This window comes from Streptomyces sp. NPDC059649, from assembly GCF_042734445.1.
In the GTDB taxonomy this organism is placed as follows: Bacteria; Actinomycetota; Actinomycetes; order Streptomycetales; family Streptomycetaceae; genus Streptomyces.
Map to the genome: position 1 here is coordinate 77,005 of NZ_JBHWDV010000016.1, position 54,801 is coordinate 131,805.

Below are 54,801 nucleotides of genomic sequence, written 5' to 3' on the forward strand. Positions count from 1 at the left end.
CCGCGCGCGCCGAGGCCGATGCCCGGGCGCTGGCCCCGCTGCGCGCCGCGCACGACCGCATCGCCCGGCTCGCCGCGCTGGCCGCCGGCACGTCCGGCGAGAACGAGCGGCGGATGCGGCTGGAGTCGTACGTCCTCGCCGCCCGGCTCGAACAGGTCGCGGCCGCGGCCAGCGCCCGGCTGCACCGGATGTCGGCCGGCCGCTACACCCTCGTGCACTCCGACGAACGGGCCGGCGGCACCCGCCGCTCCGGGCTCGGGCTGCACGTCGTCGACGGCTGGACCGGCCGCGAGCGGGACACCGCCAGCCTCTCCGGCGGGGAGACCTTCTTCGCCTCGCTCGCGCTGGCCCTCGGACTCGCCGACGTCGTCACCGACGAGGCCGGCGGCACCCGGCTGGACACCCTCTTCATCGACGAGGGCTTCGGCAGCCTCGACGAGCAGACCCTCGACGAGGTGCTGGACGTCCTGGACTCCCTGCGCGAGCGCGACCGCAGTGTCGGCATCGTCAGCCATGTCGCGGACCTCAAGGCGCGCATCCCCGTCCAGCTGGAGGTCCTCAAGGCCCGGACGGGCTCGGCGGTACGGCACCACGTACCGCACTGAGCCCGGGGGAGTGCGGGTCGGGCCGGGTCAGTGGCTGACCGGCCGGCGCAGCAGCGGTGACGAATACACCACGCTGGTGGTCACCGAGCCGAGCGCGCCGATCCGCCCGGACACCTCTTCCAGATGCTTCATGGAACGGGCCGCGACCTTGATCACGAAGCAGTCGTCGCCCGTGACGTGGTGCGCCTCCAGGATCTCCGGAGTCGTCTCCAGCAGATCATGGAACGGCTTGTAGTTGCCGTTCGGATAGCGGAGCCGGACGAAGGCCAGCACCGGCAGCCCGATCCGCTCGGGGTCGACCACCGCCGCGTACCCCGAGATCACCCCGGCCTCCTCCAGCCGCCGGACCCGCTCGGTGACGGCACTGGCGGACATGTTCACGGCGCGGGCCAGTTCGGCGTAGCCCGCGCGGCCGTGGCGCTGCAGGACGTCGAGGATGCGCCAGTCGGTGGCGTCGGGGGAATATCCGGTCATCCGCGCTGTCTAGCAGTGGAATCCCCGGTAGGGCAAGGGTTTCGCCGGGGATCGTCGCTTCTCGGCCACGGCGGCCGACCATAGATTTACCGCCATGATCACTCAGCAGCCCCGCCAGGTCCGGCGGTCCCCGGCCGCCGCCACCAGCCCCGTACTCGCCACTCCGCCGTCCCCCAGCTACCGCTGGGAGGTGCCCCCGGCCCCGGCCGACGCCGCCGCGTACTTCGCCGCGCGGCTCGCCTTCCACACCGATGTCGCCGATGTGCACACCGCCCTTACGGCCGGCGCCGCGGACTTCGTCGTGGTCGACTCCCGCAGCACCGCCGCCTGGGACCAGGGCCACGTCCCCGGCGCCGTCCACCTGCCCACCGCCCGGATCCCCGCGGACGCCCCGCGGCTGCTCGACCCGGAGGTGCCGGTCGTCGTGTACTGCTGGGGCCCCGGCTGTGACGGCGCCACCCGCGCCGCCCTCGCCCTGTCCCGGCTCGGTTACCGCGTCAAGGAGATGCTGGGCGGCATCGAGTACTGGATCCGCGAGGGCTACCCGACCGAGACCTGGCAGGGGACCGAAACCCGCCCCGCCGACCCGCTGACCGCCCCGGTCGGCGCGGGGGAGTGCGGCTGCTGAGCGGGACGGGCGTGCGCCGGGCGGCGGGACCCGGCAGTCCGGTACCGGGTCCGGCAGCCCCCTGCCGGACCCGGCGCACCGCGAACTCCCTTCAGAGCGCGGAGAGTTCGCTCAGCAGGTCGTCCAGGCCCAGGGAGCCCTGGGAGAGGGCGGCCATGTGCCAGGCCTTGAGGTCGAAACCGGCGCCGTGGCGGGCGCGGGCGGCGTCGCGGCCCTGCAGCCAGATGCGTTCGCCGAGCTTGTAGCCGATCGCCTGGCCGGCCATGCCCTGGTAGCGGATGATCTCGCTCTCGACGAATTCGGCCGGGCGGCTGCAGTGGCTCGCCAGGAACTCGTGGGCCAGCTCCGGCGTCCAGCGCTCGCCCGGGTGGAACGGCGAGTCCGCCGGGATCTCCAGCTCCAGGTGCATGCCGATGTCGATGATGACGCGGATGGCCCGCATCATCTGCGCGTCCAGATAGCCCAGCCGGCGCTCCGGCGTCGTCAGGAAGCCCAGCTCGTCCATGAGGCGTTCCGCGTACAGCGCCCAGCCCTCCACGTTGGCACTGACGATGCCCACCGTCGTCTGGTAGCGGGAGAGCGACTCGGCGACGTGCGCCCACTGCGCCAGCTGGAGGTGATGGCCGGGCACGCCCTCGTGGTACCACGTCGAGACCAGGTCGTACGCCGGGAAGCGGGTCTCGCCCATCGTGGGGAGCCAGGTGCGGCCGGGGCGGGAGAAGTCCAGCGACGGCTGGGTGTAGTAGGGGGAGGCGGCGCTGCCGGGCGGGGCGATCCGGGACTCCACCCGGCGCACCCGCTCGGCGAGTTCGAAGTGCGTGCCGTCCAGGCTGTCGATGGCCTCGTCCATCAACGACTGCAGCCACTGCCGGACCTCGTCGACCCCCTCGACCGCCTCGCCGTGCTCATCGCACCAGGCCAGCGCCTCCCACGGCGTCTTCGCGCCGGGCAGCACCCGCTCCGCCTCGGTCTCCATCTCCGCCAGCAGCCGGTAGAACTCCGACCAGCCGTACGCGTACGCCTCGTCCGCGTCGAGGTCGGCGCCGATGTAGTAACGGGCGAGCCGGGTGTAGCGTTCCCGGCCCACCACGTCGGGGGCGCCCTCGATGGCCGGGGCGTAGACGTCACGGAACCAGTCGCGCAGCTCCACCAGCGCGCCGGTGGCCACCTCGGCGGCCTCGGTCAGTTCGGCGCGCAGCGCCTCGGGGCCCGGGTCGGTGAACACCGCGAACCAGCTGCGGTCGGTGCCGATCCATTCGTCCAACTGGCCGATGACGGTGGCGACTTGCAGCGGACCGGCGGGCAGGTCGCGCTTGCGGCCGGCGTCCAGTGCGGCGCGGTAGCCCTCCAGGGCGGCCGGCACCGCCCGCAGCCGCTGGGCGATCGCCGCCCAGTCCGCCTCGGTCTCGGCGGGGGTGAGGGTGAAGGCGCTGCGGGTGCTGTGCAGCGGCGAGCTGAGGTTGCTGACCGCGCGCAGGCCCTCGCCCGCCTCGTGCACCGCCAGCTCGGCGGTCAGCCGCTCGCGCAGCAGCCGTGCGCAGACCTTCTCGGTCGGGTGCTCCGCGCCCGGCCGGGCCTCCGCCTCGGTGAGCTTCTCCAGCGTCGTACGCGCGAGCTGGGCCACCGCCTCCTGGCCCGTCGGTGAGAAGTCGGGGAGCTTCGAGGAGCTCTCGGGAACGCCGAGGTAGGTGCCGGTGATGGGGTCCAGCTCGACGAGCGCGTCGACGTAGGCGTCGGCGACCTGACGGGGCAGCGGACCGCCGGTGGGGGTAGTGGTGTGGGACATGCGGACCATCCTCGTACGGATCGGCCCGCCGCGTCACCATCAACAGCCCGTACGTTCCTGTCACTTTACGGCGTCATTGCCTTCACCGGCCCCCGCCCCCGGCCCACGGCGGACGGTCGGCCGGGCGGCACGCGCCACCCGGCCGGCCGGCGGGCCGTGGCCGGTTCAGTGGCGGCCGGTCGGGTCCTGGATGCGCACGGTCTCACGGGCCTCCCGCCGGGCGGGCGGACCGGCCGGGCGGGCCGTGATCACCAGCGTGCCCTCCTCGATCTGGTAGTCCAGCGGCAGACCGAGGCCGCGCATCGCGGCCACCATGCCGGTGTTCGAGGCCTGGGTGATCGCGTAGACGCTGTCGCAGCCGGCCTCGCCCGCCATCGCCACCAGCCGGCGCAGCAGTTCGGCGCCGATGCCGCGCTGCTGCCAGGCGTCCTCGACCAGCAGGGCGACCTCGGTCTCGTCGCCGTCCCAGAGCAGATGGCCGAGCGCCACCAGCCGGCCGGACGCGGTCTCCACCGCCAGGGTGCGGCCGAAGCGCGGGCTGAGCAGATGGGAGAGGTAGCGGTCCGCGTCGCCGACCGGGCCGTGGTAGCGCAGCGCGAGGGTCCGGGGCGAGCAGCGGTCGTGCATCTCCCGGGCCGCGGCCAGGTCGGAGGTGTCGGCCCGGCGGACGGTGATCTCGTTGCCCTCCGGCAGGGTGAGTACGTCCCGCCGCGGCGGCACCCGCTGGCCCAGCCGGGCGTCCAGCTCGACCAGGGCCCGCACCCGGGCGAACTCGGTGGGGGTGAACGGCAACTGCGGCCTTTCGATCGTGAGCGACCCCCCGGAGGGGTCACGGAACTTCATCACATGGTCCTCCAGCACGCCCTCCGCGGGCACCTGCTCGGCGAGCGGCTGACCGGTCAGCGAGCGGGCGGGCACCGAGTGGATCGTGCAGCGCCCCAGCAACTGCCGGAGCGCCAGCGGGAGTTCGGCGGAGTCCAGGGCCGTACGGGTGGCCAGGCCGAGCATCCGGGTGGGTGCGTCGACGAGGTCGTGGGCGTCGGCCCGCTCCAGCCAGCTGTGTCTGCCGCCGGCGCCGGCCACCGTACGGGTGAGCTCCGCGGGCGTCAGCGGGGCCGGTGCGCGCAGCAGGAACTCGTCGACGGTGCCCGCGGACAGCGGGTGGGTCTGCAGGCTGAGGATGTCCACCTGCCGGGCGGCCAGTGCCGTGCACAGCGCGGCCAGGCTGCCCGGTTCGTCGCGGACCGTGGTCCGCATCCGCCACAGCGTCGTCTCCTGACCGGCGCCTCTGGTGGACGCACCGGTCGGGGACGGCGCCGTGGCGCCGGTATCGGTCGGCGGCGGGGCGTGGTCGTGGCGCCGTGACCACCAGACGTGGAAGCCCGCCGTGGCGGCCAGGGCCACCGCGGCGGCGCACAGCAGCCCCGGGCCGGACGGGCCGTGCGCGACCATGTTGGCGACCGCGTCGGCCACCGCGACGGCCGTGAACAGGGCGGCGAGCTCGACGAGCTCCCGCCGCCAGTGGTGCCGGCGGGATGAGGTGGCGGAGGTTGCTTCAGTCATGCACACAGCCTCGCGGACAGGTGTTGCCTGGTCGCCAACACATTGTGTCCGACGGGTAAAAGACGCAATCGGCGCATTGGTCCCTACTGTCCTACCCGTCCGGGTTGAAGCACCTTGCTGAACAACACGTCCCCGCCCTCCTGACGCAACCGCACCGTCAGCTCCCCGCTTCCCCCGTCGATGTCGATCTCGCCGAAGTACTGCGGACTCTCCGCAGGGGAGACGTTCGCACGGTCCGGTGCCTTGAGGAACGCCTGCTCCGGCCCGAACGTTCCATCGAGCTTCACGGCCTGGAAACCGCCCGCGTTCAACGGCCCCGACACGAACTCCCAGAACGGCGCGAAATCCTGGAACGCAGCCCGCTCCGGCGCGTAGTGCTGCGCCGAGGTGTAGTGCACGTCCGCGGTGATCCACACCGTGCCGGTCACCCGGGCGTGCTTGATGTGCCGCAGCAGCTCCGCCAGCTGCAGCTCCCGCCCCAGCGGAGCGCCCGGATCGCCCTGCGCCACCGCCTCGAAGTTCGTCCTGCCGTCCGGGACGACCAGCCCCAGCGGCATGTCCGAGGCGATCACCTTCCACACCGCACGTGAGCGGGACAGCTCACGCTTGAGCCAGCGCAGCTGCTCCGCCCCGAGGATGCCCTGCGGGTCGTCGGTCTGCCGGTCCGGCGAATTGGCGTTGCGGTAACGGCGCATGTCCAGCACGAAGACGTCCAGCAGCGGGCCGTGGTGCACCACCCGGTAGACCCTTCCGGTGCCGTCCGGCCGCAGCGTACGGATCGGGAAGTACTCGGCGAAGGCCCGCAGCGACCGCGCGGAGAGCACGTCCGTGCGCTTCTCCGCGTACCGGTCGTCGTCGAGCAGCTGCCCCGGGTACCAGTTGTTGTGCACCTCGTGGTCGTCCCACTGGGTGATCGTCGGCACCTGGGCGTTGAACCGGCGCAGATTCTCGTCCAGCAGGTTGTAGCGGAACGCGCCGCGGAACTCCTGGAGCGTCTCGGCGACCTTCGCCTTCTCCTCGGTCGTCACGTTCCGCCAGATCCGGCCGTCCGGCAGGGTCACCCGCTCGGTGATCGGGTTGTCGGCGTAGATGTTGTCGCCGCTGCACAGGAAGAAGTCCGGGTTCCGGCGCCGCATGTCCTCGTAGACGCGGTAGCCGCCGCGGTCCGGATTGATGCCCCAGCCCTGGCCGGCCAGATCGCCCGACCAGAGGAAGCGCACGTCGGCGTGGCGCCCCTCGGGGGCGGTACGGAAGGTGCCGGTGACCGGCTCGCCGGTGCGCCGCGGATCGTCCGGGTCGGCCAGCAGCACCCGGTAGTGGACCTGCTCGCCGGCCGGCAGACCGTGCAGCGGGGTGACACCGGTGAAGTCCGTGCCCGCGCCGAGGAGCGGGCCGTGCCAGGTCCGCGTGGTCTTCGCAGCGCGGAACGACTCGGTCGCCGCGGTCTGCACCACCATCCGGGCCGGCCGGTCGGACCGCACCCACACCAGGCCCGAGGACGTGGTCACGTCACCGACCTGTACGCCCCAGTCGGCGCTCGGCCGCCCGCCGCGGGCCAGCGCGGGCGCGGCCCCGGCGACCGCGGGCAGCGCCAGCGCCGCGGAACCCGCCGCCGCGCCCCGCAGCACCGCCCGCCGCCCCCAGCCGCCGCCGGATCCCTGCGCCATCTCCAACCTCCATGCCTCGACCGACACACTGACGACCTGTTCGTATCGCTGTTCGGTGCCCCGCAGCCGAACTCCCGGTGAACGCGGAGTGGTTCACGGATGGTGCGCGAGCGCCCCGGTCCACGGAAGGCCCCGGGCCGGGCCATGGTCGCAAGCCCGGGGACCGACCGCCAGGACCCCGCCATGACGATGACGCTCCCCGTACGCGCCGCCGCCCGCAGCCGCACCGGGGCGTGTGGGGCTCCGGCGGAGCCCGACACGCCTAGCGGCCCGGGTTCCCGCTCCCGCACCGGGCCGCTTCCCCTGCCGGGCGCAGCGTGCCCAGCAGCCGTACCCCGCGGTCGAGGTCCGAGGGGGCCAGATGGGCGTACCCCAGGACCAGCCGGACCGGCCCGTCGCCCGGCGGCGCGGGCGCGCTCCGGTAGGCGGACAGCGGGCGCAGCGCCAGCCCGGCCCGTCGGGCCCGGGCGAGCAGCTCCTCCTCGGGCCCGTACGCCGCGGGCAGCGTGACGATGACATGCAGCCCGGCGGCGATACCGGTCACCCCGGCGCCGGGGCAGTGCGCGGCCAGCGCCGCGGTCAGCGCGTCCCGGCGCTCCCGGTAGGCGCGCTGGCAGCGGCGCAGCTGACGGTCGTAGTCGCCCCGGGCGATGAGTTCGGCCAGCAGTGCCTGGTCCAGCACCGGATTGCCCAGATCCATCGTCCGCTTACGGGCCACCACCTCGTCGGCCAGCCACTCGGGCACCACCAGCCAGCCCAGCCGCAGCCCTGGTGCCAGCGACTTGCTCACCGAGCCGGTGTACGCCACCCGGTCCGGGTCCAGGCCCTGCAACGCGCCGACCGGCGCCCGGTCGTAGCGGAAGTCGCCGTCGTAGTCGTCCTCGACGAGCAGCCCGCCGGCCGCCCGTGCCCAGCCGAGCAGCTCCGCCCGGCGGGCCGCCGACAGTGCCGTCCCGGAGGGGAACTGGTGGGACGGCGTCAGCACCGCGGCCCGCGCCCCGGAAGCCGCCAGCACCGCCGTCACCGGGCCCTCGCCGTCCAGCGGAACCGGTACGGACGCCAGCCCGGCGGCGGCGAACAACTGGGTGTGCTCGGGGCTGCCCGGGTCCTCCACTGCCACCGTCCGGTGCCCGGCCGCGCGCAGTGCGAAGCCCAGCAGCGTCATCGCCTGCGCCACGCCCGAACACACCACCAGCCGCTCCGGATCGACGGCCACCCCACGGCGGCGGATCAGCAACTGGGCGAGCTCCCGCCGCAGTTCGGGCAGGCCGCGCGGGTCCGGGTAGCCGAGGGCGCGGTGCGGCAGCCGGTGCAGCGCCCGGCGGTGGGCGGCCGACCAGGCCGCCCGCGGGAACAGCGAGAGGTCGGGGGTGCCGGGCGTGAAGTCGACGAGCGGGACGCCGGCCGCGGGCGCCGCGGTGGTCCTGGGCGGGCCCGCAGCGCGCACCGCACCGCCGACCCAGGTGCCCGCGCCGCGCCGGCTGTGCAGATAGCCCTCGGCGGTCAACTGCTCGTACGCCTCGGTCACCAGACCGCGGGAGACCCCGAGATCGGCGGCCAGCTCCCGGCCCGACGGCAGCCGGGTCCCGGCCGCCAGCCGCCCGGAGCGGACCGCCTCGCGCAGCGCCTCCTGGAGGGCGCGGCCGCGCCGGCGCCGCGGTGCGGCGGCCGTCGGCAGCAGCAGCTCCCAGGCGGCCGTCCAACTCCCGTCGCTGCACGACCCGTTGTCGTCCGGCATCGCCGCGTCCCCCGTTCCGCCGCCGCCAAGTGGTCCCCTACGCAGCCGCTGAAGTGGACCTTAAGACGGTCCGCCGCTCTTCCTAGCGTCCGTCTCATGAACCGGACTCCGCTGCACGGCGCGCTCTCCGCCGCCTTCGCCTGCTTCCTGGTGGGCGGCTCCTTCACCGCCAACAGCCTGCTGGGCGACTACCCGTGGGCGGGCGGCCAGGCCCTGCGCTACGGCCTCGCCGCCCTGATCCTCTTCGCCCTCGTGGGCCGACGGGCCGGCCCGCCGCTGCGCGCCCTCACCGGCCGCCGGTGGGGACGTCTCGCCCTGCTCGCCGCCCTCGGCATGCTCGGCTTCAACCTCGCGATCCTGGCGGCCGAACGCACCGCCGAACCGGCCGTGCCAGGGGTGTTCGTCGGCTGCGCCCCGGTGGTCGTCGCCGTGCTCGTGCCCGCTCTGGCGGGTCGCCGGCCGAACCCGGCGGTGGTACGCGGCGCCCTCCTGGTGGCCGCCGGCGCCTGGGTCGTCCAGGGGTGGGGACGCACCGCCGCCATGGGGCTGGTCTGGTCGCTGGCCGCGCTGTGCGGGGAGGTGGGCTTCGCCGTACTGGCGGTGCCCGTCCTGCCACCGCTCGGCCCCCGGCTGCTGTCGGCGGTGGTCAGCGCGCTCGCCGCGGTGGAGGCCACCGTCGTCGGCACGGTCACCGGGGGCGCCGGCTGGCTGCGGATGCCGGACCCGGTCGAGGCGGCCGCCCTCGGCTGGCAGGCCGTCATCGTCACCGTCATCGGCTTCGTCTGCTGGTACGCCGGCATCCAGCGGATCGGCGCCGAACGCGCCACCCTCTACTCCGGCCTGATCCCCGTCTTCGCCGCGCTCACCGCGCCTTTGGCCGGAACCGGCGGATACGGCCCGGCCCAGCTGGGCGGCAGCCTGCTGGTGGGCGCGGGCGTCGTACTGGGCGCCGGGGTGCGGCCGCGGTCGGCCCGGCGGCACAGTGGTGTGCCTCGCACCGTGCCGTTTCCGCTGGACAACGGCCGGACCGCCCGGTGGGATGGACGGGTGCGAAGCGATACCGCGACCGATGTCTTCGAGGAACACCGCCCGGTCCTCTTCGGGGTGGCCTACCGGATGCTCGGCCGGGTGGCCGACGCCGAGGACGTGGTGCAGGACGCCTGGCTGCGCTGGGCCGGCGCGGACCGGGCCGAGGTCCGCGAGCCGCGCGCCTTCCTGGTGCGGATCACCACCCGGCTGGCCATCGACCGGCTGCGCCAGGCCCAGTCGCGGCGGGAGTCCTACGTGGGGCCCTGGCTGCCCGAGCCGCTGGCGACGGACGCCGCCGGGAGCCCGCCGGACGGCGCGGAGCACGCCGTGTTCGCCGAGACCGTCACCCTCGCGGTGCTCGTCGTCATGGAATCGCTCTCCCCTCTGGAGCGCGCCGTGTTCGTGCTGCGCGAGGCGTTCGGCTACCCCTACGCGGAGATCGCCGCGGTCCTCGACCGCAGCGAGGCCGCGGTGCGCCAACTGGCGGGCCGGGCCCGGCGCCACGTCGAGGAGGGCAGTCCGCGCTACGAGGTCGATCCGGAGCAACAGCGCGATCTGACCGAGCGGTTCCTGGCCGCGGCGGCCGGTGACGACCTGGAGGGTCTGCTGAGCCTGCTCGCGGCGGACGCCCGGCTGGTCGGCGACAGCGGCGGCAAGGCCAAGGCACCGCTGCGGATCATCGAGTCCGCCGGCAAGGTCGCCCGCTTCCTCCTCGGCGTCGCCAAGTCCCAGCCGGCCGGTATGGAGTTCGGCCTGTGCGAACTCAACGGCGGGATCGCCGTGTTGGGGCACCAGGGCGGTGTGCCGGACACGGTCCTCCAGCTCGGCATCCAGGACGGCCGGATCCGGACCGTCTACATCGTGCGCAATCCGGACAAGCTCGGGGCGCTGGCCGCCGGTTGACCCGCGGCCCGCCGATCCGGCAGCCCGGTCGTGTTCTCGTCGCGCCGGGCTGCGCCAATCGGTGGCGGGATTGGTCTTGACCAAGGGTGGGGGCGGCCATATCGTCGGGATACTGCAACAACCTTTAATAAAGAAGCGCTCATAAAGGGGGCGCTGCCCCGCGGGCAGCCGCCAGTGCGGAGGACAGGGTGGGGACCACGCAACTCGACACGGTGCCGGAACCGAAGTACTGGCACCTCAAGACCGTGCTCAGCGAGGCGCTGGACTCGGAGTTCGCGGTCGGTGAGGTGCTGCCCAACGAGCGTGAGCTGGCGGCCCGGTTCGGCGTCGCCCGGGCCACGCTCCGGCAGGCGCTCGAACAGCTGGAGCTGGAGGGCAGGCTCCAGCGCCGCCGCGGCGTCGGCACCACCGTCGCCCCGCCCCGCGCCGACGTCGCCGTCGACCCCGTCCGCCACACCTGGCCCGGCACCCCCGGCGACGACTGGCAGCCGGTCGACGCCGCCGAGAGCGACACGGTCCCGGCAGAGGTGGCCCGGCTGCTGGAGACCGCCCCCGGCGAACCGGTGCACATCGTGCGCCGCAACCGTGTCACCGACGGCCGCCCGGTCGCCGCCGAGCTGCTGTACGTCCCCGCGGCCGCGGTCCCCGGATACGACCCGGAGGCCGCGCTCAGCGCCCCCGGCCGCGCCCGTGCCGTGCTGCGCGCACTCCAGGAGCACGAGCTGGAGGGCCAGGACCGCACCGTGGAGCTCGGCTCCGCCCGCGCCGAGGACGCCAAGCAGCTCGACCGGCTCCCGGGCGCGCCCGTACTGGTCGTCACGACCCGCTACGTCTCCCGGGGACGGCCGACCGCGGTCGCGGTGTCCACATACCGCGCCGACACCTGCCGGCTGACCTTCGGCGAGCGCGACGCGGTGGCCCTGCTCGCGGGCTGACCGTAAGCACGGGACGGTGACGGTCACCGACGGGCCGTCACCGTCCCCTGCACCGCGAAGAGTTCCCCCTCGACATGGTCGAGCGCCAGCCGCAGCGCACCGGTCGCCACCGCCGCCTCGCCCAGCTGGGACAGCACGACCCGCGGCGGCCGCAGACAGTAGCGCGCCAACTCCTCGCGCAGCGGCTCCAGTACACCGGCCAGCCCGTTCGCCCAGCCGCCGATCACCACCAGCTCCGGATCCAGCGCCAGCACCAGCGCCGCGACGTCGTGCACCAGCCGCCGGATGAACCGGTCCACCGCGTCCCGGGCCCGCGCATCGCCCTTCCCGGCGGCCGCGAACACCGCCGCGACCTGCGCCTCGTCCAGCGGGTGCAGCGGCTTCCCGGTCGTCGACAGCAGCGCCTCCGGGGTCGCCTCCCGCCCGAGCAGATGCAGTGCGCCGATCTCCCCGGCCGCACCGCCGAAGCCGCGGTGCAGCCGCCCGCCGATCAGCGAACCGGCACCCGGGCTCAGCCCCGCCAGCACGAAGACGATGTCGTCCGAGCCGGCCGCCGCGCCCTGCCAGTGCTCGGCCACCGCCGCGGCGTTGGCGTCGTTCTCGACCAGCACCGGACAGCGGAACGACCGCCGCAGCCGGTCACCCAGCGGCAGCCCCGTCCAGCCGGGCAGCGCGGTGCCCAGCCGCACCGTGCCGTCCGCCTCCACGATGCCCGGGCCGGCCACGCCGACGGCCCGCAGGCTGCGGCGCGGCACGCCGGTGCGCCGCAGCAGATCGGCCACCACGGTCCGCACCCGGTCCAGCCGCTCGTCGGCCGGTGCGCCCTCCTCGACGGTGCGCTGCGCGGTGTCCCGCACCCGGCCGCTCAGATCCGACAGCAGCGCCACGATGCGGTGCGGCCCGATCTCGATGCCCAGCAGATGGCCGGCCTCGGTACGGAACCGGAAGCGGCGGGCCGGACGGCCCTGGCGGCGCGCCTCGCCCTCCTCGGCGGGCACCTCGACGACCAGGCCGCTCTCGATGAGCCCCTCGACCACGCCCTCGACCGTGGGCCGCGACAGGCCCGTCACCTGGACGAGATGGGTGAGCGTGGCGGAGTCCGCGGCGCGCAGCGCGTCCAGCACCACCGCGGAGTTGATCCGTCGCAGCAGCGAGGGGTCCCCGCCGGTGAGCCGCCCCAACGTCCCTCTCCCTCGCTTTTTGTGTGTGGCGGATCGTAGCCGGTCAGACGGTGTGCGGCGAGCCCCGCCCAGGGCCGCGGCAGCTGCCGGGCGCCGCTACCCGACCGTCCCCGGTGCCACGAACCCGGACTCGTAGGCGGCGATCACGGCCTGGGTGCGGTCCCGGGCGCCCAGCTTGGCCAGCACCGCGCTGACGTGCGTCTTGACCGTCTCGGCCCCCACCACCAGCGCCGCGGCGATCTCCGCGTTCGACAGCCCGCGGCACATCAGCCGCAGCACCTCCCGCTCCCGGCCGGTCAGCGCGGCCCGCTCGAACTCCGCCCGGGCCCGGTCGTTGCCGCGGTCCGCGGCGATGGCCCGCAGCGACGCCGGGAACAGCAGCGAGGAGCCCTCCGCGACCACCCGCACCGCATGCACGATCTCGGCCGGCCGGGACCGCTTGAGCAGAAAACCGTCCGCGCCCGCGCGCAGCGCCTCGTAGACGTACTCGTCGGCCTCGAAGGTGGTGACGACGAGGATCCGCGGTGGGTCGGCGATCGCCCGCAGCACCGCGCGGGTGGCCTCGATCCCGTCGAGCAGCGGCATCCGCACGTCCATCGCGACGACGTCCGGCCGTAGTTGCCGCACCAGCGGAACCACGGCGGCCCCGTCGGCCGCCTCACCCGTCACCTCGATATCGGGCTGCGCCTCCAGAATGGCGCGCAATCCGGCGCGCACCAGCGGCTCGTCGTCGACCAGGAGTACGGATATCGGCACGGGATCACCCTACTGGCGAGGCGCGGGGTCAGGCGGGCAGCGGCAGGCGGACGCTCACCTGCCAGGCGCCGTCCGCCGGGCCGGTGCGGGCCTCCCCGCCGAGCAGTGCGGCACGTTCGCGGATCCCCCGCAGGCCGCGGCCACCGCTGCCGGGCCCCGCGGGGGCGGCGGGCAGCGGGTTGCGGACCTCCAGTTCCAGTACGCCGCGGTCGGCCGCGATGCGTACGGACACCGGTACCGGGCCCGCGTGCCGCAGCACGTTCGTCAGGGCCTCCTGCACCATGCGGTACCCCTCCCGGGAGACCGGCCCGGGCAGGTCCGCCAGCGGGCCGCTGAGTTCGGCCCTGACCGGGGAGCCGGCGGCCCGGGCGGACTCCAGCAGCCGTTCGGCCTCGGTGAGCAGGGGCCGGTCGGCCGGCCGCGGGGCGTCCTCGCGCAGCAGCCGCAGGGCCCGCTCCAGTTCGCCGAGCGCCTGCCGCCCGGTCTCCTCGATGGCGGCCAGCGCCCGGTCGGTGAACTCCGGGCTGCCGGCGGCGCGGGCGGCCCCGGCCTGCACCACGGTCACGGTCAGCGCGTGCCCGATCGAGTCGTGCAGCTCCTGGGCCAGCCGGTTGTGCGCCAGCAGCCGCTCCGTACGGGTCTCCAGCGCGGCCAGCCGTTCCGCCGCCGAGGGGCCGAGCAACAGCCGCGCGGCGCGGGCCATCAGCGACCCCGTCCCGAGGACGACGGCCAGGAGCAGCACGAGGGGGAGCGGCACCAGCAGGCCGTACCACCAGTGGGGCGCCTCGATGGCCGGCAGGCCCTTCAGACGGCTGGGCCGGCCGGCCGCCGCCATGGTGAACGCGGCGGCCAGCGTGGGCAGTTGGATGCTCAGGGCGCTCACGGCGATGCCCGTCTCCAGTCGCAGCAGCAGCCAGCCGGCGGTACGGAGGCGGTCGCGCCAGCTGGCCGACGGGGTGGTGGCGATACCGGACGCGGCCCGCTGTTCGGTGCCGTGCGGGCCCGGCGTCAGCAGCAGCTGGGCCTGCAGCCCCTCGAACCGTCGGGCCACCGGCACCACGGCGGCCGCGAGGAGCAGGGGGACCGGCAGCACCGCCATCCACAGCCAGGTCTCCCAGGTGCCCGTCCGGAACGTCCGCGGGTACAAGAAACCGGTCAGCATCCCGGCGACCGTGGCCATGAGCAGGTGCAGCCAGCGGGTGTAGGTGACGGGCCGGCCGAGCCGGCGGACGGCGGAGGCGAACGAGGCGGTCACGCCGCCATCGTGCCAGCGCACGACCGGGTGCCACCTCCCCCCGGTGGGGGAGGCCAGGGGTCTGGTCGGGCCCGTGGTGACCGGCGGCACGGCCAATTGTCAGACCCCCGGAGTTTACTGACGGTATGAAGCTTGACGAGCAGCTGACCACCATCGACCTGCTGCGCCGGCGGGAGTTCCCGGCGCAGCGGGTGCGTTCCGCGCCGGTCGAGAGTGGGCCGGGCTTCCACATAGCGGATCTGCGGGTCGGCCAGGACTTCTGGGACGCGGACCCCGCCGAGCTCGCGGAGGCCGAGGAGGAGTTCGAGGCCGCGCTGACCGCACTGGTGCAGGCGCTGTCCTTACGGTGGGGCGAGCCCGAAGTCGTCGACCTGGAAGGCGCGTTGGAGCGCACGGCGCAGGGCCTGCCGGTCCGGCCGCCGCTGGACACCCTGTGCGGTTTCGTCCCGCGGATGTACGGCTGGCGGGTGGACGGCCGGTGGATAGGCGTGGGCGTCGGACAGGGCGCCCGGGAGCTGCCGTGGCAACTGCTGGTGGCGGTGGGAGAGGCGGAGGTGACGCGGAGGGCCGGCGGTCAGTGAGGGAAGGCCGGGGCGAGCGCGGCGGTGGCGAGCCGGTGCGGGCTGCCCGAGCCGTCTGCGGGCACGGTCCACAGATCGGCGCCGTAGTCGCCCGGCAGCGCATAGACCAGGGTGTGACGGTCCCGCCAGACGGCCTGATCGTCGACGTTGCGGTGTTCACCGGTCGCGGTCTCGCGCAGCGTACGCAGATCGAGTACGTACAGCCGCCAGGGCGCGTCCGGATCGGCGCCGGCGACCCGCTTCTTGTACGCGATGCGGGTGCCGTCGGGCGACAGCGAGGGGCATTCGACGTTGCCGTGCAGCGCGCGCAGGGTGCGGGCGGTGCGGTCACCGCGGACCAGATAGGTCTTCCCGCCGGTGGCGGCGGTGGCGTAGAAGTGGTCGTCGTCGGCGAAGGTGACGCCCCAGACGTTGAGGTCGGCCGCGTGCACCCGGTGTCCGCCGACGGTCAGTGCATAGGTCTCCAGGTTGGCGTCCAGGTGCCCGGTGCGGGTGTCGAGGATCGAGGTGCGGGTGGAGAAGGCGGTGCCCGCGTAGGAGTCGCCGCTGACGAAGACGGTCCAGGCGACGGTGTGGCCGCCGGGGGAGACCCGGGCGCGGGTCGGGGTGCCGGCCAGGTCGTAGTGGCGCCGCTCGTGCAGCCGGTCGTCGAGGACCACCGCCCGGTAGGTGTCGCGGAGTTCGCCGTGCACGGCCCGCAGGCAGATGCCGGTGCCGGCGGCCGCGTGGAAACGCAGGCAGCGGACGCCGGAGGCGGTGCGCGGGCCGGCGGGCCGGCCGGCCGGGACGGCGGTGATCTCGTCGCGGTGCGGGCCCCAGGCCATGTTGCGGAAGAGCGCGCGGTGCGGATCGCTCAGCCGTACCGCACCGGAGGTGACCGTGGGCCCGCCGGCCTGGGTGCGGTCCTTCTCGGCGGCCCGGTCGGCGGCGCGCAGGGTGGCGCCGACCGCGATCCCGCCGAGCAGGAGGACGGTGACGAGCAGGATCAGGAGGCGGGTGGTGCGGTTCACGTGACGGGCTCCGGAGGCGTGGGGTCGGCGGTCCGGGGCGGTCCGGCCGGCGGGGCGGGGCGCAGCAGCCGGGCGCTGACCGCGGCGGCGAGCGCCAGACCGGCCGCGGCGAGGCCGAGCGCCCAGCGGTCGCCCCAGGCGGTCCAGGCCGCGCCGAAGGCCAGCGAGCAGCCGAAGCGGGCCGCGGCCTGGCCGGTCTGGACGACCGCCAGCCCGCTGCCGCGCAGCGCGTCCGGCACCGCGTCGGCGGTGGCCGCGGCGAGCACACCGTCGGTGGCCGCGTAGAAGCCGCCGTGCAGGACGAGGACCAGGCAGGTCAGCGCCGGCGAGGCGGCGAACGGCGCGAGCAGCACCCCGTAGGCGCCGAGCAGCGCGAGATGGCCGAGCAGGAACAGCCGGCGGCGGCCGCACCGGTCCGCGACCGCGCCCAGCGGCACGGCCAGCAGCAGGAAGGCCGCGGCGGTGCCCAGCGGCAGCAGCGGGAACCACGCCTCGGACAGTCCCAGCCGGCGCTGGAGGGTGAGGTAGAGGAAGGAGTCGCTGACGGTGGTCAGACCGAGCAGCACCGCACAGCAGGTCAGCCGGCGCAGCGCGGGCAGCCGCAGCAGCGGCCGCAGCGGCGGCGCGGATGCCGGGCCGCGCGGCGGAACGGACGCCGGGGCGCGCGGCGGCGCGGATGCCGTGCCCTGCGCCGGGGACGGGAGCGGGCTGCCCGCCGGCGACGGGAGCGGGTTGCCCGCCGGCGACGGGAGCGGGTTGCCCGCCGGGGACGGACGCCGGCCGGTGGACTCGTGCGGCGCCCGGCCGGGGACGAAGAGCAGCAGGACGGCCACGCCGAGCGCGGCCACACAGCCGCTGACCGTGAACACCGCGTCGTACCCCTCCGCCGCGGCGCGCAGCACGAGGAAGGCGATCAGCGGGCCGAGCAGCGCGCCCGCGGTGTCCATCGCCCGGTGCACACCGAACGCCCGGCCGCGCACCGCCGGTTCGCTCGCCAGCGAGATCATCGCGTCGCGCGGTGCGGTGCGCAGCCCCTTGCCGGTGCGGTCGGCGGCCAGCACCGCACCGATCAGCGGCAGGGTGTGCACCAGCAGCAACAGCGGCTTGCACAGGGCCGAGAGGCCGTAACCGACCACTGCCACGTCCTTGTGGCCGCCGCCCCCGCCGCGGTCCGAGATCCGCCCGCCGACCAGCCGGACGAGCGCGCTGACGCCGTTGTAGACCCCGTCCAGCAGCCCGAACCCGAGCGGGGACAGGCCGAGTTCGGCGACGAGGTAGAGCGGCAGGACGGCGGTGACCATCTCCGAGGAGACGTCGGTGATCAGGCTGACGGTGCCCAGTACGAGGACGGTGCCGGGGACCGCGGCCCGGACCGGCCGGCCCGGGCGGGTGCCCGGACCGGCCGTCGTGCGGGTGGCGCGGCTGTCCGCGAGGTACACGTCAGCTCGCCCAGATGCCGGTGATGTCCTTGGCGTCGGCGGCCTTCCCGGCGTGCGAGGTGCCGTACATGTCCTCGAGGGTGCGCAGGACGTCGTAGTGGTTGTAGGTGGTGTCCGAGGTGGCGCCGGGCTGCACCGGCTGGCCGTACAGGACGGTCGGGATGCGGTTGCCGCTGAGGCGGTTGTCCTCGTCGAAGGTGACCAGCAGCAGGCTGTTGTGGGTCTTGGCCCAGTCCGCGTAGCTCTTGAGGTGGTTCTTCAGCCAGGTGTCGCCGGTGGAGACCGAGCAGTCGTGCATATCGCTGCACAGATTCGGCACGACGAACGACACGGTCGGCAGTTGGCTGAAGTCCGTGGGGAACGCGTCGAAGGTGTGCGCCGTGTTCGTGGGCACGTTGCTGAAGCCGAACCAGGGGTTGTGCTTCTGCGCGTACTTGCCGCTCTTGCAGGTGGTGGAGCCCTCGGACGGCAGCGACTCGTTGTAGCTCGCCCAGGACTTGCCGGCCGCGGTCACCTCGGAGGCGAGGTTGGGCGCGGAGCTGAAACCGGGGGTGACGCAGCTGTCGTCGGTGACGTCCTGGGTGTCGCCGGAGAACATCGCGTAGTAGTTGGGCTGGCTGGGGTGGGTCTCGGCGTACGAGGCGGTGAGGCTGGCGCCGCCGGAGGCCAGGGAGTTGATGTACGGGGCGCTGGAGCTGCCCAGCACCTGGCTGTAGGCGTGGTTCTCGAAGACCACCACGACCACGTGGTCCGGGCTGGGCACCCCGGCCGCGGCGGGCTCGGCGCCGAAGCCGTTGCCCGCCCAGACGCCGAGTCCGGCGGCGGCGAGGCCGAACGCGCCGGCGAGCGCGGTGAGTCGGTGGCGGCGCGAGCGGCGGCCGCGGTGGTCCGCGGGGGACTCCGCGGAGGTGGGGGCAGGGGAAGGCGAGGGGGACGGAGTGGGCACGACTGCCTCCGTACGGAAGTGTGGGGGCGTGCACGGGCGGCGACAGAGTAGAGCCGGCAGCGTGACATGTACACGCCTTCAAGGTGAAGGTTGGCCGAACGCCCGCCGTCCGCCCACCATGCGGTCCCGGAACGCGGACCGCTACGCCGCCCCGTCCTCCGCGAACGCCGCCGCGCGCAACCGCCCGTACTCCTCCGCCATCGTCGCCGGCGTCCAATGGGCGTTCAGGCCACTGGGGTTGGGCAGCGCCCAGATCCGGGTGTCCCCCAGCATGCGCGGCTGCGGCCCGACCGTCGCACGCTTGTCGTCGAAGGCGACGCGGTACGCCGTGACCCCGGCGACGGCGAGCCAGCGCGGCCGCAGCCGGGCCACCTTCTCCGCCAGCAGCCGGCCGCCCTCGCGGAACTCCTCCGCGGTCAGCTCGTCCGCCCGGGCGGTCGCCCGCGCCACGACATTGGTGATCCCGACCCCGTGGACGAGCAGCTCCTCCTGCTCATGGGGGTGCAGCCGCCGCGGGGTGAAGCCGGCGGCGTGCAGCACCGGCCAGAACCGATTGCCGGGCCGGGCGAAGTGGTGGCCGGTGGCCGCCGACATCAGCCCGGGGTTGATCCCGCAGAAGAGGACCCGCAGACCGCTCGCCGCCACGTCCGGGACGAGGCGGTCACGAGCGGCCTGCAGCTCCTCAGGGGTGAAGCGCACTTATGGGCTCCCGGGTCAGAGGATCGCGCCCGGGGTGTAGCCGGCGGCCTCCGGGTGCTGCTTGGTGATCTCCTCGATCCGGGCGACGACCGACGCCACCTGGTCGGCGGCCGCACCCGTGAACGACAGCTTGTCCGCCATCAGCGCGGCCAGCTGCTCCCGGTCCAGCGGAAGCCGGGCGTCCGCGGCCAGCTTGTCCAGCAGCTCGTTCCGCTCGGCGCCCTGCTCGCGCATGGCCAGCGCCGACGCCACCGCGTTCTCCTTGATCGCCTCGTGGGCCTCCTCGCGGCCCACCCCGGCCCGGACCGCCCCCATCAGCACCTTCGTCGTGGCGAGGAACGGCAGGTAACGGTCCAGCTCACGGGCGACGACGGCGGGGAACGCCCCGAACTCGTCGAGCACCGTCAGGAACGTCTCCAGCAGCCCGTCCAGCGCGAAGAACGCGTCCGGCAGGGCGACCCGGCGCACCACGGAGCAGGACACATCGCCCTCGTTCCACTGGTCGCCGGAGAGCTCACCGGTCATCGAGGCATAACCGCGCAGGATCACCATCAGGCCGTTGACGCGCTCGCAGGAGCGGGTGTTCATCTTGTGCGGCATCGCCGACGAGCCGACCTGGCCGGGCTTGAAGCCCTCGGTGACCAGCTCGTGCCCGGCCATCAGCCGGATCGTCTTCGCCAGCGACGAGGGGGCGGCGGCCAGCTGCACCAGCGAGGTGACCACGTCGTAGTCCAGCGAGCGCGGGTAGACCTGGCCGACGGAGGTGAAGGCCTGCCCGAAGCCGAGGTGCGCGGCGATCCGCTGCTCCAGCTCGGCGAGCTTCGCGGCGTCCCCGCCGAGCAGGTCCAGCATGTCCTGCGCGGTGCCCACGGGGCCCTTGATGCCGCGCAGCGGGTAACGGGAGAGCAGATCCTCCAGGCGCGCGTACGCCACCAGCAGCTCGTCGGCCGCGGTCGCGAACCGCTTGCCCAGCGTCGTGGCCTGCGCGGCGACGTTGTGCGAGCGGCCCGCCAGCACCAGCTCGGCGTGCTGCGCGGCCAGCGAACCCAGGCGCGCCAGCACGGCGACCGTACGGTCCCGCATCAGCTCCAGCGACAGCCGGACCTGGAGCTGCTCGACGTTCTCGGTCAGGTCGCGGGAGGTCATGCCCTTGTGGACCTGCTCATGGCCGGCCAGCGCGTTGAACTCCTCGATCCGCGCCTTCACGTCGTGCCGGGTGACCTTCTCGCGCTCGGCGATCGACGCCAGGTCGACGTTCTCCAGGACCCGCTCGTAGTCGGCCAGCGCCTCGTCGGGGACCGCCACCCCCAGGTCCTTCTGCGCACGCAGCACGGCGAGCCACAGCTTCCGCTCCAGCTTGACCTTGTACTCGGGGGACCAGAGCACGGCCAGCTCCGTGGAGGCATAGCGGCCGGCCAGAACATTGGGGATGCGAGGCTTCGCAGACACAGCAGTCACGTGGTCAGAGTCTACTGGCGATTCGCGCAGGCCAGCGCCCCGGTCCCGGCTGTGTGTTCCTACAGCCGTCCCACCCTGGCCACGGGACCCGGCCCGCGCCGGCGCGGCGCGGTCCGTTGATCTTGTCCGTCACGCTCGAACGGGCATGGGTAGGGTGCCCGGCATGCGATGCGCGCTGTGCGGCTCCGGCCGGCTGACTCCGGTCGGGGAACTCACCTCGGGCGTGAGGTGGGGCGAGCGTCTGCGCCTCACATTCCGCCGCCCGGGGATCCTCAAACCGCGGCCGACGTTCGACGCCGGACTCGCGCGGGCCTGCCGCGACTGCGGGGCCCTGTTTCCCTTCCTCGACGCGTACGAACGGCGTCAACTGGACGCGGCGGCCGATGACTTGACCGATGTCGAGGGCGCCGGGCCGCACCACGACAACGGCGGGTGAGCGCCGGCAGGGCCCGGACCGAAGGCGGCGAGCCGGCGGCGGCCGACCCTCCCTACTCGCCCCCGTTGACGCCCGCCCGCGGTACCGCGCCGTCCTCGACGTACCACCGCTTGAGGATCCTGGCGTACTCGCCGCTCCTGACGAGGCGGTCGAGGGCTTCCCGTACGGCGTCGCGCAGGGCCGGGCGGTGCTTGGCGACCGCGATGCCGTAGAGCAGGGGGTCGAGTTGCCCGCCGACGAGTTCCAGGACACCGCCGCCCGAGAGGGTGGCGGCGGTGTGCGCCGCCACCGGGAAGTCGTCGAGGCAGGCCGAGGAGCGGCCCTTGGCGACATCGTCGTAGACCTCGGCCTGCGAGTCGAACTCCCGGATCTTGATCCCCTTGGCGACCGACCGGCCGAGCCCGTCCACGTAGTCACGGGCCACGGAGCCACGCTGGACGGCGACCGTCCTGCCGGACAGGTTCCCGGGCTTGGTGATGCCCTCCGGATTGCCGGTGCGGACGACGAGCACCAGCCCGGCCCTGAAGTAGTCGACCATGTCGACGCCGGCGCCGGTCTTCGTCCCCTCCGCGCGCCCCTCCTGACGCTCCTTGGTGTCGGCCATCGCCGACATGACCAGGTCGAAGCGGCCCGCGGCCAGGCCGGCCAGCAGCGAGTCGAAGACGGCGTTCTCGAACGTGACGCGGACGCCCAGTTCGCGACCGAGGGCGTGCGCGAGGTCGATGTCGAGCCCGGCGGGCTTGCCGTCCCTGACGAACTCCATGGGCGCGTAGGCGATGTCCGAGCCGATGGTGACCTTGCCCCGGTCGCGGATCTCCGCCGGCAGCCGGCCTGACGGCCCGGACGGTTGCCTGGAGCCCGCGGGCGGGTTCCCGGCGTTCTTCCCGCCGTCGTCACGGCCCCCGCCCTGCGGCCACAGCGCCCAGCCCAGCGCCCCGGTGCCGGCCAGGCCCCCCACCACCGACAGCGCGGCGAGCACCCGGCGCCGGCTCGGCCCCGGGGCGGTTCGACCAGGGGCGGGGGACAGCGGCGGCGTGGCGGTCTGCGCGGGCCAGGCCGGCGTCACGGCCGGCGGCGGGGGCGGCGGGCCGTCCGGGCTCATGCTGGTCGGCAGCTGGTCGAACGGAACGCCGGCCGGCTCCTGCGCCGGGGGCCGCGGCACCGAAGGCCGCGGCGCGAAGGCGTCCGGGGACCTGGGGTCGGCGAGCTGCGCGGACAGCCGGCGGAGCTGTACGGCGACGGGGGCCGGCAGCCAGTCGCCGTACGGGCCGGGCGCGCCCACCCGCGCCATCAGGGCGGGCAGCGCGGGCCGCCGCTCCGGCTCCTTGGCCAGACAGGCCGCCACCACCTCCTTCAGCCCGTCCGGAAGGCCGTCGAGCCGCGGTTCCTCGTGCACGGTGCGGAACATCAGCACCTGCGGCTCGGCGCTCCCGTACGGGCCGCCGCCGGTCGCCGCGAACACGAGCACCCCGCCGAGCGCGAACACGTCCGCGGCGCCCGTGACGCCCGGGCCCGTCATGACGAGTTGCTCGGGCGCCATGAACCCCGGTGTGCCGAGGGCGGTGCCGGTCACGGTCAGGGCGGTGTCCGCGGCCGAGTACGCGATACCGAAGTCGATGACGCGCGGCCCCTCGACCGTGAGCAGGATGTTCGACGGCTTGAGGTCGCGGTGCACCAGACCCTGCGCGTGCACCGCCGCCAGGGCCTGCAGCAGGCCCGCCGTCATCAGCCGCACCGCCCGCTCCGGCAGCGGCCCGCAGTCGTGCACGGCATCGCTCAGCGAGACACCCGGCACGTAGTCGGTCGCCATCCAGGGCACGTCGTCGTGCGGCGCGGCGTCGACCACCGGCGCCACGAACGGCCCGCCCACCCGCCGGGCGGCGGCCACCTCACGGGCGAAACGCGTCCGGAAGCCCCGGTCGTCGGCGAGCTCGGACCGCGCGGTCTTCACCGCCACCGTCCGCCCGTCCACCGCCCGGCCGAGATACACCCGGCCCATGCCGCCGCCCCCGAGCAGCCCGATGATCCGGAACGGTCCGATCTGCTGCGGATCGTCCTTGGCCAACGGTCGCACCGACTACCCCCACCCCGTAACTGCCCCTGTGCCCGGCAGTATCCCCTACGCCATTCCGTACGCCGTCCCGTACGCCATTCCGTACGCCGGCCGCACTCGGCTCCTTGCGGTGACCTGCGACTGCGCCTGCGTTACGCCCCGACCGGGGCCCAGCCCGTGACGGGGCCCGGGTTCGTATGGTCCGCGGGACTCACCCAGAAGGCCGTGCCCAGCTCAGGGCTCACATGGGCGCCCCTCCGGCCGTCCCCCGAGGAGCGGCCGGTCAGCCGCCGCCCTATCCAGGGCACCAGATGCTCCCGGGCGAACCGGAGATCCGCGGTCCGCCGGGCTCGCCAGCCCGGCGGTGCGGCCGCCGGCAGCGGGACGTCCCAGTCCTCCTCGGCGGGCAGCCCGAGCGCCTGCCAGACCGCCTCGGCCACCCGGCGGTGCCCCTCGGCGTTCAGATGCAGCCGGTCGTCCGCCCACATCCGGGGATCGGCCAGCGCCTTCGACGCGTACAGGTCCACGACCAGCGCACCGTGCCGCGCGGCGATCTCGTCGATCCGCGCGAAGAGCTGCTCCATCCGCGGCCGGAAGCGCTCCAGTACGGGCCCCTGGCGGCCCGGGCTGCGCATCAGCACCAGCTGGCCGCCGCCCTTCACCAGCAGCTCGGCCGCGGTCTCCAGCTGCGCGCAGACCTGCGCGACGTCGCACTTCGGGCGCAGCACGTCATTGAGCCCGCCCACCAGCGTCACGAGGTCCGCGCCCATCGACGCGGCCGGGCCGCACTGGTCGTCCAGGATCTGCCCGATCAGCTTGCCGCGCACCGCGAGGTTCGCGTACCGGAACCCGGGCGCCCGCGCGGCCAGCCGCGCGGCGAGGAGGTCGGCCCAGCCACGGTAGGTGCCGTCGGGGAGGCCGTCGGACATTCCTTCGGTGAAGCTGTCGCCTATGGCTACGAAACTGGTGTACCGCACACGCGGATCTTAATCTCCGCCACGTACTTGGCCGTCCCGCCGTGGGTGTTGCTCGCCGTTGCGCTTTGCGGCGCACCCGCACGTACCTGTCTTTCCCGCCGCGGGGCGTCTCGCCGTTGCGCCTGCGGCGGGCTGGGTGGTTGTCGGGTGCGGTGACGGACCTCCGGGGCCGGTTGTGTGGACTGCTTCGCTTTACGTCCACACAACCGGCCCCTCCGGCCCGTCCCCTCCCGTGAGGGGGGAAGTTGAGGCCGGTGGGGGTGGGCGTCGAGGGTCCCTTAAGGGCGGGGCCGAACAGATCCCGTAAGGGATACGGGCACCCCTTGCGGGCCTCAACTCGGCGGGCCGGGGCGGTATTCCCGACACCACACGACACAAGACACCGCACGACGCGAGACACCGTCGGACGGCAACGCCCGCCCCCACTCACCTCTTCCACCCACCAACGGGAGGGGACAGACCGGAGGACGAAGTCTGTAGGGCTGTCACCGCACCCAAAAACACCACGCCCGCCGCTGGGGGTACCTCCCACGCCCTTTAGGCAGTGGGGGAGCAACGGCGAACAAGCCCAACGGCGGGACGGCCGACAACGCACGCGGCGCCGCAAAGCGGGCAACGGCGCGAAGCCCCGCGGTGGCAAAGCCGACATCGTGCGGGGCGCCGCAAAGCACGCAACGGCGAGCAACCCCGACGGCGGGACGGCCAAGTACGTGCGGGGCGCCGCAAAGCGCAACGGCGAGCAAGCCCCGCGGCGGGAAAGCCAGGTACGTGGGGGGCACCGCAAAGCGCAGCGGAATTTACTGGAGGACCAGCTCGCGCAGGACGTCCTCCATCGTGACCAGGCCCGCCAGGCGGCCGTCGGCGCCGATGACGGCGGCGAGGTGGGTGCGGGAGCCGCGCATGGCGGTGAGGACGTCGTCCAGGGGGGTCGAGGCGCGGACGCGGGCGATCGGGCGCAGGGCCGAGACGGGGAACGGCACGTCGCGTGCGACGGCGTCCAGCGCGTCCTTGACGTGGAGGTAGCCGAGGATGCGGCGGGTGTCGTCGACGACGGGGAAGCGGGAGAAACCGGATTCCGCGGCGAGCTGCTCCAGCTCCTCGGCGGTGATGCCCATCCGGGCGGAGACCACCTTCTCGGCCGGGAGGATGACGTCCCGGACCGGGCGGCGGCCCAGTTCCAGGGCGTCGCGGAGGCGTTCCTGGGCCCGTTCGTCGAGGAGTCCGGCCTCCCGGGAGTCCTCGACCATCCGCGCGAGCTGGGCGTCCGAGAAGGTCGCGGCCACCTCGTCCCTGGTCTCCACCCGCATCAGCTTGAGCAACACGTTGGCGAACGTGTTGACCGTGAAGATCACCGGACGCAGCGCCCGGGTCAGCGCGACCAGCGGCGGCCCGAGGGCGAGCGCGGTGCGTACCGGCTCGGCCAGGGCCACGTTCTTCGGCACCATCTCGCCGAAGAGCATGTGCAGGTACGTGGCCAGGGTCAGGGCGATCACGAACGAGATCGGGTGGACCAGCGCGTGCGAGATGCCCACCGCATGGAAGACCGGTTCCAGCAGGTGCGCGATGGCCGGTTCGGCGACCGCGCCCAGGACCAGGGTGCACAGGGTGATCCCGAGCTGGGCCGCGGCCAGCAGCGCCGATACGTGGGAGAGCCCCCACAGCACGCTGGTCGCCCGCCGGTCCCCGCGTTCGGCGTACGGCTCGATCTGGCTGCGGCGCACCGAGATCAGGGCGAATTCGGCGCCGACGAAGAAGGCGTTGACGACCAGGGACAGCAGGCCGACGAACAGCTGGAGCGCGGTCATCGGGCGGCCTCCGTCCCCTCGTCGTCGCTGCCCGGCAGCGGGGCGTGCAGCAGCACCCGTGCCGCGCGGTGGCCGGTGGCGTCCAGGACGTCCATCGTCCAGCCGGCCACCTCCAGGTGGTCACCGGCGACCGGTATCCGGCCCAGCTCGGTGGCGATCAGCCCGGCCAGCGTCTCGTACGGACCTTCCGGGACCCGCAGGCCGATGCGTTCCAGCTGGTCGGTGCGGGCGCCGCCGTCGGCCTGGTAGACGCTGCGGCCCTCGGCGTCGGAGCCGGCCGGGGCCAGGTCGGGGTTCTCCAGCGGGTCGTGCTCGTCGCGGACCTCGCCGACCACCTCCTCGACGATGTCCTCCAGCGTCACGACGCCGGCCGTGCCGCCGTACTCGTCGATGACCACGGCCATCGTGCGCCGGCCGGACAGCCGGTCCAGCAGCCGGTCCACGGTCAGCGTGGCCGGCACCAGCAGCGGCTCGCGCAGCAGGTCGGAGACCGGGTGGCGGAGCCGGCGCTCGGCCGGGACGGTCAGGACGTCCTTGATGTGCACCACGCCGGCGATGTTGTCCAGGTTGCCGCGGTAGACCGGGAAGCGGGACAGACCGGTCGCCCGGGTCACATTGGCGACGTCCTCGGCGGTGGACTGCACCTCCAGCGCGATCACCTGGACCCGCGGGGTCATGACGTTCTCCGCGGTCAGATCGGCGAGGTTGAGGGTCCGGACGAACAGCTCGGCGGTGTCCGCCTCCAGCGCGCCCTCCTTGGCCGAGTGGCGGGCCAGCGCGACCAGCTCCTGCGGGCCGCGGGCCGAGGCCAGTTCCTCGGCGGGTTCCAGGCCCATCCGGCGGACGGTGCGGTTGGCGGTGTTGTTGAGGTGCCGGATGAACGGTCTGAAGGCGGCGCTGAACCCGCGCTGGGCGGTGGCGACCCTCTTGGCGATGGCCAGCGGGTGGGAGATCGCCCAGTTCTTGGGGACCAGCTCGCCGACCACCATCAGGACGACCGTGGAGATCGCCGTGCCGAGGACCAGCGCCACCGACTCCGCCACCCCGCGCGGCAGCCCCACGGCGCCCAGCGGACCCGCCAGCAGGGTGGCGATGGCCGGTTTGGACAGCATGCCGATGACCAGGCCGGTCACGGTGATGCCGAGCTGGGCGCCGGAGAGCTGGAAGGTCAGACCGCGGACCGCCTTCAGCGCGCTGTCCGCCCCGTGCTCGCCGCGCTCGGCGGCGCGTTCGAGGTCGCTGCGCTCGACGGTCGTCAGCGAGAACTCGGCCGCGACGAAAACACCACAGGCGAGGGTCAGGAGGAGCGCCACGCCCAGGAAGAGCAGGTCGGTCATCGGGTCACCTCGGTCCCATGCTGAAACAGGACGCGGAGGTTCGCGCATCGTCGCCGGAATACCTGACAACCGGGAGGGTCGCCCATGGCGGGACGCTCACCCACCTTTCGCTCGTGGCCGGGAAGAACCATGGTAAAGGATCGGCAAAATCGGGAAGGTGGCGAGAGCCCGCCCCGTGGATGTCGGGGCGGGCTCCGGGAGTGTTCGATGTGGCTGCCGGGGGCGCTCAGACCAGCGGCTTCGTCCAGCGCCGCCACTGCTGCTCTCGGCGGTAGCCGGCGGCCGCCCAGGCGTGGTGGGCCCGCTCGTTGGCCTCCAGCACCATGGCGTCCCCGCGCCGACCGCCCAGTTTCACGAAGCGTTCCTCGGCCGCGGCGAGCAGTGCCTTCGAGATGCCCCGCCGGCGGTGGGACGGATGCACCGCGAGCCGGTACAGCGAGGCCCGCCAGCCGTCCCAGCCGGCGATCACCGTGCCGACCAGCGTCCCCTGCGACTCGGCCAGGATCAGCGCTTCCGGGTCACGTGCGATGAGCCGCCGCACCCCGTCCACGTCGTCGCTGATGCTCGTGCCCTCGGCGGCCGCCTCCCAGAAGCCGAGCACCGCCTCGGCGTCGGAGGGAACGGCGGGCCGGATGTCCATGTCGATCATGCCCATGAGCCAAGCAGCCGCGGCTTCCGGCCCGCCACTCCATTCCGTACCTCGGGACGGTCAGCTGCCGCGCAGCTCCTCCAGCACCGGGGCGAACTCCTCCAGCGCGGAGTCCAGGACCGTGAGGTACGAGAAACCGAACCGCTCGCGGTGCTCCCGCAGCTGCTCGGCCATCTGCCGCGGGGTGCCGATCAGCAGCGTGGGCACCTCCAGCGCCTGGTCCTCGTCCAGCCCGACGTGGCGGTCCGCGATCTCCCGGGCGACCGCCCGCCGGTCGTGGGTGTGGCGCACCTGCTGGACGAGGATGTTGCGCTCGGCCGGCTCCGGGCGGCCGGCCGCGTACCCCTCGTAACGGGCCACGGACGCCGCCAGTTCGTCCGCGGGCATCAGCTCCAGGGTGCCCTCCGGTTTGCCGGGCGCCTGGCGGCCGCCGGTGAACGCCGCGATCTCGGCGTGCTCGGCCGCCAGGCGCAGCATCCGCGGACCGTTCCCGCCGATCAGCAGCGGCGGCCGCGGCCGCTGCGCCGGCTGCGGCACGTGCTCCGGGTCGCCCAGCAGCCGGTCCAACTCCTCGACGGTGCGCACCAGATGGTCCACCCGCTCGCCGGGCGACCCCCACGGCAGCCCGGCGGTCTCGTGCTCGGCGCGGACGTACCCGGTGCCCAGGCCGAGTTCCAGCCGTCCGCCGGTGAGCGCGTCGGTGGTCGCCACCTCGCGGGCCAGCAGCGCCGGGTTCCAGAACCCCGCGTTGAGCACGAACGTGCCCACCCGCGGCCGTTCGGTCGCCTCCGCCGCGGCGATCAGTGCGGGGAACGGCGCCGGCATCCCCAGGTGGTCCGGTACGAGCAGCACGTCATAACCCAGCTCCTCGGCCCGGCGGCACTTCCGGCGCCAGGAATCCCCGGCCTCCAGCGTGAGCAAGTTGACGCCGAAGCGGAACGGTCGTGGCATGGAACCCCCTCGTCGATACGGTGACCGGTGCCGGCCGCGACCGGTCAACGCCCATGCAAGCACGGCCCGTTCACCTCAGCGCGGCCGGCTGTCCGACGGGGTCCGCCACCGCTGCACCAGATACCCGGCCGCCGCGATCGCCAGCAGCACCGCGACCGTACCGAGGGTGAATGCTTCGAAGGTGAGCCGGGAGACGCCCCAGGTGGCCCGGAAGTCGTAGCGGGACCCGACGAGGGGCTCCAGCGTGCCGGGGAACAGCGCCACCCAGCAGCCGAGCAGGATCCAGGCGTAGACGAGCAGCGCGGCGACCGTGAAACCCCCGGTGCCGAACGGGACTTGGTACGGGCGGGGTGCCGCGCGGTGGCGCAGCCGGAGCGCCAGCAGGGCGGGGATCACGGCGATGTACGACAGCAGCAGGGTGGTGATGGCGACGGTGAGCACCACGCCGAAGATCGCCGAGGCGTCGCCGTTCGCCAGGTTCATCGACGCCGCCATGAAGACGGTGGCGGTGACGCCGGACAGCAGGTTCATCCGGACCGGGGTGCCCAGCCGCGGGTGGAAGGCGCCCAGCGCCCGGGTGAAGAACCCGCCGTCGGCGGCGGCCATCGCCTGCATCCGGTCCGCGACGATCATCCAGGCGCTGCCCTGCGTCAGCAGCGACAGCGCGAACAGCACGGCGACGAAGGACAGCAGTGGCCCGCGCCAGCTCCCGTAGATCCCGAAGACCAGCCGGGCCGCCTCCATGAAGCCGGCGACGCCGGTGACCCGGCCGGCCGGGGCGGCGGACAGGATGGCCAGCACCGGCAGCAGATAGCAGCAGGTGGCGACGGACGCGGACACCGCGATCGCGACCGGTACGTCGCGCCGCGGATCGAGCATCTCGTCCCCGGCCGCGTTCGGCGCCTCGAACCCGACGAACGCGAACAGCAGCACCGGGACCAGCGCCAGGAAGCCGGCCGCCGTCGGCGCGAAACCGGCCGCCTCCAGGCCGCGGAAGCCGTGCCGGAGGCCGTACGCCACCGCCGTCGCGGTGAAGAAGGCCAGCGCCAGGACCTTGGCGCCGGCGCCGGCCGTGGTGATCCACTTGCCGCGGCGCAGCGAGATCACCGCGGTGAGGATCGCGGTCCAGATGAAGACCAGCTTGAAGGCGTAGTCGGCCACCGTGCCCGTGCCGAGCGGGAAGACGAAGCCGTCCCAGGCCTCGGCGGCCAGGAACACCAGCGAGCCGCCGAGCCAGACCGGGTTGGTCACCCAGTAGAACATCGTGGTCAGCACGGCCGGCAGCCGGCCGAACGCCACCTCCACCCACACGTACGGGCCGCCCTCCTGCGGGAACGCGGCGCCGGTCTCGGCGAAGATCAGCGCGTACGGCAACAGGAACCCCACCACGATCACCCCGATCCAGGTGACGGCCTGGCCGCCGCCGGCGGCGATCTGCCCGATCACGTCGAAGGAGATCACCGCGGCGATGCCGATCGCCATGATGTCGAAGCGCCGCAGGCTGCGCTTCAGATGGGGCACGGGAGCGGGCACGGACACGGCGGTGGTCCTCCTGACGGCCGAGCGGTCGCGGACGGTCCGGGTCGCACAACGGATCACATCGTGCGCCATCCGCCCCGGCACCCCCGGCAGCGGCACGCGGACCGCGGGCCGGGCGGGACCGGCGGTGCTTGCCGGTGCTAGCGGCAGCGCGCTAGCGTGAAGGCGTGGCGAAGACACAGCTGAACGTCCGGGTGGACGAGGCCACTGCCGAAGCGGCGCGGGAGCGCGCCCTGCAGCGGGGAGTGAGCATGAACCGCTATATCGAGGAGCTCGTCCTGCGCGACGCCGGCGAGGTCGGCCAGACCTTCGTCGAGGCCGCCTCCGACTTCATGAAGCAGTACGAGCGGGTCTTCGCCGAGGAATTCGGCCGGGACACGGGCAGCGCGCCCGGCCCCGCCGCCCCCGCCAACCGCGAGGGACTGCCGGGCACGACGTGACGCTCCGCATCGACCTCGCCTGGCTCCTTCTGATCGCCGAACAGCACACCCCCGGAGACCCCCAGGTCACCGACTGGGGTGCCCTGGTGGCCGCGGTCAGCCGCCACGACGCCGAGATATTCGGCGTCCCGGTCTACCCCGACCCGCCGGACCGCGCCGCCGCGCTCCTCCAACTCCTGCTCCAGGTACCGGCGTTGGAGCGCTCGAACGCGATGTTCGCGACCGCCGTCGCCTACGGCTACCTCGTCGCCAGCGGGCTGAAGATCGCCACCTCGCCCGAGCGGGTCCGGGACCTCGCCCGGCTCATCAAGGAGGGCACCACGGACGTCCGCGCCATCGCCGACGAACTGCGCACCTGGATCGTGTGACGGGCCGGCCGCGCGCCGCGGTCAGTCGGCCGGCCGCCGGGCCAGGCCCAGCACCGCGGGGGAGGTCGGCAGCGTCGGACCGCGCTCCGGCACCTTCAGCCGGCGCACCCGCACCACCTCGAAACCGGCCGCCCGGATCTCACCCAGCGGGTCCCGGCCGGTGTGGCAGCCGCCCATGAGCAGCGGCCACACCGTATGGTCCAGCGACCACTGCACGGCCGCCAGACCGCGCCCCGCGGCCCGCCCGTGCTCGAAGAACCGCAGTTCCCCGCCGGGCCGCAGCACCCGCCGCAGCTCCGCCAGCGCCCGCCGGGTCTCGCGTACGGAACACAGCACCAGCGACGCCACCGCCGTGTCGAACGCCTCGCTCTTCACCGGCAGCGCCTCAGCCACCCCCGGAACCAGGTCCACCGGTACCTCCGCCCGGGCCGCGGCCGCCCGCGCCACCTGGCGCAGCGTCGGCTCCGGCTCGATGGCCACCACCTCCGAGACCGTGCCCGGATAGTGCGCGAAGTTCAGCCCGGTGCCCGCGCCGACCTCGATGACCCGGCCGGTCGCCCCGGTCAGCAGCTCCCGGCGGAGCCGTGCCACCCCCGCCCGCGCGTCCGCGGCCGGCCCGCAGCAGCTCGCGTAGAAGCGGGCGAAGACCGGGTGGTGGACGGTGCCGAGCGGAACTCCCCTGCGCTGCCTCATGACGACCCCTCTCCGCACGCTGCCCGATGCCCGCTGCTGTTGTCAGTCTCCCCAGCGGAGGGCGCGGCGAGTCCCGGCCGGCGCGGCGCGGCAGAGGGTGATGATTTCCGGGGCGTCCGCGGTGAGCGGGCCGCGGCCCCAGTCGCCGTACTGCTCCTCGACGGCCAGCCCCGCCCCGGCCAGACGTTCGCCCAGCGTTTCCGCGTCGAGGAACCGCAGACTGCTCCGGCTCACCCGCGGCCGGGTGCCGTCCGGGCCGCTGAAGGTCTCCGAGAAGCGGACGACGTCCCCGCGCACCGGCAGGTCGACCCGGTGGGCGACGCGCACCGTGACCCCGGCCGCGTCGGTCACCTCGACCGCCCGGTCCGGCGTCCACCGCTCCCAGGGCCGCACGAGCGGATTACGGGTCTCGAAGGCGAACCGGCCGCCGTCCGCCAGCGCGGCGCGGATCGCGGCCAGCGAAGCACCCAACTCCTCGTCGTCCACCAGGACTTGGAAGGCGTGCCCGGTCATCACGACCAGATCGAAGACCGGACCGGGGCGGTTCTCCCCGGCCAGCGACAGCGCATCGCCCGCGAGCCATTCGATGCCGGTGCGCCGTCGCGCCCGCTCCAGCATCCCGTCCGCCGGATCGAGGCCGCACAGCCGGCCCCGGTGACCTTGCGCCCGGGCGCGGTGCAGCAGGGTCCCCGTACCGCAGCCGACGTCCAGGACGGAGTCCGCGGACATCACCAGGTCCAGGTAGAAGTCGTCGCCCGGCCCCCAGGGGTTGAGGAGGTCGTACCACTCGGCCAGGCTCCGGTCCGCGTACGCGAGATCCACCATGCCCGCAGTCTGCCCGTGACCCGGTTCGACGGCTCCCCGGTTTCCGGAGGGAAGATCCCGTATGATCAGCCGTCAAACCGAACAACTGTCGCAGTCGCCGCGCATGCGGAAATGCTCCGCCATGCCCGACCAAGGTGACCGCACAGGGGGGAAGGAACACCATGAAGTCGATGACGTCGATCATGTCCACCCGATTCCGGCGCCGTCTCGCCGGGACCGCCGCCGCCACGCTCCTGCTGGGCGCCGGCGCACTGGCCGGCGCCCCGTCCGCGGCGGCCAAGGCCAACCTGCTGACCATCAACAAGGTCACGTTGCACGAGCCCGGCCTGCAGGCGAAGGTCACGTACTCCTGTGACGAGGGCATGAACCACCAGCTGGTCGCCAACGCCACCAAGCTCAACACCACCGGCCACGAGGAGTCGATCGCCGCCGGCACCGTCAAGAAGGCCAAGCTCGTCTGCGACTACGCCGACCACACGGCACAGGTCACCCTGCGCCCGGCCGTCGGCTCGCACTTCGCCAAGGGCGACAAGGTGAAGCTCAGCGTCTTCTACTTCGACGAGGACGGGTTCAGCTACGCGAACACGGAGACCGTCGCGGTCATCTGAGGCCTTTGGTGCCGCCGAGCGCCGGGGTCAGCCACGTGGGGGCGGCGGCCCGGAAGGCGCTCGGCGGCAGTGCACCGGAGCCTTCCGGGATCACGCCCAGCAGCGGCGCCCCGGCCGCCTCCGGAAGGTCCGTCAGATTGCAGCGGGACGCCAGATCGGGGTCGGCCGGCCAGCTGCCGACGACGATGCCGGGGGAGTCGAGTCCGTGGTGGCGCAGCGCCAGCGCGGTCAGCGCGGTGGAGTTGAGGGTGCCCAGCCCGGCCTGGACGACCACCAGCACCGGGGCGTCCGCCAGCCGGGCCGCGTCGGCGAGGGTGTGCCCCTCCGCGTCCAGCCGTACGAGCAGCCCGCCCGCGCCCTCGACCAGCACCAGATCGTGCGAGGCGGCCAGCTTGGCGGCGGCCTCGGCGATCTGCCGCGGCCCCACCGGCGGCAGACCGGCCCGCTGGGCGGCCGTCGCGGGCGCCAACGGGTCGGGATAGCGGGCGAGTTCCACGGCGGTGACCGGCCCGGCCAGCCGCTCGACCTCCGCCGCATCGCCCGTCTCGTCCGCGGTGACCCCGGTCTGGGCGGGCTTGAGCACCGCCACCGAACGGCCCCGGGCGAGCGCGGCCGCCGCGACCGCGGCCGTGGTCACCGTCTTGCCGATCTCCGTGCCCGTGCCCGTCACGAACAGCACCGACATCTCTTCGTCACTCCTCATCGGCCGAAGGCCGTGTCGTTCGATGGGTCCCGGGCGCTCGGCCCTCAGCCCGCCTGCGCCGCCGCGCACACCGCGGCGCAGATCCGCGCCACCTCGGCGTCACCGGTGATGTACGGCGGCATCGTGTAGATCAGGTCCCGGAAGGGCCGCAGCCAGACACCCGCAGCCACGGCCGCCCGGGTCGCGGCCGCCATGTCCACCGGATGGTCGAGCTGCACCACGCCGATCGCGCCGAGCACCCGGACGTCGCGCACCCCGGGGAGCTCCGCGGCCGGCGCCAGCCCGGTCCGCAGCCCGGCCTCGATGCGCTTGACCTCCTGCGCCCAGTCCTGCGACAGCAGCAGCTCGATCGAGGCGTCGGCGACCGCGGTGGCCAGCGGATTGCCCATGAACGTCGGGCCGTGCGCCAGCACCGGCAGCTCGCCGCGGGAGATCCCGTCCGCCACCGCCGTGGTGCACAGCGTCGCCGCCAGCGTCAGATAACCGCCGGTCAGCGCCTTGCCGAGACACATCACATCGGGCGCCACGCCGGCGTGCCCGGCGGCGAAGAGCGCACCGGTACGGCCGAAGCCGGTGGCGATCTCGTCGAACACCAGCAGCACGTCGTGCGCGTCACAGGCCTCCCGCAGCACCCGGAGGTACTCGGGGGAGTGGAACGACATCCCGCCCGCGCCCTGCACCACCGGCTCGACGATCACCGCCGCCAGCTCGTCGGCGTGCCGGCCGATCAGCTCACGCAGCTGGTCCGCGTACGCCGGGTCGGCCGGGGCGTCGAAGCCGGGCGGCGGCGCGTCCGCGAAGATCTGCCGCGGCAGCACCCCCTGCCACAGCTCGTGCATCCCGCCGTCCGGATCGCATACCGACATCGGCTGCCAGGTGTCGCCGTGGTAGCCGCCCCGCCAGGTCAGCAGCCGCTGCTTGCGGGGCCTGCCCAGGGAACGCCAGTACTGCAGGCACATCTTCACGGCGACCTCGACCGACACCGAACCGGAGTCGGCGAGGAAGACGTGCTGCAGCGGCTCGGGCGTGATGTCGACCAGCCGCTTGACCAGCCGCACCGCGGGCTCGTGGGTGAGCCCGCCGAACATCACATGGCTCATCCGCTCCAACTGGCCGCGGGCGGCGTCGTTGAGCACCGGGTGGTTGTAGCCGTGCACCGCCGACCACCATGAGGACATCCCGTCGACCAACTCGTCGTGCCCCTCGGCCGGTTCGGCCAGCCGCAGCCGGACACCGGAGGCCGACTCGACCAGCAGCGGCGCGGCGGTGCCGGGCATCGGCCCGTACGGGTGCCAGACGTGCTGCCGGTCCAGGGCGAGCAGTTCGCGGGGGGCGAGCGGCTCAGGCATTGGGCGGGAGGTCGGTGCCGGCGCCGCGGCGGCGTACCGACACCAGATCGCGGCGGGTCTCGTCGGACGGGGCGGGGACGGTACCGGCGGGCACCTCGGCGTCCGTCTCCGGGGCCTGGGCGGTCTCCTCGCCGCACGGCCGGCGGTGCTCGGGCAGCGTGGTGGTGTCGGTGCCCTCCACCTCGAAGCCGGCGTCCGCGATCATCGCCAGGTCGTCCTTGCCGGCCTGGCCCTCGCTGGTCAGGTAGTCGCCCAGGAAGATGGAGTTGACCAGGTGCAGGGCCAGCGGCTGCAGGCTGCGCAGATGCACCTCGCGGCCGCCGGCCAGCCGCACCTCGATGTCCGGGCAGACGAACCGCACCATCGCCAGGATGCGCAGCGCACGCTGCGGGGTGAGGTTCCACTCCTTGGCGAGCGGGGTGCCCTCGAACGGGATCAGGAAGTTGACCGGCACCGAGTCCGGGTCCAGCTCGCGCAGCGCGAACACCACGTCGACGAGGTCGGCGTCGGACTCGCCCATGCCGGCGATCAGCCCGGAACAGGCCGACATGCCCGCGGCCTGGGCCTGCTGGACGGTGGCGACCCGGTCGGAGAAGTCATGCGTGGTGCAGATGTCGCCGTAGGTGGCTTCCGAGGTGTTCAGGTTGTGGTTGTAGGCATCGGCCCCCGCCGACCGCAGCCGCTCGGCCTGGCCGTCGGAGAGCAGCCCCAGACAGGCGCACACCTCCACGCCCTCGTTCTGCTCCTTGATCGCGGAGATGGTCTCCGAGACCCGGTCCACGTCCTTGTCCGTCGGGCCGCGGCCGCTGGCCACCAGGCACACGCGCTTGGCGCCGCCGGCCACTCCGGCGGCGGCCGCCTTGGAGGCGTCATCCGGCTTCAGCCAGGTGTACTTGAGGATCTCGGCCTTCGAGCCCAGCCGCTGCGAGCAGTACGAGCAGTCCTCGGGGCACAGACCCGACTTGAGGTTGACCAGGTAGTTGAGCTTGACCCGCCGCCCGAACCACTGGCGGCGCACCTTTCCGGCCGCGGCCACGACGTCGAGCAGTTCGTCATCGGAAGTCGCCAGCACGGCCAGCGCCTCTTCACGGGTCGGCAACTCGCGCCGCAGTCCCTTGTCCACCAGTGTGTTCAGCAGGTCCATGGCGATGATCCTGGCCTACGCCCCCGCCCCCGGCCAAGGAGGATTCCCACAACGCGCGCCGAACGGGGTGTGTGTATCGCCACACCGTGGCCGTGCGGAACGACCGCTAACGTCTATCGACAGCCCACAATCGAGCCCCCGACGAAGGACGCCGATGCCGCAGGACTCCGCCCCGCTGCTGCGCGACACCGCGCCCCCGCCCGCCGCCGGACCGGCACCCGGCTCGGCCTTCGACTGGCTCGACACCGCCCGCGCCGAGCGCCAACGGGCCGGCCTGGTCCGCGCGCTGCGCCCCCGCCCCGCCGACTGCCCGTTGCTCGACCTGGCCGGAAACGACTATCTCGGACTCTCCCGGCACCCGGAGGTCACCCAGGCCGCGGCCGAGGCCGCGCAGCTCTGGGGCGCCGGCGCCACCGGCTCCCGGCTGGTCTCCGGCAGTACCGAACTCCACGCCCGGCTGGAGGCGGAACTCGCCGCGTTCTGCGGCTTCGAGGCGGCTCTGGTGCTGTCGTCCGGATATGCCGCGAATCTCGCCGCGGTCACCGCGCTGACCGCACCCGGCACCCTGGTCGTCTCCGACGCGGGCAACCACGCCTCCCTCATCGACGGCTGCCGGCTCTCCCGGGCCCGCACCGAGGTCGCCCCGCACGCCGACCCCGAGGCCGTACGCGGCGCCCTGGCCGGCCACAACGGACGGGCGCTGGTGGTGACCGACTCGGTGTTCTCGGTCGACGGCGACGCCGCGCCGCTGCCCGCACTGGCCGCCGCCTGCCGGGCGCACGGCGCCGCACTCCTCGTCGACGACGCCCACGGCCTGGGCGTCCTCGGTGACGGCGGCCGGGGTGCGCTCGCCGCGGCCGGACTGGCCGGGGACGGCGACGTGGTGGCCACCGTGACGCTCTCCAAGTCGCTCGGCTCCCAGGGCGGCGCGGTGCTCGGCCCGGCCCGGGTCATCGAGCACCTGGTCAACACCGCCCGGACCTTCATCTTCGACACCGGCCTGGCCCCGGCCGCGGCCGGCGGCGCACTGGCCGCACTGCGGCTGATCGACCGCGAACCCGAGCGCGCCGCCCGGGCCGGCGAGGTCGCCCGCGAGCTGCACCGCCGGCTCACCGCGGCCGGCCTGACCGCGGTACGGCCGGACGCCGCGGTGGTGTCCGTCCGCGCCCCCTCGCCGGAGGCCGCGGTCCGCTGGGCCGCCGACTGCCGCACGGCCGGTCTCGCGGTCGGCTGCTTCCGGCCGCCGTCCGTACCGGACGGGATCTCCCGGCTGCGGCTCACCGCCCGCGCGGACCTGACGGACGGCCAGCTCGACCGGGCGGTGGGCACGATCCTCGCCACCGCGCCGCCGAAGATCTGATCCTTGGTGACCGTGTGTGACCGGCATGGCGTCCCATATCCGGTCTCCCGTCGCAGAGTTCACCGCTTCGAGCGATAGATATCTGCATATGTTGGCGGATCGAGCGCCACACCGGGGGAACGGGTGGCAGGCTGGCGCTCCAGCAGATCCGAGGCCGAATCGTTGACCCGAGTGGCACACCGGCTCCCCGGGCAGCGGACCGGAGCCGGCCTCGGTGGGAAAGGGACGGCGTCGCGATGGCAGACCACCAGGAATCCGCACTCACCCTGCCGAGCGCCCCGGAATCGGTCCGCCTCGCCCGCAGACACGCCCTCACCGTGCTCACCGAATGGGGCCTGCCCGCCGGTTCCACCACCGCCGACGCGGTCCGCCTGATCGTCTCCGAACTCGCCACCAACGCCGTCCAGCACACCTTCGGCCAGTCCCCGACCTTCACCCTCGAACTGCGTCTGGACCGCGACGAGGAGCTGTGCGTCGGGGTCACCGACAGTCACCCCCGCCGCCCCCGCCGGCTGCCTGCCGCGGTCCAGCAGGACAACGGCCGGGGCCTGGTCATCATCCGCTTCCTCGCCGCGGAGGCCGGCGGCCGGCTCTCCGTCGTCCCCACCGACACCGGCGGCAAGACCGTCTGGATCAGCCTGCCCTGGCAGGTCGCGGTCGGCTGACGGCGCGGCCGCCGCGGCGTACGGCCCGACGACATGCGTACGGCCGGCATGGCATGCGTACGGCCGGTACGGCATGCGTGCGGCCGTCACGGTGTGGGGGAGGGGCGGCTGAAGGCGCCGCGCAGCAGCGCGCGGAGGGTGTCCGGGGCCGGGATGCCGCCGCCGCTGCGGTAGGCCACCGCGATCCGGCGGCGCAGCTCCGGCGGGTCCAGCCGGCGGATCCCCAACGGGGTCACCGAGCCCTCCGCCACCATCTCCGGGGCCCCCGCCACGCCGAGCCCGACAGGGCGCCGTGGCGCTGCTCGTCGACCGGCTGGGTGGCTGACTGCGCCGCCCCTGGTGGCCAGGGCCCTGGAGGCCACCACCGGCGCCCTGCTCACCGCGCTGGGCGGAGCGCTGCTCGTCGAGGTCGCGCTCGCCTGAGGGCAGCGGCAGGAACGGGACCGGGCCCCACCCCAGGCACGGGCAGGGGCAGGAACGGGGCCGGCCGGACCCAACCCCAGGCAGGGGCAGGGACAGCGGAAGGGCCAGGAACGGGGCGGGACCAGGACCCCAGGCAGCGGTACCCGTTCAGCCGGGGCCGCCGGCCGGCACCAGCAGCACCTCCGCGCCCACCGGTACGAACCCCGCGGCCAGCAGGGCGCGGACGCTGCGGGCATTGCCGGGGGCGGCCTGGGCCCAGAGCCGTTCGCCCGCCGGTATGAGATGGCGGGCGGCGTGCGCCAGCCGGCGACCGAGGCCGCGTCCCTGGCCGGCGCCGTCCACCTCCGCGGCCAGCTCCCAGCGCCCGGCCAGGCCCCGCCCGATGATCAGCGTCCCGCCGTCCCCGGTCGTCCAGGCCCGCACCTCGTCGCGGTGGCGCAGCGCCCGGACGATGCGCGGATGGCTGCGGTCCGTCGTCTCCACCAGCTCCAACGGCGGCGGCCCGGGCAGCGCCTCGGCGACCATGGCCAGGTCGATGTTGTTGGCCTCGCGGCCGGTCCGTTCACCCAGCGCGGTCAGGAACGGCGGACTGAGCGGTCCGGCGAGATCGCCGGGGGCTGTCCGGTCGTGCACCCAGGACGGCTCCACGTCCGCGAACACCACGGCATGACAGGTGAACGACAGCACGCCCACGTCCCGCGGGGACGGCTGGGGCAGCACCGTCACCGAACCGTCCTCGGGCGGGAAGCTCCCCCGCGCCGCGGCCGTCAGCACCTTGCTCAGCTCCGAAGTCACCCCGTCAAATTATCGGCCAGCACTGACAATTGACCGGGCGCCCGGCGTCGCCGCAGCTCAGGGCACCCTCCCGTACGAGACCGCGCGGCTCCAGATCTTCTCCAGCCGCACCACGCTGCCGGCCTTGGGCGCATGCCACATGCGGCCCTGCCCGGCGTAGATGCCGACGTGGTAAATGCCGTTGCCGGAGTGGAAGAAGACCAGGTCCCCGCGTTTCCGGGCAGAGGACGGGATGTGCCGGGTGCGGCCGTACTGCTGGGCCGCGGTCCGCGGCAGGTCCCGGCCGGCGCGCTTGAACGAGTACACCGTCAGGCCCGAACAGTCGAAGCGGTACGGTCCCATGGCCCCGTACTGGTAGGGCGAGCCCCGCTTGGAGGCCGCGATCCGCAGCGCATGGGCGGAGACGGTCGCGGCCTCGGCGTCGGCGGAGGTTCCCGGTGCGAGCGTGGTCCCGCCGAGCGTGGCCAGCGCCAGTGCGGACACGGTGCCGGCGCGGGCCAGCAGATGCGGCGTATGCGTGCGCACGGTCATGCGCAAACCCTTCGTCAGCCGCCTGCGAAGGAAGACCTGTCGGGTTCGGGCAGGCGAAGATGCCCGGCCGTTTCCACGGCTTCACCCCAAGGAGTCCGTCGGCCGCGCGGGCCCCGGACCCCGTACTGCTCGGGTCCTCCGCTCCCGCCGATCCACACGCATCGACCGGACATCCGGCACGGCGGCGGGATTAGGCGCCCGGCCGGACCGCCCCGTCGCTGTGGCGGGGTCTTGTCGTCGAAAGGGATCCTCACGCACCCGCCACCGGAATTCCGAGTTGAAAATGCCGTATGTGAGATGCGCCACAATTGAGCCGAATGGTGGGATTTGCCCCGTCGTGGGCCGGAGCGTCATCGGCGGCACCCCCTTCGACCTGGGGCGAAACATCGGCCACCGCAGTAATTCTGGCCCCCGGCGCAATTCGTCGCCCCCCTACCGCACGCGCGGACGCTACGCCGTCCGGGCAGCGCGGGCGCGCGTGTCGGATCAGGGTTCCCGGGCCGGCGGCACCGTCACGTATCCGGCCCGGCGTTCCCCGTCCAGCACCCGCAGCGCCCGGGCCAGCGTCTCGCCGTGCAGCTCGTGCTCGCCCCGGTTGTGCATCAGCGTCAGCGCGTCCCGCAGTTCCGCGGCCTTGCTCACCAGCGCCTGAGCGGCGCGCAGCCCGCTGTAGGTGCCGCCGCCGCGGGCCGGATTGATCCGGCCCAGCAGGTCGAGCGCCTCCAGGTAACAGTCGATCAGCTGCCCCTCGGCGCGGGTCAGGGCGGGCAGCGGCGGGGTCTCCGGCGGCCACATCCGGCTCACCGTCCCACGGGTCGGTCGGCCGACCGCTTGCGGTTGCGGGTGAGCCCGTCGATCAGGCCGTACTCCTGCGCGGCCGGGGCGTCGAAGATCTTGTCGCGCTCGATGTCCGCGGCGATCCGCTCGCGCGGCTGACCGGTGTGCAGCGCCAGCATCTCCTCCAGCATGGCGCGGCCGCGCAGCACTTCCTGGGCCTGGATGTAGAGGTCGCTGGCCTGGCCCTCGAACGGTTCGCTCACCGACGGCTGGTGGATCAGCACCCGGGCGCCGGGCAGCGCCAGCCGCTTGCCGGGGGTGCCGGCGGCCAGCAGCACCGCTGCGGCGGACGCGGCCTGTCCCAGGCAGACGGTCTCCACGTCGCACGACACGAAGCGCATCGTGTCGTAGATCGCGGTCATCGCGGTGAGCGAGCCGCCGGGGGAGTTGATGTAGAGCGAGATGTCCCGCTCGGGCGCGGCGTGTTCGAGGTGGATCAGCTGCGCCATGACGTCGTTGGCGGCGGTGTCGTCGATCGGGGTCCCCAGGAAGATGATCCGCTCGCTGAGCAGCTTGGAATACGGGTCCATCGTCCGCGTCCCCTGCGCGGTGCGCTCGGTGAACTCGGGCAGGACGTAGCGGGCCGTCGGTCGCAGCATGGTCTGCTCCTCTCCTCTGTAAAAAATGTACAGGACGTACATCCCGTTAGAATGGGAGCATGGCCTACGAAATTCCGGTGACGCAAGCCCGGGCCGAGCTCGCGGATCTGATCAACCGCGTCGTCTACGGCGGTGAGCGGGTGGTCGTCACCCGTCACGGCAAGCCGCTCGTGGCGCTGGTGTCCGCCGCTGACCTGCAGCTGCTCGAGGAGCTGGGGCGGCGGGAGCAGGGCGCGGAGGACGAGCAGGTGATCAGCACGGTCTCCGCCGTGCGGCCCCTGCCGTCCGCTCCGGGCGAACGGCGGCGCTTCGGCATCGCCGCGGAACACCGCGACCCGGCCGCCGGGGACCGGCGACCGGGTCGCGAGAGATGACGGTCAGCGCGGGCTGACCGGAAGAGGAGCCAGCGGGCTCAGGAGCTGAGCTGCCAGATCGCGGCGGCGATGGCGTCCGTGTTGGTGTCCAGCGCCTTGTCGTCGATGTTCTTCGAGGTGTCGCAGGACTGGTGGTAGCAGGCGTCGAACGCCTTGCCCGCCTCGCCGCCCCAGTTCTTCGCCTGCTCCTCGGTCTTCTTGTAGTCCGCACCCGAGAAGAGCCCGCCGACCGCGACGCCGGCGTCCTTGAAGGAGGCGTGGTCCGAGCGCCCGTCGCCCTCGGTCTCCTTCTCGGTGGCGATGTTCTTGGTGGCGAACCAGTCCTTGAAGACCTTCTCCAGACGGGCGTCGTCGTCGTAGACGAAGTAGCCCGGGTTCGGCGACCCGATCATGTCGAAGTTCAGGTACGCGTCGATCTTCTTCGCGTCGGCGCCGAGCTTCTGGACGTAGGACTGCGAGCCGACCATGCCGTCCTCCTCGTCGCCGAACCAGGCGAACCGGAGGTGCTTGGCGGGCTTGAGGTCGGACTTGGCGACCGCGAGCGCGACTTCGAGGATGCCGGCCGAGCCGGAACCGTTGTCGTTGATGCCGGGACCGGCGTCGACCGAGTCCACGTGGGCGCCGGCCATGACGGTCTTGCTCTCGTCGCCGCCCGGCCAGTCGGCGACGAGGTTGTAGCCGGTGGCGCCGTTGTTGTCGAACTCCTGGACCTGGGTGGTGAATCCGGCCTTGTCCAGCTTGCCCTTGATGAAGTCGATGGACGCCTTGTGGCCGGGCTTGCCGTGGGCGCGGTTGCCGCCGTTGGCGTCGGCGATGGACTGGAGCTGGTCCAGGTCGGCCTTGACGGCCTTGACGTCGATGTCCGGGGCGGCGGCCGGTGCGGGGTCGGCGTGGGCGCCGGCCGCGGTGAAGAGGGTGGCGGCCAGGGCGGTGACGCACCCGGTGGCCAGCGCGGCCCGGCGTATTCGTGCAGAACGGGTCACAGTGAAGGCTCCGATACAGGTGTGGGGGGATGGTGCGGAGCGTTTTGACGCGCACATGAGGATTGCGATCACTTGGGGGATCGTCAAGAGCGCATATCGGACAAGGGTGTTCGCAGAGCGGGTCTCGTCCGGTATGTCCTGATCGTGGTGATCGGCTGTGGCGAGGGCTCGTCTGTATAAGTGAGCGGTGGGGCGTCGGCGCAAGGAATGCGCCAGCGGTGTGCTGCGATACCTCCGCGTCATACGCTGTAACGCCGACGAAATCCGGCCGAACTAGCCTGCGCCGATGGGGCTCTGGATGGCCAAGTGCTGGAAGTCGGTTTGCTCCCCCTTTAATGACTGCGTGATACATCTACCGATACGCGTGTGCTCACGCTCGTGACCTGGGCAAATGTGTCCGGCCGGGAAGACTGTGAGGTGGAAGGTATGCAACTGACCCCGCATGAACAAGAACGTTTGATGATTCATGTGGCGGCAGACGTGGCCGAAAAGCGACGTGCCAGAGGGCTGAAGCTCAACCACCCGGAGTCGATCGCCCTGCTGACCGTGCACATCCTCGAAGGCGCCCGGGACGGCCGTACCGTCGCCGAGCTGATGTCCTCCGGCCGGAAGGTCCTCACCCGCGACGAGGTGATGGAAGGTGTGCCCGAAATGATCCACGACGTCCAGGTCGAGGCCACCTTCCCCGACGGCACCAAGCTCGTCACCGTTCACGAACCCATCAACTGACCGCGGGAGAACAGACGATGATCCCGGGACAGATCCTCCACGCCGACGAGCCGGTACGCCTCAACGAAGGCCTCCCCCGCACGCGCATGACCGTCCTCAACGCCGCCGACCGCCCCGTCCAGGTCGGCTCCCACTACCACTTCGCCGAGGCCAACCCCGGCCTCGATTTCGACCGCGCGGCCGCGCACGGCAAGCGGCTGAACGTCCCGGCCGGCTCCGCCGTGCGCTTCGAGCCCGGCATCCCCACCGAGGTCGAGCTGGTCCCCCTCGCGGGCAAGCGGATCGTCCCGGGCCTGCGCGCGGAGACCGGAGGAACCCTCGATGGCTGAGCTCACCCGCCAGGCGTACGCCGATCTCTTCGGCCCGACCACCGGCGACCGGATCCGGCTCGCCGACACCGACCTGGTCATCGAGATCACCGAGGACCGCTCCGGCGGACCCGGCCGGGCCGGCGACGAGGCGGTCTTCGGCGGCGGCAAGGTCATCCGCGAGTCGATGGGCCAGTCCCGCACCACCCGCGCCGAGGGCGCCCCCGACACCGTGATCACCGGCGCCGTGGTCCTCGACCACTGGGGCGTCGTCAAGGCCGACGTCGGCATCCGCGACGGCCGGATCACCGCCCTCGGCAAGGCCGGCAACCCCGACACCATGGACGGCGTCCACCCCGACCTGGTCATCGGCCCCGAGACCGAGATCATCGCCGGCAACGGCAAGATCCTCACCGCCGGCGGCATCGACACCCACGTCCACTTCATCTGCCCCCAGCAGGCGGACGAGGCGCTCGCCTCCGGCGTGACCACGCTCATCGGCGGCGGCACCGGACCGGCCGAGGGCAGCAAGGCCACCACCATCACCCCCGGCGCCTGGCACATCGCCCGGCTCTTCGAGTCGATGGACTCCTTCCCGGTCAACGTCGGACTGCTCGGCAAGGGCAACACCACCTCCCTCGCCTCGATGCGCGACCAACTACGGGCCGGCATCCTCGGCTTCAAGATCCACGAGGACTGGGGCGCCACCCCCGCCGTCATCGACGCCTGCCTGACCGTCTGCGAGGAGAGCGGCGCCCAGCTCGCGATCCACACGGACACGCTGAACGAGGCCGGCTTCCTCGGCGACACCCTCGCCGCCATCGCCGGCCGCTCGATCCACGCGTTCCACGTCGAGGGCGCCGGCGGCGGCCACGCCCCCGACATGATCGCCATGGTCTCCGAGCCCAACGTGCTGCCCGCGTCCACCAACCCCACCCGGCCGCACACCGTCAACACCGTCGAGGAACACCTCGACATGCTGATGGTCTGTCACCACCTCAACCCGGCCGTCCCCGAGGACCTGGCGTTCGCCGAGTCCCGGATCCGGCCCTCCACCATCGCCGCCGAGGACATCCTGCACGACCTCGGCGCCATCTCGATCATGTCCTCCGACGCCCAGGCCATGGGCCGGATCGGCGAGGTCGTGCTGCGCACCTGGCAGACCGCACATGTGATGAAGCGGCGCCGCGGCGCGCTCCCCGGCGACGGCGGCGCGGACAACCACCGCGCCCGCCGCTACGTCGCGAAGTACACCATCAACGCGGCCCTCGCCCAGGGCATCGACCACCTCGTCGGCTCCGTCGAGGACGGCAAGCTCGCCGACCTCGTCCTGTGGGACCCGGCGTTCTTCGGCGTCAAGCCCCAACTGGTCATCAAGGGCGGACAGATCGCCTACGCGCAGATGGGCGACGCCAACGCCTCCATCCCCACCCCGCAGCCGGTCCTGCCCCGACCGATGTTCGGCGCCACCGGCAAGGCCCCCGGCAGCAACTCGGTCAACTTCGTCTCCACGCAGGCCCTGGCGGACGACCTCCCCGGGCGCCTGCCGCTGGCCAAGTCGTACGAGGCGATCCGCTCCACCCGCGGCGTCACCAAGGCGGACATGCGCAACAACGACGCCCTGCCGCGGGTCCACGTCGACCCCGACACCTTCACGGTCACCATCGACGGCGAGGTGGTCGAACCCCACCCGGCCGCCGAACTCCCCATGGCCCAGCGGTACTTCCTCTTCTGACCCGCTCTGAACACCATGAGGAAGTCCCCGATGAACACCACGGACCACCGATGAGCCGCGCCGCGCTGCTCGTCCTCGCCGACGGCCGGTTCCCCGCCGGCGGGCACGCCCACTCGGGCGGCGCCGAACCGGCCGTCGCCGCGGGACGCATCAAGGACGCCGCCACCCTGGAGAGCTTCTGCCGGGGCCGGCTGCACACCGCGGGCCTGGTCGCCGCCGCACTCGCCGCGGCGGCCGCGGCCGGCTGCGACCCGCTCCTCCTGGACGACGCCGCCGACGCCCGCACGCCCGTACCGGCACTGCGGCAGGTGGCCCGGCGGCTCGGCCGGCAGATGATGCGGGCCGCCCGCGCCACCTGGCCGGACCCCGCACTCGACGCGCTCGCCGCGGCCCGGCCGCGCGGCGCCCACCAGCCCGTCGTCCTGGGCCTGGCCGCCCGGTCCGCCGGACTGCCGCCGCAGGACGCCGCGTACGCCGTGGCGTACGAGACCGTCAGCGGCCCGGCCACCGCCACCGTCCGCCTGCTCAGCCTGGACCCGTTCGACGCCACCGCGGTGCTCGCCCGCCTGGCCGCCGACGTCGACCGGGTCGCCGAGCAGGGCGCCGCGGCCGGCGAGCGGGTCGCCGCCGAGGGAGTCGACGCGCTGCCCGCCGCGTCCGCCCCGCTGCTCGACATCACCGCGCAAGCGCACGCCGCCTGGCCGGTCCGCCTCTTCGCCTCCTGACCCCGCCCGGCCCCGCCGGCACCCGCGCCGCCCCGACGGCCGCACGAACCACCGGAGTGACCATGCACCTCGACCACCACGAGACCTTCCCCGAACGCCACACCTACAGCGCCGCCGCCACGCGCCCCGATGGGAACCGCCGGGCGCTGCGGATCGGCCTCGGCGGACCGGTCGGCACCGGCAAGACCGCCACCGTCGCCGCGCTCTGCCGCGCCCTGCGCGACGAGCTGTCCCTCGCCGTGGTCACCAACGACATCTACACCCGCGAGGACGCCGAGTTCCTGCTCCGCGAGGCCGTGCTGCCCGCCGAGCGGATCGCCGCGGTGGAGACCGGCGCCTGCCCGCACACCGCGATCCGCGACGACATCTCCGCCAACCTGGAGGCCGTCGAGGACCTGGAGGACACCGTGGGCCCGCTCGACCTCATCCTGGTCGAGTCCGGCGGTGACAACCTCACCGCGACCTTCTCCAAGGGCCTGGTCGACTTCCAGATCTTCGTCATCGACGTCGCCGGCGGCGACGACATCCCGCGCAAGGGCGGCCCCGGCGTCACCACCGCCGACCTGCTCGTCATCAACAAGACCGACCTCGCCCCGTACGTCGGCGTCGATCTGGCGGGGATGGCCCGCGACGCCAAGGCCCAGCGCGGCGAACTCCCGGTCGCCTTCACGGCGTTGAAGACGGAGGACGGCGTACGGCCGGTGTCGGACTGGGTCCGGGCCCGGCTGGCCGACTGGACCGCGGGCCCGGCATGACGCTCGCCCTCCCCCCGCGGACCACACCGGCCCGGACCGCCGCACCGTCCCCGGCCGGTCTGCGCGCCACCGCCCGTATCGTCGCCAGGGCCGAGGACGGCGGGACCACCCGGCTGCCCGTCCTGGACGGCGACGGCCCGTTCGCGCTGCGCCGGGTGCGCGCGCACGGCGGCCCGGCCCGGGTCTGCGTCGTCGGCGCCATGAGCGCCCCGCTCGGCGGTGACCGGCTGGCCATCGAGGTCACCGCGGAGGCCGGCAGCGCGCTGCACCTCACGGCCGCCGCGGCCACCGTCGCGCTGCCCGGCCGCACCGGTGAGCCCGCCCACTACGACGTACGCCTCACGGTGGGCGAGGGCGCCCGGCTGGACTGGCTGCCCGAGCCGCTGATCTCGGCGGCGGGCAGCGATCTGCGGATGACCACGACCGTCGAACTGGCCGCCACCGCCCGGCTCGTGCTCCGCGAGGAACAGGTCCTCGGCCGCAGCGGTGAGCCGACCGGCGCCCTGCGCAGCCGGCTCACCGTCCGGCGCGCCGGGCGCACCCTGCTCGACCAGGAGACCGCCTACGGGCCCGGCGCCCCCGGCTGGGACACCTCGGCCGTCCTGGGCGGCCACCGGGCCGTCGGCCAACTCCTCGTCGCGGGACCGGAGTTCGAGGACGGCCCGGCTGAGGTACGGCTGCTCGGGACGACCGGTGACCAGCCGCCGCAGGGCCGGCCGTCCGGTGACCAACGTCCCGATGCCCGCGGCGTCCTGGCACCGCTGGCCGGTCCCGGAGCCCTGGCCACGGTCGTCGCCCCGGACGCGCTGCGGCTGCGCCGCCTCCTGGACGAGGCAGCCGGCGGGCTCGGCGGCTGAGGATCACACCTCCAGATCGGCCTCCAGCCGGGCCAGGCGGTGGCGCGCCAGCGCCAGATTGGCGCGCTTGCGGTCCAGCACCAGATAGAGGAAGAGCCCGCCGCCGTTCTTGCCGGTGACCGGCCGGATGATGTGGTACTGCGAGGTCAGCGTGATGAGCATGTCCTCGATCGCGCCCTGGAGTTCGAGCATCTCCATCGTGCGCATCTTGGCGCGGACGACATCGGTGTTCCCGGCCGCGGCGATGTTGAGGTCCAGGGCCTGGTTGTCGCCGAGCGTGGCCAGCGCCATGCCGCTGGTGTAGTCGACGAGGGCGACGCCTATCGCGCCTTCGATGGTGGACATCGCGTCGGCGAGGGCGGATTCCATCTGAGCCATGAGGAGTGGGACCTTTCGAAGGGGTGAAGGTGGAGCGGTGTGCGGTGGACTACGGGGACCTGCGGCGGACCGGCCTACCGGCGCGGGGGCGCGTCGACGAGCGCCCCGATGCGCTCGGCCGCCCGCCTGGCCTGCAGATGGAGCCGGCCCACATTGGTGTCCGGGCCGGTCACGGCGGTGAGCACGGCACGGCGGCCGGCCGAGTAGGCGGCGATGTAGCCGTCGGTGCCGCGGGTCAGGGACTCCTCGAACGCGCCCTGCCCGGTCGCCTCGGTGAGCCGCTTGGCGACCCCGATGGCGGCGGCGGTCAGCGCGGCCAGCCCGTCCGGTTCGATGTCCGCCAGATCGTGGGCGATCACCATGCCGTCCGCGCTCGCGACCATGCCGCCCTGGAAATGCCGCACTTGACCGCGCAGCGTCAGTAGTTCGTCCCGTATCCGGGGTTCGATCGTCATCAGTCTCCTTTTCGTGGCCCGCCTTCCGAGGGCGCGCCTCATGCCGTGCACGGTCTTCGCGGGCAAGGGGTCACAGGTTCTCCTCCAGTGCCGTACGCAGTCGGACAAGGAGGGCAACGTCCGGGTCCCGGGTGTCGAGGAGTTCCGGCACCGGTGGTTGCCAGGTGGGGGTCCGGCATCCGCCGGCGCCCGGCGGCGGGTGGCCGGCGAGTCCGGCGCCCGGCCGGCGGCGGGGCAGCCCGGCCGGTGCGGACGGCATCCGGACCAGACCGGCCGCGGCGAGCCGGCGGATGTCCAGCAGCGTCACGAACGCCGACTGGCCCAGGGCGCGGGCGAGTTCACAGGGGGTGTGCCGGCCGTCGGCGTGCGCGAGCAGCCGCCGTTGCCGCGGTGTCGTACCGGCCGGAGCGCCGGGACGGGCCGGTACGACGGGCTGGGAGTCGACCGCCGCCCAGGGGCGCAGCCGGTCCAGCAGCGCCCGGCGGCGGGCCGTCGCCCGCTGGAGGTCGCCGGCGCTGATCGGGCGGACGACACCCAGCCAGTGCCCGGTCCCGGGGGTGAAGGACGTGGTCTCGGGCGGCAGTGGCAGCGCGAAGAACGCCGCGTCGAGCAGGGCGGCGAGATGGCATATCTCCAGCTCGCCCTGGGTCAGCCAGCCCTCGCTGACCAGGAACCGGCCGCCCTGCCGTGCCGGCCCGGCCGTCTCGACCGCGTACCGCCAGCCCTGCGGCGGAACCCTCCCCGCCGCGCTGAGCCGCACCTCGATCCCGGGCGCCGCGGCACCTTCGACCCAGGTGACCGCGCCGTCGAGGAGGTAGACACAGCCGTGCGGGCCCCGCAGCGCGCCGGTGACGCGCTCGGCGGCACACCGGTCGAGCAGCCCGGCCGGGCCGGGCGGGGGAGACGGGGGCAGGCCCATGGCTGGTTCCCTCACCGTTCGTGCGAACTGGCCGCGCCGGGCCGTCAGGACGCGACCAGTCCTGCCGCCAGGTCGCGCAGCCGCATCCGGGCCACGGCGAGATTCGCCTGCGCACGGTCCAGCCACAGGTACAGATACGTCTGGCTGTCGAAGGCGGTGTGCACGAAGCGGATCAGGTGGTAGCTGCCGGCGGCCGTGATGATCAGGTCCTCCAGGTCGGGCGTGGCGGCGCCGGCGGCGTCGAAGGTGGCATTGCGCGCCACCGCCTGGACGACCTCCGCGGTGTCCGCGGCGGCCGCGTCATGGTCCCCGTGCGGTGCCTGGCCGGCCGTCCCGAGCGTCAGCCCGCTGGTCCAGTCGATCAGTCCGGCCCCCAGGACGCCGGGGATTCCCATCGCCTGGGCCAACACCTGATCGATACCCGGCACTTCGGATCTCCTTCGCGAGGGCTTGGACGACGGCTCGGACGACGGGGCGGCGTTCCGCGCGGGTGGAAACGCCGAAGCCCTCCCGGGTGGCGGTGAGTGGGAGAGCCTTCACGGAAGGTTACTGAAGGTGTGCGCGTGGCACATGCCTCGTGGGCAGGTTCAAGGCAATTGACGCGTTCTCGCCCCTCGACGGTGCCGCGGCAGCCAGCCGGACGGTCGCCGGGAGGTCGTGACGGCACCCGCAGCGCTCCGTCCTGGCGTACCGTCAGATGGCCCTTCACCAGGGCGAGTTGCCTCCGTCGGAAGGCTCCGTGCGCCGTACGCAACACCGCCCGCACAGGGTTTCCGGTACTTGGCCGGAAAGGCAGGGTTCCGCCGTGACCTCCGGCCAGCGCCACCACCGAAGACCCGGGGGCCGGTAACTGCCGGAAACCTACAGCTTGGTAAAGAATTGCCGGTCCGACCTGTTCAGGAGGGGCACGCAGACGACAGGATCCCTCCGTAGGCCTGTGATCAACGCCGCCACAAGTGGCGCACCATGCAGGGGGAACACACCACGTGAGAAAATCAGCAGTGCTCGGCGCCGCCGGCACCCTGGTGACCGGGGCTCTCCTCGCCACCGCGATAGCCACACCCGCCAGCGCGGGGGAACACCACAAGAAGGGCCGGGCCGAGGCCCGCGGAGTCCAGATCGCCGCCGCGCGGGCGGCCAAGAAGGGCATCCACTGGCAGGACTGCCCCGCCGACTGGGGCCTGAAGTCGCCCGTCCAGTGCGGTTTCGTCACCGTCCCGGTCGACTACGCCCGGCCCAACGGCCGCACCATCAAGATCGCCGTCGACCGCGCGGTCAGCACCGGCGGCAAGCAGGAGCGTCAGGGCTCCCTCCTCTACAACCCCGGTGGACCGGGCGGTTCGGGCATGCGCTTCCCGACCCGCATCACCAACAAGAACCCGCTGTGGGCCAAGACCGCGAAGGCGTACGACTTCGTCGGCTTCGACCCCCGCGGCGTCGGCCACTCCGCCCCGATCTCCTGCATCGACCCGCAGGAGTTCGTCAAGGCGCCGAAGGCCGACCCGGTGCCGGACAGCGAGGCGGACAAGCGCGCCCAGCGCAAGCTCGCCAAGGAGTACGCGGACGGCTGTCTGGAGCGCAGCGGCGCCCTGCTGCCGTACATGACCACCGCGAACACCGCCCGCGACATCGACGTGATCCGTGCCGCGCTGCACGAGAAGAAGCTCAACTACCTGGGCGTCTCGTACGGCACCTACCTCGGCGCCGTCTACGCGACGCTCTTCCCGGACCACGTGCGCCGGATGCTCGTCGACAGCGTCGTCAACCCGTCCCGCGAGAGCGTCTGGTACCAGGCCAACCTCGACCAGGACATCGCCTTCGAGACCCGCTGGGGCGACTGGCGGAAGTGGGTCGCCAAGAACGACGCCGCTTACCACATCGGCGACACCCCCGAGAAGGTCCAGGCGGCCTGGGAGCAGCTGCGCGCCACCGCCAAGAAGAACCCGATCGGTGGCGTGGTGGGGCCGGCCGAGCTCACCGGCTTCTTCCAGAACGCGCCGTACTACGACTCGATGTGGGCCACCGTCGCGCAGGTCTGGAGCGCCTACCGCGCCGGTGACCCGAAGCCGCTGATCGAGAACGCCGGCCCGGACCTCAAGGACACCGCGGGCAACATCGCCGCGGAGAACGGCAACGCCGTCTACACGGCCGTCGAGTGCACCGACACCAAGTGGCCCACCAGCTGGCAGAAGTGGGACCGCGACAACACCCGCATCCACCAGCAGGCCCCGTTCATGACCTGGTCCAACGCCTGGATGAACCTGCCCTGCGCCACCTGGCCGGTCAAGCAGCAGCGTCCGGTCGAGGTCCGCACCGGCAAGGGCCTGCCCAGCGTGCTCATCGTGCAGAGCACCCGTGACGCGGCGACGCCCTACGACGGCGCCGTCGAACTGCACAAGCGATTCGCGGGCTCCCGTCTGATCACCGAGCGGGACGCCGGTTCGCACGGCGTCACCGGCCAGGTCAACCCCTGCATCAACGACCGGGTCGACGCGTACTTCCTGGAGGGGAAGACCGACGCCCAGGACGTGACCTGCGCCCCGCACGCCACGCCGAAGCCGACCGCCACGCCGGCCAAGGCCACCGCGGCGGCCGCGGGCAAGGCCGACCTCCCGGCAGCCCGGTGACCCGGTAGCGACACCGGAATATCCAGCAGAAGAGGGCGGCCGGGAATCCTCCCCGGCCGCCCTCGCCGTGTTCTCCCTGGGCCGTGCCCTCCGTGTGGTCCCACCCGGTGCGCCCGCGCGCCCGGGGTGCTCAGACCGCGAACGCCTCGGCGAAGGCGGCCCTGGTGGGGGAGTCCGTGCGGCGGTCCAGCACCGCGAACACCACCCGGTCGAACCGGTCCGCGAACCGGCCGGCACCCCGCAGCTGCGCGGCGAACGCCCCTGCCACATCGGCGGGTTCATTGCGGAACACCCCGCACCCCCAGGCGCCGAGGACCAGCTGACGGTAGCCGCCGGCCGCCGCGACCTCCAGCACCCGCTCCGCCCGTACGGCCAGCGCCGCCGGCACCCGCCCCGCCTCGGCCGGCCGCTGCCGCGCGATCACCCCCGCGTTCGGCGCCGCCGCCGTCAAGAAGCCCGCCTCGTACGGCACTTCGAGCAGCGAGCCGCGATCATCCCGGAACACCGGCACGCCCGGCGAGAGGATCACCCGGTCACTGTAGAACGGGCTCGGCGCGGCCCGGTGCGCCGCATAGAACTCCGGCACCTCACGCACACACGCGTACAGCGCCGACCCCCGGCACAGCGCCTCCTCCTGCGCCTGCGCACCGTTGAGATACCCACCGCCGGGATTGCGCGCCGAGGCGAAGTTCAGCACCGCGACCGGCCCGCCGCCGCTCCCGGCCAGCCGTCGCCCGGCCGTCAGGCTGCCTTCCCCCGTCACCTCGAACGCGGTCTCCCGGCCGCCGTCCGCCGGCTCCGGCACCGCGACCGGCTCCGGCCCGTACAGCCGCGTGCCGGCCCGGGCCCGCGCCACCTGGTCCGCGATCTCCACCAGCCGCCCGCTCGGCGCCCGGTACACCCCCTGCGCAACGATCCGTTCGGTCTCCTGCGCCATCCCCCGCAAACGGGCGCTCATCGACGGCACCCTTCTTCCCACGTCATCATGGTGATCACGGTAGGCGTCGGGGGTGCGGTGCGCGATCGAATAACGGCCGGCCGGCCCGGCCGGCAAGGAACGTCAGGGGGCTTCGGGCGGGTTGCGCGGTGCCGTGCGCCGACGGCGCCCCTGCGGGTGCGTCCGGTCCCGCGCCTGCGCCTGCGCCCGCGCCTTGGCCTCGGTGGCGTACAGGTCGACGTACTCCTGTCCGGAGAGGGCGAGGATCGCGTACATGATCCGGTCGGTGACGGCGCGCAGCGCGGTGTGCTCGTCGGCCAGGCCCGCGTACCGGGAGAAGTCCAGCGGTGCGCCGAAGCGGATGGTGATCCGCACGGCCCGCGGCAGCCGCCGGCCCGTCGGCTGCGCCTCGAACGTGCCGATCACGGCACAGGGGATCACCGGCACCCCGGCCTGCAGGGCCATCGCGGCGACACCGGTGCGTCCCTTGTAGAGCCGGCCGTCGTGCGAGCGGGTGCCCTCCGGGTAGATCCCCAGCAGCCGGCCCTTGCGCAGCACGGCCAGGCCCGAGGCGATCGCCGCCCGGGAGGCGCGGCCGCCGGACCGGTCCACCGGGATCTGCCCGACCCCGCGGAAGAACGCCGCGGTCAGCCGCCCCTTCAGCCCCGGCCCGGTGAAGTACTCGGACTTGGCGAGGAACGTCACCCGGCGCGGCACGATCGCCGGCATCACGAAATGGTCGGCGAACGAGAGGTGGTTGCCGGCGATGATCGCGGCGCCCTCCTCCGGGATGTGCTCGAGGCCCTCGACCCGCGGCCGGAACACCAGTCGCAACAGCGGCCCCAGCAGGACGTACTTGAGCACCTGGTAGAACACGGGCGGCTCCCTCCGCGGCCGAGGAGGAGGTGAGTTTATGAGCAACTGCCGCTGGGGGTAACCACCCTGAGGGGGGATCGATGCCGTCGGGGCCGGGCCACCGGCCGCACCGGAACGCACCCCGACGACTGCCGCGCGCCGTCAGTGGGGTGCGGCCTCCAGGAGGGCCAGGAAGCGGCGGGCGAAGAGGTACGCGTCGCCCGGCCAGCGGGCGGAGAGGTAGTTGCCGTCCTCGACCACGAACGCGGGGGAGTCGTCGGTCGCGGTGCCCCGGGCGGAGAGCGTCCGCGGTCCGCGCGCGAACTGCGTGTCCGGGGCGTCCAGCGCGGCGCGGACCTCGTGCTCCACGTACGCCGGGTACGTCCGGTAGTAGCGGCCGAGACGCCAGGCGGTGGCCAGATAG

General features: G+C 73.4%; 57 protein-coding genes, 1 pseudogene and 1 riboswitch (2 of these 59 cut by a window edge). Of the genes and pseudogenes, 20 read left to right on the forward strand and 38 right to left on the reverse strand.

The window, feature by feature from the left end:
- On the forward strand, positions 1-605 hold the 3' end of the coding sequence (locus ACFV1J_RS19240; RefSeq protein ID WP_385859628.1) for an AAA family ATPase. Its footprint begins 2,575 nt before the window's first position; the window shows 605 of its 3,180 coding nt (coding positions 2,576-3,180); its start codon lies off the left edge, out of view; its stop codon occupies positions 603-605.
- Positions 606-632: 27 nt separating this feature from the next.
- Here ACFV1J_RS19240 and ACFV1J_RS19245 read toward each other — a convergent pair whose 3' ends face one another.
- Positions 633-1,079 carry an Lrp/AsnC family transcriptional regulator gene (locus tag ACFV1J_RS19245; protein WP_385859630.1) on the reverse strand — a complete coding sequence of 149 codons (447 nt, stop codon included), beginning with the start codon at positions 1,077-1,079 and terminating at the stop codon, positions 633-635.
- A gap of 94 nt (positions 1,080-1,173) precedes the next feature.
- Between ACFV1J_RS19245 and ACFV1J_RS19250 the strand changes: the two genes are divergently transcribed.
- Positions 1,174-1,707 (forward strand): rhodanese-like domain-containing protein, encoded by a 534-nt coding sequence (locus ACFV1J_RS19250; protein ID WP_385859632.1) that lies wholly within the window; start codon positions 1,174-1,176, stop codon positions 1,705-1,707.
- A gap of 91 nt (positions 1,708-1,798) precedes the next feature.
- On the opposite strand, the gene ACFV1J_RS19255 is transcribed toward ACFV1J_RS19250, so the two are convergent.
- The 4 genes from ACFV1J_RS19255 to ACFV1J_RS19270 form a co-directional block, all read right to left on the reverse strand.
- Positions 1,799-3,493 (reverse strand): DUF885 domain-containing protein, encoded by a 1,695-nt coding sequence (locus tag ACFV1J_RS19255; RefSeq protein WP_385859634.1) that lies wholly within the window; start codon positions 3,491-3,493, stop codon positions 1,799-1,801.
- A gap of 165 nt (positions 3,494-3,658) precedes the next feature.
- Positions 3,659-5,056, reverse strand: a complete 1,398-nt coding sequence (locus tag ACFV1J_RS19260) for a GNAT family N-acetyltransferase (protein WP_385859636.1) — start codon at positions 5,054-5,056, stop codon at positions 3,659-3,661.
- 83 nt (positions 5,057-5,139) lie between these two features.
- Positions 5,140-6,723, reverse strand: coding sequence for an alkaline phosphatase D family protein (locus ACFV1J_RS19265; RefSeq protein WP_385859638.1), 1,584 nt, complete (start codon positions 6,721-6,723; stop codon positions 5,140-5,142).
- Positions 6,724-6,985: 262 nt separating this feature from the next.
- Positions 6,986-8,461, reverse strand: coding sequence for a PLP-dependent aminotransferase family protein (locus tag ACFV1J_RS19270; protein ID WP_385859640.1), 1,476 nt, complete (start codon positions 8,459-8,461; stop codon positions 6,986-6,988).
- Between the two features lie 96 nt (positions 8,462-8,557).
- Here ACFV1J_RS19270 and ACFV1J_RS19275 point away from each other — a divergent pair.
- From ACFV1J_RS19275 to ACFV1J_RS19285, 3 genes and pseudogenes are all read left to right on the forward strand, one after another.
- Positions 8,558-8,917: pseudogene (locus tag ACFV1J_RS19275) on the forward strand (EamA family transporter); the annotation flags it as partial.
- Positions 8,918-9,508: 591 nt separating this feature from the next.
- Entirely contained in the window at positions 9,509-10,393 is an 885-nt protein-coding gene (locus tag ACFV1J_RS19280; protein ID WP_385859764.1) for an RNA polymerase sigma-70 factor, read from the forward strand.
- A 188-nt stretch (positions 10,394-10,581) separates the two neighbouring features.
- The gene (locus ACFV1J_RS19285; protein ID WP_385859642.1) at positions 10,582-11,328 is read left to right on the forward strand and encodes a GntR family transcriptional regulator; all 747 of its coding nucleotides are present in this window, start codon (positions 10,582-10,584) and stop codon (positions 11,326-11,328) included.
- A 23-nt stretch (positions 11,329-11,351) separates the two neighbouring features.
- On the opposite strand, the gene ACFV1J_RS19290 is transcribed toward ACFV1J_RS19285, so the two are convergent.
- The 3 genes from ACFV1J_RS19290 to ACFV1J_RS19300 all read right to left on the reverse strand — a co-directional run bounded on the left by ACFV1J_RS19290 (position 11,352) and on the right by ACFV1J_RS19300 (position 14,520).
- Positions 11,352-12,509: an ROK family transcriptional regulator gene (locus tag ACFV1J_RS19290; protein ID WP_385859644.1), complete on the reverse strand. Its 1,158-nt coding sequence runs from the start codon at positions 12,507-12,509 to the stop codon at positions 11,352-11,354.
- 96 nt (positions 12,510-12,605) lie between these two features.
- On the reverse strand, positions 12,606-13,265 hold the full coding sequence (locus tag ACFV1J_RS19295) for a response regulator (RefSeq protein WP_385859646.1): 660 nt from the start codon (positions 13,263-13,265) through the stop codon (positions 12,606-12,608).
- Between the two features lie 28 nt (positions 13,266-13,293).
- Positions 13,294-14,520, reverse strand: coding sequence for a sensor histidine kinase (locus tag ACFV1J_RS19300; protein ID WP_385859648.1), 1,227 nt, complete (start codon positions 14,518-14,520; stop codon positions 13,294-13,296).
- Positions 14,521-14,645: 125 nt separating this feature from the next.
- Between ACFV1J_RS19300 and ACFV1J_RS19305 the strand changes: the two genes are divergently transcribed.
- A complete protein-coding gene (locus ACFV1J_RS19305) occupies positions 14,646-15,101 on the forward strand; it encodes a hypothetical protein (protein ID WP_385859650.1) in 456 nt (151 codons plus the stop codon).
- Here ACFV1J_RS19305 and ACFV1J_RS19310 read toward each other — a convergent pair.
- The 5 genes from ACFV1J_RS19310 to purB form a co-directional block, all read right to left on the reverse strand.
- Complete coding sequence (locus ACFV1J_RS19310) at positions 15,095-16,111, reverse strand: TolB family protein (RefSeq protein WP_385859652.1); 1,017 nt, start codon at positions 16,109-16,111, stop codon at positions 15,095-15,097. The genes ACFV1J_RS19305 and ACFV1J_RS19310 overlap by 7 nt on opposite strands.
- Complete coding sequence (locus ACFV1J_RS19315; RefSeq protein WP_385859654.1) at positions 16,108-17,550, reverse strand: MFS transporter; 1,443 nt, start codon at positions 17,548-17,550, stop codon at positions 16,108-16,110. The genes ACFV1J_RS19310 and ACFV1J_RS19315 overlap by 4 nt, the downstream gene beginning before the upstream one ends.
- A 1-nt stretch (position 17,551) precedes the next feature.
- Positions 17,552-18,496: an alkaline phosphatase family protein gene (locus tag ACFV1J_RS19320; protein WP_385859656.1), complete on the reverse strand. Its 945-nt coding sequence runs from the start codon at positions 18,494-18,496 to the stop codon at positions 17,552-17,554.
- 141 nt (positions 18,497-18,637) lie between these two features.
- Positions 18,638-19,195: a G/U mismatch-specific DNA glycosylase gene (mug, locus tag ACFV1J_RS19325; protein ID WP_385859658.1), complete on the reverse strand. Its 558-nt coding sequence runs from the start codon at positions 19,193-19,195 to the stop codon at positions 18,638-18,640.
- 15 nt (positions 19,196-19,210) lie between these two features.
- Positions 19,211-20,644: an adenylosuccinate lyase gene (gene purB / locus ACFV1J_RS19330; protein ID WP_385859766.1), complete on the reverse strand. Its 1,434-nt coding sequence runs from the start codon at positions 20,642-20,644 to the stop codon at positions 19,211-19,213.
- Positions 20,645-20,816: 172 nt separating this feature from the next.
- Between purB and ACFV1J_RS19335 the strand changes: the two genes are divergently transcribed.
- Entirely contained in the window at positions 20,817-21,089 is a 273-nt protein-coding gene (locus ACFV1J_RS19335) for a hypothetical protein (RefSeq protein ID WP_385859660.1), read from the forward strand.
- Positions 21,090-21,141: 52 nt separating this feature from the next.
- On the opposite strand, the gene ACFV1J_RS19340 is transcribed toward ACFV1J_RS19335, so the two are convergent.
- The 7 genes from ACFV1J_RS19340 to ACFV1J_RS19370 form a co-directional block, all read right to left on the reverse strand.
- Complete coding sequence (locus tag ACFV1J_RS19340) at positions 21,142-23,163, reverse strand: bifunctional serine/threonine-protein kinase/transporter substrate-binding domain-containing protein (protein WP_385859662.1); 2,022 nt, start codon at positions 23,161-23,163, stop codon at positions 21,142-21,144.
- A 131-nt stretch (positions 23,164-23,294) separates the two neighbouring features.
- The gene (locus tag ACFV1J_RS19345) at positions 23,295-24,119 is read right to left on the reverse strand and encodes an SGNH/GDSL hydrolase family protein (protein WP_385859664.1); all 825 of its coding nucleotides are present in this window, start codon (positions 24,117-24,119) and stop codon (positions 23,295-23,297) included.
- Between the two features lie 797 nt (positions 24,120-24,916).
- On the reverse strand, positions 24,917-25,924 hold the full coding sequence (locus ACFV1J_RS19350; RefSeq protein ID WP_385859666.1) for a hemolysin family protein: 1,008 nt from the start codon (positions 25,922-25,924) through the stop codon (positions 24,917-24,919).
- Positions 25,921-27,261: a hemolysin family protein gene (locus tag ACFV1J_RS19355; RefSeq protein ID WP_385859668.1), complete on the reverse strand. Its 1,341-nt coding sequence runs from the start codon at positions 27,259-27,261 to the stop codon at positions 25,921-25,923. The genes ACFV1J_RS19350 and ACFV1J_RS19355 overlap by 4 nt, the downstream gene beginning before the upstream one ends.
- A gap of 226 nt (positions 27,262-27,487) precedes the next feature.
- Positions 27,488-27,910, reverse strand: a complete 423-nt coding sequence (locus tag ACFV1J_RS19360) for a GNAT family N-acetyltransferase (RefSeq protein WP_385859670.1) — start codon at positions 27,908-27,910, stop codon at positions 27,488-27,490.
- Positions 27,911-27,970: 60 nt separating this feature from the next.
- Positions 27,971-28,861, reverse strand: coding sequence for an LLM class F420-dependent oxidoreductase (locus tag ACFV1J_RS19365; protein ID WP_385859672.1), 891 nt, complete (start codon positions 28,859-28,861; stop codon positions 27,971-27,973).
- A gap of 75 nt (positions 28,862-28,936) precedes the next feature.
- On the reverse strand, positions 28,937-30,400 hold the full coding sequence (locus tag ACFV1J_RS19370; protein WP_385859674.1) for an APC family permease: 1,464 nt from the start codon (positions 30,398-30,400) through the stop codon (positions 28,937-28,939).
- Positions 30,401-30,567: 167 nt separating this feature from the next.
- On the opposite strand from ACFV1J_RS19370, the gene ACFV1J_RS19375 reads away from it, so the two are divergent.
- On the forward strand, positions 30,568-30,840 hold the full coding sequence (locus ACFV1J_RS19375; protein WP_385859676.1) for a toxin-antitoxin system HicB family antitoxin: 273 nt from the start codon (positions 30,568-30,570) through the stop codon (positions 30,838-30,840).
- A complete protein-coding gene (locus ACFV1J_RS19380; RefSeq protein WP_385859678.1) occupies positions 30,837-31,208 on the forward strand; it encodes a fic family toxin-antitoxin system, toxin component in 372 nt (123 codons plus the stop codon). The genes ACFV1J_RS19375 and ACFV1J_RS19380 overlap by 4 nt, the downstream gene beginning before the upstream one ends.
- A gap of 21 nt (positions 31,209-31,229) precedes the next feature.
- On the opposite strand, the gene ACFV1J_RS19385 is transcribed toward ACFV1J_RS19380, so the two are convergent.
- Together ACFV1J_RS19385 and ACFV1J_RS19390 are read right to left on the reverse strand one after the other, a co-directional pair.
- Positions 31,230-31,901: a class I SAM-dependent methyltransferase gene (locus ACFV1J_RS19385; protein WP_385859680.1), complete on the reverse strand. Its 672-nt coding sequence runs from the start codon at positions 31,899-31,901 to the stop codon at positions 31,230-31,232.
- 42 nt (positions 31,902-31,943) lie between these two features.
- Positions 31,944-32,726, reverse strand: coding sequence for a class I SAM-dependent methyltransferase (locus ACFV1J_RS19390; protein ID WP_385859682.1), 783 nt, complete (start codon positions 32,724-32,726; stop codon positions 31,944-31,946).
- Between the two features lie 161 nt (positions 32,727-32,887).
- Between ACFV1J_RS19390 and ACFV1J_RS19395 the strand changes: the two genes are divergently transcribed.
- The gene (locus ACFV1J_RS19395; RefSeq protein WP_385859684.1) at positions 32,888-33,334 is read left to right on the forward strand and encodes a hypothetical protein; all 447 of its coding nucleotides are present in this window, start codon (positions 32,888-32,890) and stop codon (positions 33,332-33,334) included.
- Here the strand turns inward: ACFV1J_RS19395 and bioD are convergent.
- The 3 genes from bioD to bioB form a co-directional block, all read right to left on the reverse strand.
- A complete protein-coding gene (gene bioD / locus ACFV1J_RS19400; RefSeq protein WP_385859686.1) occupies positions 33,327-34,019 on the reverse strand; it encodes a dethiobiotin synthase in 693 nt (230 codons plus the stop codon). The genes ACFV1J_RS19395 and bioD overlap by 8 nt on opposite strands.
- Before the next feature lie 62 nt (positions 34,020-34,081).
- The gene (locus tag ACFV1J_RS19405) at positions 34,082-35,386 is read right to left on the reverse strand and encodes an adenosylmethionine--8-amino-7-oxononanoate transaminase (protein WP_385859688.1); all 1,305 of its coding nucleotides are present in this window, start codon (positions 35,384-35,386) and stop codon (positions 34,082-34,084) included.
- A complete protein-coding gene (bioB, locus tag ACFV1J_RS19410) occupies positions 35,379-36,530 on the reverse strand; it encodes a biotin synthase BioB (RefSeq protein WP_385859690.1) in 1,152 nt (383 codons plus the stop codon). Before bioB ends, ACFV1J_RS19405 begins: the two co-directional genes overlap by 8 nt.
- 154 nt (positions 36,531-36,684) lie before the next feature.
- Here bioB and ACFV1J_RS19415 point away from each other — a divergent pair, with 154 nt between their 5' ends.
- Both ACFV1J_RS19415 and ACFV1J_RS19420 read left to right on the forward strand, forming a co-directional pair.
- Positions 36,685-37,890 carry an 8-amino-7-oxononanoate synthase gene (locus ACFV1J_RS19415; RefSeq protein ID WP_385859692.1) on the forward strand — a complete coding sequence of 402 codons (1,206 nt, stop codon included), beginning with the start codon at positions 36,685-36,687 and terminating at the stop codon, positions 37,888-37,890.
- A 236-nt stretch (positions 37,891-38,126) separates the two neighbouring features.
- Positions 38,127-38,555: an ATP-binding protein gene (locus tag ACFV1J_RS19420; RefSeq protein WP_385859694.1), complete on the forward strand. Its 429-nt coding sequence runs from the start codon at positions 38,127-38,129 to the stop codon at positions 38,553-38,555.
- 86 nt (positions 38,556-38,641) lie between these two features.
- On the opposite strand, the gene ACFV1J_RS19425 is transcribed toward ACFV1J_RS19420, so the two are convergent.
- The 5 genes from ACFV1J_RS19425 to ACFV1J_RS19445 all read right to left on the reverse strand — a co-directional run bounded on the left by ACFV1J_RS19425 (position 38,642) and on the right by ACFV1J_RS19445 (position 41,740).
- The gene (locus ACFV1J_RS19425; RefSeq protein WP_385859696.1) at positions 38,642-38,791 is read right to left on the reverse strand and encodes a hypothetical protein; all 150 of its coding nucleotides are present in this window, start codon (positions 38,789-38,791) and stop codon (positions 38,642-38,644) included.
- Between the two features lie 334 nt (positions 38,792-39,125).
- Positions 39,126-39,773: a GNAT family N-acetyltransferase gene (locus ACFV1J_RS19430; RefSeq protein WP_385859698.1), complete on the reverse strand. Its 648-nt coding sequence runs from the start codon at positions 39,771-39,773 to the stop codon at positions 39,126-39,128.
- A gap of 57 nt (positions 39,774-39,830) precedes the next feature.
- Entirely contained in the window at positions 39,831-40,304 is a 474-nt protein-coding gene (locus tag ACFV1J_RS19435; protein ID WP_385859701.1) for a C40 family peptidase, read from the reverse strand.
- Between the two features lie 4 nt (positions 40,305-40,308).
- Positions 40,309-40,481: riboswitch (cyclic di-AMP (ydaO/yuaA leader) on the reverse strand.
- Between the two features lie 309 nt (positions 40,482-40,790).
- Entirely contained in the window at positions 40,791-41,099 is a 309-nt protein-coding gene (locus ACFV1J_RS19440) for a hypothetical protein (protein ID WP_385859703.1), read from the reverse strand.
- A gap of 5 nt (positions 41,100-41,104) precedes the next feature.
- Entirely contained in the window at positions 41,105-41,740 is a 636-nt protein-coding gene (locus tag ACFV1J_RS19445) for an ATP-dependent Clp protease proteolytic subunit (protein ID WP_385859705.1), read from the reverse strand.
- Positions 41,741-41,799: 59 nt separating this feature from the next.
- Between ACFV1J_RS19445 and ACFV1J_RS19450 the strand changes: the two genes are divergently transcribed.
- On the forward strand, positions 41,800-42,114 hold the full coding sequence (locus ACFV1J_RS19450; protein ID WP_385859707.1) for a type II toxin-antitoxin system Phd/YefM family antitoxin: 315 nt from the start codon (positions 41,800-41,802) through the stop codon (positions 42,112-42,114).
- Positions 42,115-42,152: 38 nt separating this feature from the next.
- Here ACFV1J_RS19450 and ACFV1J_RS19455 read toward each other — a convergent pair whose 3' ends face one another.
- Positions 42,153-43,097, reverse strand: coding sequence for a M28 family metallopeptidase (locus ACFV1J_RS19455; RefSeq protein ID WP_385859709.1), 945 nt, complete (start codon positions 43,095-43,097; stop codon positions 42,153-42,155).
- 426 nt (positions 43,098-43,523) lie between these two features.
- Here ACFV1J_RS19455 and ACFV1J_RS19460 point away from each other — a divergent pair, with 426 nt between their 5' ends.
- The 6 genes from ACFV1J_RS19460 to ACFV1J_RS19485 all read left to right on the forward strand — a co-directional run bounded on the left by ACFV1J_RS19460 (position 43,524) and on the right by ACFV1J_RS19485 (position 48,206).
- Entirely contained in the window at positions 43,524-43,826 is a 303-nt protein-coding gene (locus ACFV1J_RS19460) for an urease subunit gamma (protein ID WP_030414617.1), read from the forward strand.
- Positions 43,827-43,843: 17 nt separating this feature from the next.
- Positions 43,844-44,155: an urease subunit beta gene (locus tag ACFV1J_RS19465; protein ID WP_385859711.1), complete on the forward strand. Its 312-nt coding sequence runs from the start codon at positions 43,844-43,846 to the stop codon at positions 44,153-44,155.
- Positions 44,148-45,869: an urease subunit alpha gene (locus tag ACFV1J_RS19470; RefSeq protein WP_385859714.1), complete on the forward strand. Its 1,722-nt coding sequence runs from the start codon at positions 44,148-44,150 to the stop codon at positions 45,867-45,869. The genes ACFV1J_RS19465 and ACFV1J_RS19470 overlap by 8 nt, the downstream gene beginning before the upstream one ends.
- A gap of 50 nt (positions 45,870-45,919) precedes the next feature.
- Entirely contained in the window at positions 45,920-46,594 is a 675-nt protein-coding gene (locus ACFV1J_RS19475) for an urease accessory protein UreF (RefSeq protein ID WP_385859716.1), read from the forward strand.
- Positions 46,595-46,656: 62 nt separating this feature from the next.
- Positions 46,657-47,349, forward strand: coding sequence for an urease accessory protein UreG (gene ureG / locus ACFV1J_RS19480; RefSeq protein ID WP_385859769.1), 693 nt, complete (start codon positions 46,657-46,659; stop codon positions 47,347-47,349).
- Entirely contained in the window at positions 47,346-48,206 is an 861-nt protein-coding gene (locus ACFV1J_RS19485; protein WP_385859717.1) for an urease accessory protein UreD, read from the forward strand. Before ureG ends, ACFV1J_RS19485 begins: the two co-directional genes overlap by 4 nt.
- 3 nt (positions 48,207-48,209) lie before the next feature.
- Here ACFV1J_RS19485 and ACFV1J_RS19490 read toward each other — a convergent pair whose 3' ends face one another.
- The 4 genes from ACFV1J_RS19490 to ACFV1J_RS19505 all read right to left on the reverse strand — a co-directional run bounded on the left by ACFV1J_RS19490 (position 48,210) and on the right by ACFV1J_RS19505 (position 50,386).
- Entirely contained in the window at positions 48,210-48,584 is a 375-nt protein-coding gene (locus tag ACFV1J_RS19490) for a hypothetical protein (protein ID WP_385859719.1), read from the reverse strand.
- 74 nt (positions 48,585-48,658) lie between these two features.
- A complete protein-coding gene (locus tag ACFV1J_RS19495) occupies positions 48,659-49,039 on the reverse strand; it encodes a roadblock/LC7 domain-containing protein (protein WP_385859721.1) in 381 nt (126 codons plus the stop codon).
- A gap of 70 nt (positions 49,040-49,109) precedes the next feature.
- On the reverse strand, positions 49,110-49,958 hold the full coding sequence (locus tag ACFV1J_RS19500; protein WP_385859723.1) for a hypothetical protein: 849 nt from the start codon (positions 49,956-49,958) through the stop codon (positions 49,110-49,112).
- A gap of 44 nt (positions 49,959-50,002) precedes the next feature.
- On the reverse strand, positions 50,003-50,386 hold the full coding sequence (locus ACFV1J_RS19505; RefSeq protein WP_385859725.1) for a hypothetical protein: 384 nt from the start codon (positions 50,384-50,386) through the stop codon (positions 50,003-50,005).
- 558 nt (positions 50,387-50,944) lie between these two features.
- On the opposite strand from ACFV1J_RS19505, the gene ACFV1J_RS19510 reads away from it, so the two are divergent.
- A complete protein-coding gene (locus ACFV1J_RS19510) occupies positions 50,945-52,585 on the forward strand; it encodes an alpha/beta hydrolase (RefSeq protein WP_385859727.1) in 1,641 nt (546 codons plus the stop codon).
- Positions 52,586-52,715: 130 nt separating this feature from the next.
- On the opposite strand, the gene ACFV1J_RS19515 is transcribed toward ACFV1J_RS19510, so the two are convergent.
- The 3 genes from ACFV1J_RS19515 to ACFV1J_RS19525 all read right to left on the reverse strand — a co-directional run.
- On the reverse strand, positions 52,716-53,543 hold the full coding sequence (locus ACFV1J_RS19515; RefSeq protein ID WP_385859730.1) for a TIGR02452 family protein: 828 nt from the start codon (positions 53,541-53,543) through the stop codon (positions 52,716-52,718).
- A gap of 102 nt (positions 53,544-53,645) precedes the next feature.
- Positions 53,646-54,398 carry a lysophospholipid acyltransferase family protein gene (locus tag ACFV1J_RS19520; RefSeq protein WP_385859732.1) on the reverse strand — a complete coding sequence of 251 codons (753 nt, stop codon included), beginning with the start codon at positions 54,396-54,398 and terminating at the stop codon, positions 53,646-53,648.
- Between the two features lie 141 nt (positions 54,399-54,539).
- Positions 54,540-54,801, reverse strand: partial view of a type 1 glutamine amidotransferase domain-containing protein gene (locus ACFV1J_RS19525; protein ID WP_385859735.1) — the 3' portion only. The gene runs 494 nt beyond the window's last position; 262 of the gene's 756 nt are visible here — the last part of the coding sequence; its start codon lies beyond the right edge, outside the window — the gene reads right to left on this strand; it ends in the stop codon at positions 54,540-54,542.

Coding starts and splice junctions, on each gene's coding strand:
- ACFV1J_RS19245 (WP_385859630.1), bottom strand. CDS start 1,079: ATGACCGGATATTCCCCCGACGCCACCGACTGGCGCATCCTCGACGTC.
- ACFV1J_RS19250 (WP_385859632.1), top strand. CDS start 1,174: ATGATCACTCAGCAGCCCCGCCAGGTCCGGCGGTCCCCGGCCGCCGCC.
- ACFV1J_RS19255 (WP_385859634.1), bottom strand. CDS start 3,493: ATGTCCCACACCACTACCCCCACCGGCGGTCCGCTGCCCCGTCAGGTC.
- ACFV1J_RS19260 (WP_385859636.1), bottom strand. CDS start 5,056: ATGACTGAAGCAACCTCCGCCACCTCATCCCGCCGGCACCACTGGCGG.
- ACFV1J_RS19265 (WP_385859638.1), bottom strand. CDS start 6,723: ATGGCGCAGGGATCCGGCGGCGGCTGGGGGCGGCGGGCGGTGCTGCGG.
- ACFV1J_RS19270 (WP_385859640.1), bottom strand. CDS start 8,461: ATGCCGGACGACAACGGGTCGTGCAGCGACGGGAGTTGGACGGCCGCC.
- ACFV1J_RS19305 (WP_385859650.1), top strand. CDS start 14,646: ATGAAGCTTGACGAGCAGCTGACCACCATCGACCTGCTGCGCCGGCGG.
- ACFV1J_RS19335 (WP_385859660.1), top strand. CDS start 20,817: ATGCGATGCGCGCTGTGCGGCTCCGGCCGGCTGACTCCGGTCGGGGAA.
- ACFV1J_RS19350 (WP_385859666.1), bottom strand. CDS start 25,924: ATGACCGCGCTCCAGCTGTTCGTCGGCCTGCTGTCCCTGGTCGTCAAC.
- ACFV1J_RS19355 (WP_385859668.1), bottom strand. CDS start 27,261: ATGACCGACCTGCTCTTCCTGGGCGTGGCGCTCCTCCTGACCCTCGCC.
- ACFV1J_RS19360 (WP_385859670.1), bottom strand. CDS start 27,910: ATGATCGACATGGACATCCGGCCCGCCGTTCCCTCCGACGCCGAGGCG.
- ACFV1J_RS19365 (WP_385859672.1), bottom strand. CDS start 28,861: ATGCCACGACCGTTCCGCTTCGGCGTCAACTTGCTCACGCTGGAGGCC.
- ACFV1J_RS19385 (WP_385859680.1), bottom strand. CDS start 31,901: ATGAGGCAGCGCAGGGGAGTTCCGCTCGGCACCGTCCACCACCCGGTC.
- ACFV1J_RS19390 (WP_385859682.1), bottom strand. CDS start 32,726: ATGGTGGATCTCGCGTACGCGGACCGGAGCCTGGCCGAGTGGTACGAC.
- ACFV1J_RS19395 (WP_385859684.1), top strand. CDS start 32,888: ATGAAGTCGATGACGTCGATCATGTCCACCCGATTCCGGCGCCGTCTC.
- bioD (WP_385859686.1), bottom strand. CDS start 34,019: ATGTCGGTGCTGTTCGTGACGGGCACGGGCACGGAGATCGGCAAGACG.
- ACFV1J_RS19405 (WP_385859688.1), bottom strand. CDS start 35,386: ATGCCTGAGCCGCTCGCCCCCCGCGAACTGCTCGCCCTGGACCGGCAG.
- bioB (WP_385859690.1), bottom strand. CDS start 36,530: ATGGACCTGCTGAACACACTGGTGGACAAGGGACTGCGGCGCGAGTTG.
- ACFV1J_RS19415 (WP_385859692.1), top strand. CDS start 36,685: ATGCCGCAGGACTCCGCCCCGCTGCTGCGCGACACCGCGCCCCCGCCC.
- ACFV1J_RS19420 (WP_385859694.1), top strand. CDS start 38,127: ATGGCAGACCACCAGGAATCCGCACTCACCCTGCCGAGCGCCCCGGAA.
- ACFV1J_RS19435 (WP_385859701.1), bottom strand. CDS start 40,304: ATGACCGTGCGCACGCATACGCCGCATCTGCTGGCCCGCGCCGGCACC.
- ACFV1J_RS19440 (WP_385859703.1), bottom strand. CDS start 41,099: ATGTGGCCGCCGGAGACCCCGCCGCTGCCCGCCCTGACCCGCGCCGAG.
- ACFV1J_RS19445 (WP_385859705.1), bottom strand. CDS start 41,740: ATGCTGCGACCGACGGCCCGCTACGTCCTGCCCGAGTTCACCGAGCGC.
- ACFV1J_RS19450 (WP_385859707.1), top strand. CDS start 41,800: ATGGCCTACGAAATTCCGGTGACGCAAGCCCGGGCCGAGCTCGCGGAT.
- ACFV1J_RS19460 (WP_030414617.1), top strand. CDS start 43,524: ATGCAACTGACCCCGCATGAACAAGAACGTTTGATGATTCATGTGGCG.
- ACFV1J_RS19465 (WP_385859711.1), top strand. CDS start 43,844: ATGATCCCGGGACAGATCCTCCACGCCGACGAGCCGGTACGCCTCAAC.
- ACFV1J_RS19470 (WP_385859714.1), top strand. CDS start 44,148: ATGGCTGAGCTCACCCGCCAGGCGTACGCCGATCTCTTCGGCCCGACC.
- ACFV1J_RS19475 (WP_385859716.1), top strand. CDS start 45,920: ATGAGCCGCGCCGCGCTGCTCGTCCTCGCCGACGGCCGGTTCCCCGCC.
- ureG (WP_385859769.1), top strand. CDS start 46,657: ATGCACCTCGACCACCACGAGACCTTCCCCGAACGCCACACCTACAGC.
- ACFV1J_RS19485 (WP_385859717.1), top strand. CDS start 47,346: ATGACGCTCGCCCTCCCCCCGCGGACCACACCGGCCCGGACCGCCGCA.
- ACFV1J_RS19490 (WP_385859719.1), bottom strand. CDS start 48,584: ATGGCTCAGATGGAATCCGCCCTCGCCGACGCGATGTCCACCATCGAA.
- ACFV1J_RS19495 (WP_385859721.1), bottom strand. CDS start 49,039: ATGACGATCGAACCCCGGATACGGGACGAACTACTGACGCTGCGCGGT.
- ACFV1J_RS19500 (WP_385859723.1), bottom strand. CDS start 49,958: ATGGGCCTGCCCCCGTCTCCCCCGCCCGGCCCGGCCGGGCTGCTCGAC.
- ACFV1J_RS19515 (WP_385859730.1), bottom strand. CDS start 53,543: ATGAGCGCCCGTTTGCGGGGGATGGCGCAGGAGACCGAACGGATCGTT.